Raw genomic sequence first — 57,671 nt, forward strand, 5'->3', positions numbered from 1 at the left:
AAAATTTCATCAACAATAATATCAAAGTATTCTGAATTCTCAGTTATTCTTAGAAGATATAACTATTTACCGTATCATTATAATCTCTGTTCAAAGGAAAATTATCAAATTTATAATCCAATCGTTTCTCTGAACGAAAGCACCATTGTTCATTTGATTTATCAACATTAATTCCATATACTCCCTTTAAAACTGACAGGTAACCTTTTAAGCATAAATCTTCACCATTACCACTAAAAATCAATTTTCCAAAATCATCCTTAACATCCCAAGTTGTTTTGTCCAGTTGATTTTTATTATTTTCAATATAACTTTGAATTTTTTTATGCAAGCTCGTTTCATACTGAGACATTAGTAACACTTCTCTCCACTGTTTTAACCTGGTAAGTTACGGTTTGAATGGCCCTTAGCTACGCCCAAATAATACAGATTAGGTCATACAGTAGCATATGTCTCTCTTCAAGTTCATTAGGTCCATATTGATCCATAGGTGTGAATTTAAGATTGAATGATTTCATCATATTTGAAAAATCAATTTTTGTTTTATAGCTGTCCTGACGAAGTGTTTCGTTCCAGTATAGGGTGTTGGCGTACGTTTTCAGCTTATTTAAATAAAGCTCATTGCTGCTGGAGATATTATCTTTTCCTTTTAGCAGCAGAAGTCCACCCAGTCTATTTCTCTCTCGCTCAAAACGCTCTACCTCATCTCCGAATGCAGTTAAATTCTCTGTATTATTAGCGAGTATATGCTCAATATGAAATCCGTTTACAGATCCTGTATTTGCTACAAGATCATAAAAAGAATGTTTCATATTCATTTTGGTTTGATCAGCAATAAACTGTTCGATCCGGGCAAAGAAGTATCTTTTGAAACGTTTATTAAGTTCAATACCGGTGTCTTTAAAATAGCTGTATGAAATCGGCTTTATTGTTTGAACACCTCTCGCATCAGATAACATTTTTAGAAGATATTTATCAAATACCGATTTAATAATTGCAATGTCCTGTCCTCTAATCTCAGCGGATATCAAGTATGTCGCCTCATTAAAATCGTTGCTGTCATAACTCTTCTGCAATTGTAATAGCGAAAATAAACGATCTACTTCACGCGATATCAATTTGATTTTTTCCTGTTCCTGAGAGTCGTTTATTACACAAGCGGACATTATTAACTGAAACTGGCTATCCATCTCAGTTAATCCATTATAATAAACACTCAAATAATCATTTTGAGGTTTATCATAATAACTAAGAATTTTATAGTATAACTCTGAATAATATCTAAATTCATTTAGCAAAAAACGTTTTACATCTTTCGGGCTATGCTGCAATTTCAATTCTTTATCCACTTCCGGGAGAAATATTGCCCGATGATAATTACGATCAAATTTCCGAGTATCCCCAACCGTTTTGGCGAACTTTGATCGTAAGAAAGATATAAAAAACACGTCAATTTCATCGTCATTATATTGATTTATAACATTTACTTGCGTATCCCAGATTTCATTTAATCCCAACTGATCCAGTTCGTCCTTATCAATCTGACCCAGCAGTTTTCCTTTTAAGATTTCGTAAGGTTTGAGTTTCACTCCACGATCATTGATAACCTCAAATACCATGGGAACATCGGTTTGCTCAACGTTTAAATTGATTAGGACCAACCTTTTCAAGAAGTAGAAGATAAAAGTTTCCAATTTATGCTTATCTAACAACTCTTTGTCCAGTACTGTGGATATAACTTTATAGTTATTGACCATATTAAAAGCAGTAATTCCGGAGGAAGTATCGATCTCCTCCAGTTTTTTCCCGGTAAAGAGTCCGGACATCGATACTTTATGTTGTTCATGATTCATCCAAAACTCTTTCTTAAAACCGGATTGGCCTGCAATCTTACCCGCCAGCCAGTCCGCTAATTCTGAATTAGCTTCATTTGCGCTATGCATCAGCTTGATCAGAACTAGGGTTAACGTTGTAAGCCGTTGCTGGCCGTCAACCACATAAATTTTCCCATCAATATTATTGGTTACATAAGTATTTAAATAGTACCAGGAATACCGTTCCACTAATTTATCTAATTCGATATCACTGTCTTTATAGCGTTGATATTCAACGTTAAATTTGTAGAAAATATCATCCAACAATCGACGAACGGGTTCGTCTGTCCACTTATACTGGCGTTGGTAAAAATCAATAAAGTAAGTTGTACTGGAAAAAACCTTATCTATATTTTGCTTGTCAGGTGTAACATCCATGGTAGTATCCTCCTACAATCAATCTCTTATTAGCTAAGTATTTTCAAATCCCGAGGATTTTCATCCTACTAAATTCCTTTTACCCCTACTTTAGTCATAGTTTCGACAGAGTAATTCATAAACCCTTTTTATGGTACATTTCCTCCCGGGTACGCAGCTGAATGGCAAATTCAAATGGAGTGCCGTTCTATCCTCTCTGAAAGGTTTAATATAATTGAAAAGGGATTATGAGGTCATATGACAGCTTAGAATAATCTTATTATCTGCATGATGAAGGAGGAGGCATTCGTGGCATTTATCCCGTTAAACTGTCCTAACTGCAGCGGCAGAATTGAATACAAGGAAGGCGCAGTCCTCAAGTGTCCCTATTGCCGGACAGAGCTTTTATTGAAGCAAAATCATGTCTATTATGTGGATCAGACCATTAACCATTATCACGGGATCCCTCCTAAGGCTAAGCCGAGGTCCCACGTCTCCGTAAGGCTGGCGCTGGTACTGCTGCTCATCCTGGCAGGCACTATCGGGACTTATTTCTATTACAGCGCGGGTTCTGCTCAGCTGAAAACAGCGGCCAGTCTGCCTGTGCGGCCGATGCCCGAAAGCGAGGTCCTGCTCTCCTTTCTGCAGGAAATCCTGGATAAAGGAACTGCCCTGCCGACAGAGGAGGAATTGGCACGTCTGCGCTATTTAACCGTGGAGCGTTCGGAGAACGACCAGTGGCAATTTACTTACAGCTTCTCCGATCCCTTCAGCGATGAGCAGGCCGAGAAGATCACTTATATTACCCAGGACAAGAGCTTGAATACCCAGCGGATTGATCAGCGGGATTTCGAAGCCTTTAAGGGGCTGACGGCACTTCACCTGACGAATACTTACGAAATCTCCCAGACTGACAATACCACTTTTGCTCATATGACAGGATTACGAAGCTATGGCGGGGCCTTTAACGAATCCTTCAGCAGATTTTCCGGCTACTTTGGTGACAAGTCTACAATCACGGAGCTTACCACCCAGTTGCGCAGCAATCAGGAAGTAGCCATGCTGCTTGAATTCCCCAATCTGAGCTCGCTGTCCATTACCTATGTGGATGAGTCCATAACAGATCTTCATTTGCTCAATAAGCTGCCGCTGAAATCCCTGTCACTAACCTTTGTCGATGAGCTGGGTTGGCTGTCGTCTATGAACGGGCTCTCATCGCTCGCCATCCATCACAGTGAAGCCACAGACCTGCAGCCGCTGTATGCCTTAACCGGGCTTCAGGAGCTTAAGCTTTCTTTTTTAACCAATGTAAAGTCCATAGACTTTGTACAAAACATGCCTGCGCTGCAGACACTGGATATCGAGAATTTGAGCTTTTCCAGTCTGGAGCGTCTGGCCGGCAAGACCTCCATTACCACACTCCGCCTGGCTTCCTTGGGCCAGCTTGGCTCGGTTGAGGCGGTGAACAGCTTGCCTTCTCTCCGGGAATTAACGTTGTCCGGTTACTACGAGAACGCAGAGGCACTGGCATTGCCGGGCGTACGGCGGGCAGATATTCCCGGCTCCTTTCTCCCAGGACTGCAGGCGCCTGCCATAACCAGTCTGACGCTCCGCGGCGGAAGCTCGGAGTTAGATGTAGCCGCATTGGGGAAATTCCCGGAGCTTGAGCAGCTGTCCCTCCGGGAGATTGACGAGATAGCCCAGCTTGACGCTCTGGATGATTTGCCCCGCCTGCAGACCTTAAACATATATGACTCGTCACTGTATAAGGAGAGCGACGCCCTGTTTCGTTTGAAGCAGGTGAACACTCTGGTGTGCTCGGAATGCCGTTTGAATTTCAGGCAGCAGGCAGCTGCTGTGAACAGCGTGCTTGAGCATTTGACCTTAGACCGGCCCTATTTCAGCGTGAACAACACCTCTGTCAGTGACGTTGATCAGGTACTGCCTTATTTCGCAAAGTTGTCCGCTCTGCGTTCCTTCACCCTGCAGGATAGCAATGTAGCTTCTCTTACGTTCATGAGCAATTGGCAGGCCATAGAAGAGCTTCATCTGGAGAACAATGCCATCTCCAATATAGAGACCCTGAGCCGGCTGCCTAATCTGCACAAGGTATTTCTGGCCGGCAATTCCGTGCTGAACAAGTCTGCGCTTGGTGCGGATGTGCTGGTGTATTAATTTTCAAAAATAAAGACGCTGCGGGAAGCAATCCCGGGGCGTCTTCTTGCTTTTTGGTGTGCCGAATTCATTCCGTCACGAAAAGGTCAGGGAGCGTGTTCTCAAGCTGCTTAATTCTTTCCGAATAATCTTGTTCTGCCTGAGCTTCCGAAAGTATATTGCTTGCCACTAACAAGTCATAAAATGATTTCAGCATCTGTGCAGATATTTTATACGGGAGTCTCTCGGCAGTAATCATCATTCTTTGACCGTCGATCAGAACAGAAGCTAGTTTCTCCGGCTGTACAAGTTCAATCTGTACACCGTTCCCGTCGATGATGAAATACATCTCCTTCATATTTTCAAACACCAGATGTTGTACTACGGCCCCGTTTGCCAAGCGGCTCTGAACTTCTTTGATGGAATAGCCCGGATTCGGATCATGGATTAGCAGCCATTTTGCAAAATCTTTTGCCGCGACTTCATCTGTATCATATTTCTCCCAAACCGTGCCCTTATCTTTACTTATCTGTATTGTATTATCCGTCATGACACGCAGATATATTTCGTTGTCCATATAAACTGCACGATACTTTGAAGCCATAAGCCTGTCTATCAGCTTCGGTACATCATATTTCTTATTGAAGGTTATATCAATCGGCATTAAAGCTGTATTGGTGTCAGCACCTTGATATAGTGAGGGCACACTGTAGGCTATAGGATTATCGGAACCCGTAGCAGCTTCCGTTTGGTCTAGTGCAGAAGTCGCAAAGATGATAACGGCACTGGCAGCAAGCAAAGTAGAAATCAGCATCTTGGTGATCGAGATCTTCTTGGCTTTCATAATCGATATAATCCTTTCTTCGGTTGAGTTTTTGGAAAAGCTGCTGATGACCGGCGCCAAGCCGATTTTCTTTTCTTCCAGACGTACAAGCGCCCTGGCATAAGCAGACTTCATATGATCCCCGGATTTCCGTATGACCGTTTCATCACAGAATAACTCAATATCACGGTTCGCAAGGATATACATCATCCATACAAAGGGGTTGAACCAATGAACGCATACGCTGGCCGCAAGAATCCATTTCTGCAGTATGTCGAACCGCCTGACGTGCGTAAATTCATGGGTCAGGATAAACGCAAGCTGTGACTCATCGTCATAGTCTAAATTTGTGGGCAAGAGTACAACCGGCCGGATAATACCGTAGGTTAGCGGAGTTGAAATATGATCCAGCTGCCTGATTTGAACATCCCGCCATAACAAATTTGACTGCTGCCATTTTTGTATAAAATCGCTTTTAACAGGCACAGCCATTTTGTAAATTTTACGGTACCTAACATGCGGAATGATAAAAGTTAAGGCACAAAACATAAAACCGGCTAACCAAACCCAAACCAAAGGTGATAGCTGTAAAGCCGTCATTAGCGGCATAACCGGCGCGGTCCAATGCTCTGTAATTGGCGGCATAATTACCGTAGTTCCCTCAATAAATGTTGAACCCTCCGGCGCGGAAATCCATTGTGGCAATGTAAACTTTCTGCTCAGATATTCCGCTAGCGTAAAAAAGCTAAATTGCGATTGAACTGAAACAGGGACAAGCAATTGAATGAATGCAACACCCCAAAGAAACATAAAGGTCAGTTTGGGCAGCTTGTGAATAAGCAGGGAACGCAAGAAAACAACTGCAAGAATAAAGACAGAAGCTGAGATGCTTATTTGAAGTAACGACATCCCCTCACCTCATTCCATGCTGTCGATAAGACGCTTCAAGCGGTTAATTTCTTCTGCCGACAGCCGTTTCTGTCTAAGCAATGAAGCGATCAGCCTGTCGGGGGCGCCATCATACATTTTATTAATCAGCTCCGTTGTTTCGTGTTCCTGGGCCTGCTCCCGCGTAATAACCGCATGGCAAACGAAATTAGGCTCATGCCGCTCAATCGCCCCTTTATCAAGGCATCTCTTGATGATGGTATACGTTGTAGTTTTGCTCCAGCCTACTTTTTCTTTTGTAATTTCGGCAATTCTCTTGGCGGGGGTATCGCCTTCATTCCACAAAATATCCATAATATTAAGCTCGCTATCGAATAGCTTCATAACCAAAATGTAAACACCTCATCCCTATATATTCTACTGCTGTAGAATCACATATTAACATTCTACTTCAGTAGAATAGCTTTGTCGATAAGGTTTTGGGAATATCTGTTTCTCAAAAGGAAGCATTTGGGTAATACATAGGAGCAGCATCTGCCTACATAACGGTCTGTTGTTTGCATGAAGCACAAAAAAATGAATATTAGAAGATAGGAGAACAAGATGGAGAATCAGAACCAGGATACTTATCGTTTTCAGGTCAACTTAAGCGGTATGATCAACATTTTGTCTAACCATTTGTACAGCAGCCCGAAGGTATTCCTCAGGGAACTGCTGCAGAATGGTATAGATGCGATTACTGCCCGGCAGGATTATTCCCAGGGTGGATACGAAGGCAAGATTCATGTCGAGGTAAGCGGGGCCAATACCGGGGCGACCCTACTAGTAGAAGATAACGGAATCGGCTTAAACGAGGATGAAATCCATGAGTTTCTGGCGATGATCGGACAATCCTCCAAGCGGGGCGAAGACTTTCTCCAGACCAATACCTCTTTTATAGGACGGTTTGGCATTGGGCTGTTGTCTTGCTTCATGGTAAGTGACGATATCGTCATGGTCACACAATCGGCCAAGGGCGGACCTGCACTGGAATGGCGCGGAAAGCCGGACGGAACCTATACGATCCGCAAGCTCGAAGGGGAATATGCTCCGGGCACCAAAGTTTTTTTGCGTTGTAAAGAAGGCTCCGAATCTTACTTCGAGGAAGACAATCTGCAGGAATGGCTGTTTCATTATGGAGCCCTGTTGCCTTATCCCATCCAGTTAGTGTCCGATCAGCATATCCGCTTAATTAATCCGCTGTCCCCGCCTTGGATCAAAGATCCGCAACTGGCCCGGAAGCACCGTGACGAGGTGCTGGCCTTCGGCAAGCAGGTGCTCGGCGAGACGTTCCGCGATTTCATCCCCCTGCACACCTCCTCGGGCCGGACGGGCGGCATCGCCTTCATCCTGCCGCAGGCGGTGAACCTGAGCGCCAAACGCAATCACCGGGTGTACCTGAAGCACATGCTGGTCTCCGAAGCCGCCAGTAACATCCTTCCGGACTGGGCGTTCTTCGTCAAATGCATGATCTGGACCGATGAGCTGCAGCCGACCGCTTCCCGGGAGCATTTCTATGAGAACGTCCAGCTGGAGCAGGTGCGGGAAGAGCTCGGGAACACCATTCGTCAGGAATTGATGCGGATGGCAGAGTACGATCCGGACCGCCTGCAGTCCATCATTTCGCTGCATGCCCTATCCATGAAGGCCCTCGCGGTGGAAGATTCGTTGTTCTACTCCATTATTCACGAGTGGCTCCCTTTTGAGAGCACGTTCGGCAGGAAGCCGCTAGGTGAGCTCAAGCAGCAGTCTCCCCTTTACTTTACAGCTACTCTGGACGAGTACCGCCAGATTACCCATGTGGCTTCGGCCCAATCCATGCTGGTGGTGAACGGCGGTTATATTTATGATTTCGAGCTGCTGTCCCTGCTGCCGGTAATTGACCCGGACGTGCAGACAGAACGGCTGCTGCCTGAGGAGGTGTCGTTATCCTTTACCGACATTACACCTGAGGAGCGGCTGGAGTACTATGAATCCGTAAGATTGGCGGACAGTGTGCTGCAGAAATTCCGCTGCCAGGTGCAGCTGCGCCGCTTCAAGCCAGAGGAGATTCCTGTGCTCTACACGCTGTCCCAGGAGTCCGCCCAGTGGCGTGTTATGGAGGCGACCAAAGAAGTGAGCACCGACGCCCTGTCCTCCGTGCTGGGCAGCCTGGGTACTTCGCTGCAGGATACGGCATATTCAACACTCTACTTCAACCTGAACAATCCTGTCATCGAGCGGGCATTCCGTTCGGCACACCGGGCGATGCTGCCGTCCATTGTCGAGATGCTGTACTGCAATGCGCTGATGATGGGGCATTATCCGATGAACCAGCAGGAGATGGGGCTATTGAACAAAGGCATCATTCAATTTATTGATTGGGGTATGACAGCCATTCACTCCACAGGAGGAGACAAATAGATGAATCAGATGAATCTAACTGAGATGAGTTTCGATGATTTGATGGAAGAAGCCTATGGCCTGCCAGGAGGAAAGGCTAAGCTCGAACTGCTGGAGCAGGCGGTACGGGCAGCAGATGCTGCAGGAGATCTCGATCAGGGCTATGAGGCCCGCAGCGAAATTGTAGAGACAGGCAGCTTCTACGGCTATCCGATGAAGGCGCTAGTCGCCTTTTCGTGGCAGCTGGGACAGTATGACAAAAACCCGGACCGGTTCGATGATTACAGCCTGCTGTGGTCCTATAAATGGGTTCTGGACCGCATCAGCTCTTTCGCAGAGATTAGCCGCACCCAGATTGAGAATCTGCTGGAGGATATGAAGACACGCTTTGCGGCAGAAGGCTACAACAGCCGTACCTATCACTATTACCGGGCACATATCTTTGCGGAATTTGGGGAGCTGGACGCTTCTCAGGCCGAATGGGATATCGTGCAGGCCATGGACCGGGATGAGATGAGCGATTGCCCGGCCTGTGAGCAGCACCATCTTGTCGAGTTTCTGGCGAAGCGGGGCGACGATGAAGGGGCCGTGAAGGCCGCCGAGCCGATTCTCAAAGGTAAAATGACCTGCGGCGAGGTGCCTCATGTGACCATCACCAAGGTGCTGTTCCCCCTCCTGCGGCTCGGCCGTCAGAAGGAAGCGGATAAGCTTCAAAAGAAGGGCTACAAATTGGTAAAGGGCAACCGCGACTTTCTGTACCACCAGGGAGAGCACATTGGTTACCTGACTTTAACCGATCCAATCAAGGCGCTGGAGGTCTTTGAAGAGTATATCGCCTCCTCTCTCGATCATGAGAACCCCGTCGACCAGATGATATTCAATGCCTATTCAGCCAGGCTGTTCCGCCGGCTGACGGAGGAATCCATCCAGTTCCAGGTCAAGCTGCCGGCAGGGCACCCGTGTGAGCACAAGTCCGGGGACGTAGCATCGCTTGCGAAGTATTTCCAGCAATTAGCTCTCGGCACAGCAGAAAAGCTGGATAAGCGAAACGGTAACGATTACTATACTGTACTTGTGCAACAGCTGTAGGCTTGTTTCTAACCAATCTACACAAATAGACCGCTTTCCCGGCAAAGGGATGCGGTCTATTTGTGCTCTGAGTATGATTTTCTATCCCTCATGCTTTCAATTCGTCTTAGGTTCTCAGTGTCCCGTGCCGGAGGTGAACCGAAGAATCGAGAGTACTCCCGATTGAACTGTGAGGGACTTTGATAGCCCACATGATATGCGGCACTTGCTACTGGATAGCCCTCAAAGGCAATGAGGTTCCTGGCCTCCAGAAGCCTTAATTGCTTTTGAAATTGAATAGGACTTAAACCTGTTGCCCTTTTAAACTGACGGTGAAAGGTATTTATAGCCATGCCGGATTCTGATGCGATCTCGCTAATATCTATTGGCCTCATAAAATTACCGCGAAACCATACTACAACTTGATAGATTTTAGATAAATTACTTTCCCGCAGACCAAATTGCCTCAGATTCCATCCTTGTGGTCCCATCAGAACACGGTAAAGGATTTCGCGCTCATAAGCTGGTGCAAGCGCTGGAATATCTCTTGATATCTTCGATAACCGCAATAAGCGCAGCCATGCCTCCATAAGTTCAATATCCATGGCACAAGCTGCGAAATGCCCGGAAGCAGCCGGTAACAGATTCTCAGGGAGATCTCTTAATAAACTCTGAAGAACATTCTGATTCAACTTGAGACCAAGTGACATGTAAGGACGGCCATAACGGTCTGGATGCACACTCGCCGTCGCAGGGACATGCATCGGTAACACGTAATAGGATGGCCCTTCCAGGTCAGCGCTACGCTCCCCGATTGAGAGAATCTTTGTTCCTTGAACCGTAAAACCAATCATCGGCTCGTAGAGCGCTGCGAGTTGATGAGCGGGGATATCTCCCTTAATCATACTTAGCCCCGGTACTCCGGTCTCAATCTGCCTGGTGCCTGCGTCTTTCATCAGATCAATGATTTCATCAAGGACGTTATTCATGCATTTAGTCTATCATACGACTTCTTATCCCTCAACAGAGTGTTATATCAATCGGTATTTTTGGGTTACTATCCTGCCGATTATAAAGAATAATTTGTGTTGCTCAAAGATTATCGTGGTGTTTTTAGGCAATTCAAAGGCATTTTCAGGCCTATTTTATTGCCGCAGATGCGGCTAAAATTAAAGCCAGATCGAACACACAATAAGGAGGATCTTATGAAAATTGCGATTGTAACAGGCGGAAGTAATGGCATTGGAAAAGCGACGGCACTTGAGCTTGGCAAGCGCGGAATCAGCGTCATTCTCACATACCATTCCTATAAAGACCGGGCAGAAGATGTCGTAAAGGAAATTGAAAAGAATACAGGCGTCCGGGCACTCGCCCTAAAGCTGGATCTGACTCAAAAATCAGCATTCGAAGGCTTTATTCTAGAAGTGAAAGAGAGCCTCCAGAACATTTGGAACAGAAACACTTTTGATTACTTAGTTAATAATGGCGGTGTCGGCTGGCCCATGATGTTCACTGAGATGAGCGAAGAATACTTCGACAAGATTCTTAATACGAACTTTAAGGGACCGGTTTTTCTTACACAGCAGCTTACCGGGTTCATGGAGGATGCCGGAGCTATTGTAAATACCTCGAGTTCATCTAAAAACCAGTCATTTCCGGGCTACTCCGTCTACGGCTCGTTAAAAGCAGCCTTCTCAACCTGGACCCGCTACATTGCCAAAGAACTTGCCCCCCGCCAAATTCGGGTAAACGCTGTTTCACCCGGTCCTACGCACAGCAATTTTGGCGACGGAGTATTTGATAAACACCCTGAATTCATTAAGCCGCTGGCTGAGCAATCTGTATTCGGCAGAATCGGCCAGCCCGAAGATCTGGCCAAGGTCATTGTGAGCTTATTGTCCGATGACTTCGGCTGGGTTACAGCCCAGGACATTGAAGTATCTGGCGGACATTTGCTGTAAGCACGCTGTATTCCCATGTAATATACGGCTGTTAAGGACGATCAATGTGCAGTCCGGACAAAAGGGGTGCCCCATCGTCATGAATCATGACTTATGGGGCACCCCCTTTATTTTCGTATCATTCACGGAACCGCCTATCCATTGCGAACCATTACAGCGACTGACTCCACGTGTATGGTATGGGGGAGGCGACCTAGTTACCGTATTACCTGTTATAGTCAATTTATGTCGCGTAGAATCAAGGTTCGTGCAGGCGGCTTGCCTTCTGTTCGCCTGATTTAATGTGACTTATCACGAATTATTGCGGCAGTTTTACAGCAGTAGGTTACGACCTAAGAAATAATTATTCATCCTTTAAATCCTCAAATTGCACATGATGAGCTAAATAGGATATGTCATTGGTGATGGTTCTACATACATCACCTGCAATTGTTGATTTTAATTTCTTTTCTCCATTCTTTGTTAAGTAAATTACGGATAGTATTTCTTTAGAAGAAATACACCATACATTGTATAAAAATTGCGAAGAATGAATTTCTCTTTGCTGTTGATCTTTTGGATCAAGAGCCCCGTCGTTCATTAAATCATTAACAACAACTGTAACTGAATCATCTTCTTCTTGAAACTGAAGAAGATTAAACCCCTGACTCATTAAGGATATTCTAAACTGATTAATCAACATTGGTTTTCTAAACTCTATAGGTTGCAAAGTGGGTTGTTTAAGTAAACTTATACTATCTAAGTTATCAAAAACAAAAATACATCGAGCTATATTGAAAACATTGGATGTTCTTACAACTTGATGGACGTAACTTTTCAGTTCGTCTAGAGTTAATTCAAACTTCACGTTGTTCTTACCATAACCGCAAATAACCTTGTCACCCTCTATTTCGTATGAATGATGATAGGCAATATTTCTCCAATCCGATAGTTTTAAGGACAAGGGGTTAGTCTTTAATAAATTAGTGAATTGAATTTTATCCAGTACATTGCTTATTGCCACACCAAAATCATACTTCTGGATTTTTTCATAATCATAAGTTTTTCCGTCTATGAGTTTCAATAGCACACAAATTTCATAAACAATATGTTTCGTTCCGATTTCGAGATTATCACCAATGTGTTTCATATAAGTAATAACTGAGTCGTAAAAGTCCGAAATCTGCCCATTAGGGGCATTCTGCTTAACTGTCCACATTAGGTTTTCTTTTTGCGAAAATTCTTTGTGAGTAGACAAGATGATATTCAATGTTTCTACTGAATTAGTACTATAAGCTTCTCGATAGCATGCTAAAACTTCCTTTAATCCATTTAAAAACACTTCATCGTAATGATATCTCACTACGAATTCAAATGTAGATAAGATTTCACTCGAAGTGGCATACTCAATTAATTTTTCATGGTTATCAAAATACTGAGACAAATGACTTACAATAGCTTCTTTTACAACTGATGGTTGATTACCTAAAGTAATTAAGTCTTGCAACATCTCAAGAATTTTATCACTCATACTACTACTCCTTATCACTTATTCTTCTTGTAGCTCATTTCTATTAATATATAATGATTAGTATGGTTCTCAAATAAAGAATGTAACTAAACAATGAAATGCACATGTTTGTTCATGAGGAGGGTTGATATGTATAGTTTTCTTTCAAGAGAATTAGATACATCCGATAACCAGTTTACAAAGAAACGATGGCAATTCAATACAGACACAAGTTTTTCCAGAACAATCCAATTTAATATATTTAGAACAATTGAAACCGACATTACACAAATATATGCACAAAAAGATATCATGAAGTACACTAAAGTTTTGTTTATGCTTTATGAATACGCTAATTATCAACGCACCGAGGGAGAGCAAAATCAGGCTATTAGAGCATATGAATACTTCATGCACGAATCAAATCAAAAGGGCATGTATTTCAACGGGTTCAGAGAGTTTCATGAATCATTAGATTATACAGAAATCTACTACAACATTGCTTTTTTATATCATGAGTTGGGCAACTTTGAAAAAGGAATGCATAATTTCGCTAAAGCAGATGAGGAGCACAGTAAAAGAAATAAGGTGGAGATTGGTCAACTCTTGGTCGGAATGATCGATAAAAAGGGAACTCCGTTTTGGAATTTTAGCAACCACCTTTGCCTAAATTGTGGAGGTTATGATAGCTTCGGTAAACCTTTTAGCTATCAAGCATTGTTTGGTAAAAAATTTGAAGTGAAAGAAGTCAGATTACTACTGGACGATATGCCACTCATACTTAAGTTGCAGTTTGTTTTATCCGTGGAAGAGTTCTGGAACGTGTATTCTTATAGCTATAATATTATGAAAGGCTTAAGAGTTAATCGATTTCTTGGTAATCTCGTATGGATTTTGGAAGCCTACTCTAAATATAAATTAGGGAAAGAGCTCATCAATTTTAAGATTGTCCTTGATGAACTGATTCAAAAACATCCGAGACTCTATCAAAGGTTCAATACCCTTTTGCATCGCACTAAAAATCTGAATACTAATGATAGACTAATAACTTTGAACGAGACAATAGATAACGATCAGGATTTGTTAAATAAAAAGGCTGCATGCTTTGTAGTTGCATACCAATTTAGAAATCATACAGCACATAATCTTACCGAGGAATTTCTTTTATTTAAGGATAGCGCCTATAATAAAAGAATTTTTTGTTGTATTCTCTGGGCATTTTTCATTACCTGCAATGATTTCAAAAATGTTTAAGGTTACATCAGCTTAATTCCTGTTTATATTTTTGAAGTATTTACCTCTCAATGTTTACCAGAAATCATTCAATTACTATCTTCATTCAATTCTATAATGGTCTCCAAATAATTTCCAAGGCACGTGCCATAATCAATTTCCGTTGTCTTTATAGTATCATGAATGTTTCCACCCAAATTACCACATAAAGGGCAAACAACTGCGTCAGCAAATTCATCTGTATCACCTAACAATAAAGTTGGAACAATAAACTTTTCATAACACGTATTGCACTGAACTTTCTTCAAAAAATACTCATTCCCGGCATGCTTAATCCGATTTGGGTATTCATTTAAATGAACAATTTCATGTAGTAATTGTATGGCCTCACCTATAATATGCATGCATTTTTGAATTTCAACAACAAACTCTTCAAACTCAATCCACCCGTTATTATTAATTGAAACGTTATACTCTAAAAAAGTTTCGTCGAAATTAATAGTAAAACTCGCCCCCACCGGACGTTGGTGGATTATTTGATTTCGAATATTTTTAACAATTTCTACATTAATAATAATAATACGAAGCAATGCTTCAAGATTATCTTTTACTTCATATGATCCTGCTATATATCGCACAATATTATCTTTACTTATTCTTTGGAGTCTTTTACGCAGTTTGGTTCTAATTTCTTTTTGTTCATTTTCTGGTAACGGAACATACTCTACACGAGTTCCCTTCCCTACAGGGATAAATTCAGGCTTATATCCCGAGGCTTCTATAATATTTCTCTTCGCTTTATCATCATAAAGTCCTAATTAAAAATGCATGTTTAAAAATTGATAAAGATATTCCCAGAATGAAATGATTCGAAAGATAAGATTTTCGAAATAATAAGCAGTAATTCTATAGTGTTTTTCAGAGTCATGCAACGCTTTATACACAGCATAAGTACTCAAAAGTTCACTATTATAATACTTCTCCGTCTCAATCATCAAAGGATATCCAGTAACCATCATTATTCCTTGGCCATACACGGTTTTTTTATCGGTAAAAAATTTTTATACTTACTCTTATGGATACTTTCAGCATTCTTTAAAATCTTTTTATCAATATTCATAATTTCACTAAAACTTTAAGGATTATTCTTGTCCAACATTTTCCTTGTCTCCTCATCATTCAGCTTCATTTACTCAAAACAAGAATATATTTTTCATTATCTCTTATAAGGATACTGCTGAGTAGGGTGAAAGTATTACAAGGCCAATACAACTTAGGTATGCATAATGCAAATATAAAAAAAGTCCAAGTGAAATACACCTTGGACTAATTTAAAAGCTTAATTTATTTAAGCGAACCTGCCACATATCATTTTTGAACCATTAATATTACCGACTCAACATGTGTGGAGTAAGTAGAGTCAACACATACAATAACAATTAACGGGGTGCCTAAACCCGTTTAATGCCAAATAAGCAATAAATTATTCCGTTACTACAGAAGAGGGTTTGTCAATAAAAATTGATATGAATGCATAAACCTCTGAGGGTTTTTCAAGCTCTCGAAGATTCATGCATCTATTTAATTTTCGCCTTCATCTTTAACGTGGGCTCAAGCTCCTTAAGTTTATGTGAACCTTTCCCCCTAGTACAAAGCATTGTAATAAGCTTTCCCGGTAGACTACTCTCATTAGTAACTTGCAACTCATAGCTGTGTATTTTCGTGACAAATGTAGAATTTAATATAAGATCCCCATAATTCACTTAAACTTGAAGCTCAGAAGTCATAAGTCTCCTTATCTTCGAGGTTTATGCTTAGTTTTTTTAAGCCCGTTCACATCACTAATCATACTCTGCCATACTGGTATAACTCTTTTTAATCGTATAGTTTACCATGTGTATAATGCAAATTGTGAATTACAAGCAACTTCCATTTTTGGATTTTTTACACCTTTATTGTGATTATTTATAGCAAAATCATCTTCTACACATACTCAAAGGTGTCTTAACTAAGTCAATGAGGCGTGATGTTTAGGAAAGCTACGTTTGAATCCAAGGCTTCCCCTCAACAGCGAACACTCTAAGGGTATTTGCAACTATTAGTTTAATCCACAATCTTCTAGTATTTGATCTACGGACTCCCATATCGTTAGGGATGGATTTTCACGATAAAAAGTATATTTTTTGTATTGGAGCTCTTGATAGCCATTACCCACATTGTTTTCCATGATTTTCTTCGCTCTTGTAACAGCCATTTTCACATCCTGCAAAGATATTTTTCCCAAAACACGATTGAAATTGTCTTTTTGTTTATACGTATCAAGATTAGCAAACTGTTCAGCGTATGCACTATTTATTGGTTGTAGATACTGACTTCTATCCTGATAGGGTCTATTAGAATCATTTTTATGAAGAATTATCCATAATTCAAAGGTGAAATTGCTGTAACCTAAAGAATAATTGATTTGTTTTCCTAATTTTTCAGTCTGTCTTAATCTATCAATCATAGTTTGGAATTGTGTTGTGTGTACGGGCTGATTGCTTTCATAATCATACCAATGTGTGATTTTAGTTTTCCCTGTTATATTAATAGATTTAGCACGTTTAACCGGATCCTTTTCAACCTTACTATCCAAAGATACTTTATAATTTGCACTAGGCTCACTATTTATTAGGGTTTGCAACCTCTTTAAATACAAATCTTCAGTTTCTCCTTCAACAGAGAAAAAGTAACGGAGTGTTTGCTTTCTGAATGTCATAATGGAGCTTTCTCCTCCCCAGTCTCCCACATTCCTTCAAACATAGAGCTAAAATCTATATCTTTTATTGCTCCGTACTGACTCACAAAGTAATTTTTCATGTAATCATGACTGTTTCTCACGGCTCTTTTACCTGATGTTCCAAAATCCGATAATGAATAAAGAATACTTGAATATTCTCCATCTTCCCGTTCAACAAATTTTATCTCATCACGTCTAAACAAATTTCGATTCAAAAATATTGGATTATGCGTGTTAAAGATAAGCTGAGCGTTCTTCTTATTAATTTCATCATTATGAAAGATGTTAATAATACTCATTAAAACCATTGGGTGTAATGATGCATCAAACTCATCTATTACCAAAGTGCTACCGTTCAAGAGCGCTCTTATGATGATTGGAAATAGGTTTACAAATCGAATAGTTCCATAAGATTCAAATACCACTGAAGGAATGGCACTCTTCTCACCATGTCTGGGATTTAAAAGAGAGTAAAGTTTTGCTTCCGAATCATCTTCAGATGAAGCAAAGGCTAGTTCATTTGAGCTTACTCCAAATAATTTAGTAGCTTCATTAATTGTCTTATCAATATAAATCGACTGTTTGTCAGAAATTATAGGTATTGCTTGTAAAGCATCTGCTCTACAAAATACTAACAATTTGTTTTCAAACCAGTTAGTGATTAGTGAAGTAAGTTTTGAACTAAACATAGCCTTGAAACCATTTATCAAAAACAATTCTTCATCATTCATATTGTTTTGGGCAAGTTTCATAATACTGTTCTCATTACCTCTGAGTCCAGTAACTAAATATTCCTCAATAGTTTCAATGGACTCGATAATCAGTTCGTTTTTTCTCTGAAAAATCATCTTCTCATTAATACACAGTCTTTCAAGAACAATTTTTCGTTTTGCACTACTCTCCATAAACGAACCTAAATTAATGGACAAAAAGTATTCAATTGCAACACTTTCCTCAATAAACTTAATTGAGAAACTCACAGGAGCATTCCTCTCCGCACTTAAGTTTGGAATAAGTTCGAGAAGTTGAGTAGCAGGATTAGTATTAGATCTACCTTCTCCATTTCTAATATGACCGCGTAGAATGATGGATTTGAAGACCTCCATTGCACTAATAACATTGGTCTTTCCAGCAGCATTAGAACCATAAATAACTGCTGAGCTTAAACCTTTGTATGTCTTAGAACCAAGCTTATCATGTAGTATGCTGAAGTTTAAATCCCTTTGTTTTGGAGCAGGTATCATAGAAAAAACCAACTCATTCCGAAATAGCTTATAATTGTCAACTCTAAATTCAAGAAGCATCAGTGTGCACCTCCATTTTGCAATAATTAATCAAAATACATTTCTAATATATGCTTCATATTGCCCATTAGTCAAAATAATTATTCCATTTTGCAAATAAATTGCAATATGATGAAGTATATAGCATTATAGTCATACACTCACTCAATGCATTATTCACTAGAAAATCAATAAAATACATTCATACTTAACAACCTGTATCCCCCTTTCTTCTCCGAAGATTCCTCTTAATCGTACTTCTCTAATTATAATTAGCCATTTATACTATGTTATCAAAGATTCGCGTATTGTCTACGATTAGGGAAAAGGGTAAGGAGCGCTTACAAATCTTGATTTATCCGATGACTGCCTTTCTTTATCCTCTGGAGTGAAGCCGGGACAAACCGTATATACACAGTGTCGATCACTTGCAGAAGCAGCGATTGTTTGTCGACAACAAGGGATATGTAACAAGTGTCATCGAAAAAAACAACTAACCGATTATCTGCCCCTGCTTCTATTAAAGTTTTTTTTTGACACTGAAGAATCAGCACCTACGTTGAATCAATCTTGGTATTGGGAAGGCAATGTACAAAGCAAAGTGGTAACCCACCTAGCTTTAAACGGTTTTTCAATCCGCAGTGTTGCAGATACTTCAACTAAAGTAGCCGGTAAAGATTATTGCCGTTTCTCATGAAGGAAAGGAACTATAGGTCAGCGTGAAGGGTTATCCTGATAAGAGTTCCAACGTTTAAGCAAGACATTGGTTTTCAGGTGCGGTATTCGATCTTGTTCTCTACCATGGAGAGAATCCTGATGTTAATCTAGCTGTAGCTATGCCTGACGGTTTCAACACTTACTTGAACCTTTCACCACGTATTAAATGGCTTAAAGAATCCATGCCTTTTTATATCTACTGGGTAAATTAATCCGGGGATGTCCGGTTTGAGTGACACAATACTGCTCCTTCCTCAAGAACCCGGAAGCCCCGTTCCTCGTCCTGTAAACGTTTAATGACGATTTTTCCGCTTCATTTATGATACGGTTCTCCGTTACTTCTACAGAGCTAAACCGAAAGGCACCCAGTCAGGTGCCTTTAGTAGTTCTCCGAACATATTCATTTTTGCTACTGTAGAAATAAGGATTCTCATCTTTCCAAAGCTTTCAATCTTTCGATAATATTTATATTGCCCTCTATTCTCGAATGACCCAATTCATCAATTAAAATTTCCGAAACCATCTTACTAAGTATTACATCTTTATAGAAGTCTTTTTCAGTCACCATACTGGTTATTATTTTCAACTCATCAAATAATTTAGGAAACCCCTTCTCTAATTGATACTGATAGAGTTCATTATAAACTTGGGATTGTAATAAGATTTTTTGTAAATATGATCTATGGAAATTATATATATCTTCTAACCTTAAATACTTTATGTTATTTTCTACTTTCTTCTTGAGTTTTTGGTTTTCCTTTTCTGTTACGCCTGGTATTTCTTGGTGTTTAATGGAAATAGTAAAGTCATTCGAAATACCCAATATTGAATTCACATAGTTAGGAATATTTTGAACTGTAATGGCTTCAACAATCTTAGAATTTTGTTGATTAGCTTCTTGACCAATCATTCTACGATAAAAGCGAAAAGAATCATCAATTCCTTTTTCAAAAGGTGAATAAAATTCCTCATAGTTGAATTCTATCTCACCCTTTAGTGATTGGTTACAAATTTTACATGATGGCACAAGATTGTATGCTGACATTGAAAAAAGAGGATACTTGTGTTTTGGTAAGAAGTGGTCCAACTCTGGACTGGTGCCTCTTCTTTTCTCTCCTACTAATTTTCTATTATTTGCGTTTATTCTCTCCTCCTGGTTATCACTTTTTATAGTTAAAATAAACTGTGCGTTACAGTATGGACAAACATTTATATCAAAGCTTTCTACATATTCAATTCTGCTCCATAATTTATTTTCTGCAATAAAACCACCCTTTGAAAAATTTGTGTATGCATTAATAAACACATTAGAGAAAAAGTCCTCAACAATTTTTCTGCAAATATGGTTGTCTTTAAAGTGTTGCATAATAGTGGTTTCATATTTACTTTGAATCCTTCTTAATTCATCAATATCTCCAACTGCAAGATTCTCCATTTCATCAACTACAAGATTAATAACTTTTCCTATCACGATAATTTCCTTGTCTATCAATTTCAAGAAGATATAGTTTTCCACCTCTTCAGAGGCCCTATTCTTATTCTTATTTTTATTTCTTTTTATTTTTTGATATTTTTCTCTTATTTCTTTTCTATATCGCTCAGGGTTTTCACATTTTTTCATAATAACGGATAATTTATGCTTTAAGCATTGTCTATTTCCTGTGTTTTCACATAAATATATCTTATGATTTTCTATAATAGTAAGTGGTAGCGTTATGTAGATCACTTGTTATTCACCTTGCTTTAGTTGTTGTTCTAGTTTTTCCACCCTACTTAAGAGCTTTTCAATTTCATCTTTAATTGCAGTTTGATTAGGCTTCAAAAGTTTTAATTGTTCTTCAAATATTTGTATTAATTTTCTTTTTATAATTGGCTCACCTATTATATGAATGTTATTTCGGATTCTTTGTGAATTAATAGAAATATATTCAGGAGTATTAATTAGTAATTCGTGAATTAATGCATTTATTTTCTCTTTTGCAAACTCTCCCATTAAACCATCTTGTAAAAAGAATGCATGTGAGTATAAATGATGAATATTTGCACCAAATGTTAAATGTGTATCTTCTAAATTATCTAAGCACACTACTTCATTAGATTCATCACGCTTTAAAAATAAATTTCGATCACTCGGTAAATCAGATAATATGAATGGCGAATGTGTTGTCAAAATTATTTGAAGAGGTTTATTAGTTTTTTCAAAAATCATTCCAACGCCTTCGAGTAATATTTTTATCATTTGCTTTTGCCATTGTGGATGAAAATACAACTCCCCCTCATCAATTAGTATAATTGTCATTTCTTTTATAGGATCAAACGTTAACTTTTTATATGCTGCATATATCCTTGAAAACATATTTAAAAAACCATATTCGCCACTGCTTAACTCTGTCCAAATTAATCCGCCTAAACCATACTGATTCCATTTCATAAACAAAAAATTAGCATCTTGACTAATAGTTTTTATATTTATTCTTGCTCTAATGCCGTTAGCTCCGACCCCTTGAAATTCATCTACTTTTTCGTCGATGATAAAGCTATAAATAATTTCAATTTCTTTTTCCAAACAGTCAAATCTATTTTTGAATTTTTGTTTTAGATGATTTTCAATATCTAACTTTTCATTTATCACATTTTTAATTGCCGCGAACTGATCACGTAATGACTTATTTTCTTTTTCAACAAACTCATTAGTTAATGATAAAACAGGCTTTTCTAGTAAATATTTCAACGAACCCAATTCATTTTTCAGTAAACTATGTATCTCCGAATAAACATAATATGAACAATTCTTCAACATTTTTCTGTAGAAAGATTTTTTTCTCGGTTCCTTATTCATTAACTCTTTATCTTCCATATTATTTTTAATTATATTTTCTATTTGTTTCTGAGGGAGTGTTAAAAATACAGGAGAGTCCAACTCAATAGTAGTTAAATATAAATAAATACTTTGAGGAATATTACATATCAAGGAAAAATCTGTTTTCCCAAACTCTCCAACAAACAGTATTTGGTTGTATAAATCCTCTAAATAAAATGATCTTATGTCCTTTTGAATTAGATAATTTGTTGTTACATCTATGTGTTTATCTCTTGCAATATTTTTATTATTAAAATAACCAGCATCAATGACATTTGAAAAATATATCGTATTATATTTCTGCCTATTCCATTTATATTGGACTTCAATGTCATTATGTTTTTTAAACTTAACTCTTTGATTGGTATGTATAATAAATTTTTTATCTTTCTCAATAATGACAATATAATTTTCTGTTTTTTGTCCGGTTACAATATTTCTAATATTATTTAGAATAGAGGTTTTCCCCACACCATTAGCACCAATAATTCCATTTATCTCTATTAAATTTTTTTGATTATTTTGTGTGAAAAAATTTTCTATATAATATACGTTCTCTTGATAATTCAATTCACTAGTCTCATGATTAAACGAAAAAGTATATCTGCTTCCTAAATTATACGAAACCGCATTAACTATATTTTTCATTTCAAACCATATGTAGACTAACTTCATAATCTGCCTCCTATTTTGTATTAGCTCTCAATATTTTTGAGTAGTGTAAAACTGTAGCGAATAGAAAATAAACCTTACGATATAGAAAAGAGGATTGGTCCATTACCAGTCCTCTCTACAAGTTAAAGACAATTTGCTTTATATATTCTATTCTACATTACAAAATTCCTCTAAATCTTTCATAATTCATATATTGGTATTTACCTGCATATCAAATATTTCGCCCTATTTATGATAAGGTTCACCTTAATTAATCTTCACTATCCTCCCTCTTAGTAAGACCGCCTCCTCCTTGGACAGGTGTAACTAAGGAATGAGAAGTCAATGACACGGTCACTAAATTCCTAACACTAATAGCCCGCTGGACGGCAAAAACACTGCCATCCAGCAGGCTTATTCTTTATGCTTAGGGACGGGGGCAAAGAATAAAATAGGACAAGCTATTCGTACTTTTCTACTTTGGATCTCAATTCAATACTTTTATTATCTATACATCCGTTACAACCATACACGTTTCCAAACGGAACTAAGCAACCTGAGTCACTATGAATACCGAACTCAGACTGCTTAAACCTTACTTTGTATATGTCTACCTGACAGGGATCACTTCAATTCCTAGGTGTCTTCTGTTCATTTAGGCTGAAATCCGGTGAAGTTTTACATTAATATTACATCAAGCCTGTTCTCAGCCATCTGTGCCACCATTTTTTTTAATCTGTATCATATTGAAAATTCAAGTAAATAAGAGGATTTCAACTCACTGTCCCACTCTTCACCAACACCGCCACCGACTCCACATGCACCGTATGCGGGAACATATCCACCGGAGTAACTTCCACGGTCCGGTACCCGCCATCCTCCAGCACCCGCAGGTCGCGGGCCAGTGTCGACGGGTTGCACGATACGTACACGACACGCTCCGGTTGCATTAGCAGGATTGTCTCCAGCAGGCGCGGGTCGCAGCCTTTGCGCGGCGGATCGACGACGATCACGTCCGGGGTGATGCCTTGCTCTTTCCAGGCCGGGATGACATCTTCGGAAGCGCCGACTTCGAACTTCACGTTGTTCATGCCGTTAAGCTTCGCATTGGCGCGGGCGTCCTCGATGGCTTCCGGCACAATCTCCACGCCGTACACCTGATCCGCATGCTTGGCCAGGAAAAGCGAGATGGTGCCGATGCCGCAGTAAGCATCGATTACGGTCTCGTTGCCGGTTAATGCAGCGTACTCCAGAGTCTTGCCGTACAGCACCTCCGTCTGGACCGGGTTGACCTGGTAGAAGGAGCGCGCCGAAATAGCGAACTGCACATCACCGATGTAATCGTAAATGACATCGCTGCCCCATAATACGCGGGTATCGTTACCAAAGATAACGTTGGTCCGCTGGGTGTTGACGTTCTGACAGATGCTTGCTACCTCAGGCAGCTGCTCACGGATACTGCCGATCCACGCATCCAGGTGCGGGATATCCCGGCCGTTCGTGACCAGCACCAGCATCATCTGACCGGTGCGGAAGGCCTTCTTCACCACAACGTGACGCAGCAGTCCGCGGCCGGTCTCTTCGTCATAAGCGGTGATGCCCAGCTCGCGGCCCAGGTTCTTCACGACAGCTACAACCTTGTCGTTATCTTCATGCTGGATCAGACAGGTCTCCATGTCGATGATCCGGTGACTGCCGCGTGCGTAGAAGCCGCCGACCAGTCCGCCGTCAGCTGCACCGATCGGCACCTGCGCCTTGTTGCGGTAGCGCCAAGGCTCGTCCATACCTAGCGTCGGCAGGACGCGGATGCCTGCGGCCTCAGCTATACCAACCTTGGCAGGATCACCCGCTGTCAATGCTGCACCTGCAGCGTCAGCACCTTCGTCCTCGGCACGCACACCCCGGCCCGCTGTACCCGCCACATCCAGCTTTCCGATCCGCTGCAGGTTGTCCACCACCAGCTGGCGTTTCCACACCAGTTGGGCGGTGTAGTCCATATGCTGCAGCTGACAGCCGCCGCACTGATCATAGATCGGGCAAGGCGGCCCTATCCGGTCAGGGCTGGCCTGCACCAGCTCCAGCAGCTTGGCGTAGCCGTACTGTTTCTTCGTCTTCAGCACCTTCGCCCGGACACTCTCACCGGGGAGTGCGCCCTGCACAAATAGGGTAAAGCCCTCTACGCGGCCTACCCCTTCACCTTCATGGGTCATGCCGATGATATCGAGCAGGACCTCATCATTCTTATTCACTGGCAGTCCGGCGACAGCGGCCGGTCTTTGTTCCCGGCGGCCTGCGCTGCGTCCACTGCGGTGTTTGTTCATGTGTATAGGTTCACTTCTTTCATTATCTTCACGATTCATCTTGCCGGTTCTCATTCATATGCTGCTGATCCAGGCTCGCAGGCATAGTCTCCCCGATCCTTACGGACCGTACAGCCTTTATTTAGCCGAAAAAGGTTACTTCAGACATGTTAACGGACCGTAGCGCGCTTATTTCGTCTCCGGCAGGCATTTTCGAGTGGAAAATGCCTGAATAAGGTCCGTGGAGTCCGTTAGCCCTGAAAACAATGGCTTCGGCGAAAAATAAGGGCCGCTCAGTCCGTAAGGGGCTGACAGTACCGTCGCCCACCCGGCAATCCGTCCTCCCGGAAGCAGCCGCGCCCATTCGGCGGGTCTGCCTACTTTGTCAGCAGCATCCCCACCAGCAGTTCCGCTCCACTCCAGCTCCAGCCGCGCCCACCCGGCGGGTCTGCCTACTTCGTCAGCAGCATCCCCACCAGCAAGTCCACTCCAGCACCAGCCGCGCCTACCCGGCGGGTCTGCCTACTCCGTCAGCAGGATCCCCACCAACAGGCCCGCTTCACCCGGCAGCCAGCCCGCCACCAACAAGGCCGCTCCACCCGCCCCTAATCAATTCTGCGCGAAGATCCGCAGATGCTGCGGCAGAATCCGGAAGTTACCCGGCAGCGTGCCGCCAAGCTCACCGTCCAGATTGAGCTGGACGTAGCCTGGGGAGGTGATCTCCATCGCATCCGTGCGGAAGTGGATCACCTTCTTATCATTCAGATGCTCTCCGCGGATGGTAAGCCGGACCAGCCGGATGAACTCGGCCAGGTTACATTTTTTTACAGCTATTACATCCAGCAGCCCATCGTCAATGCTGGCCCCCGGGGCCAGCTTCTCGAAGCCGCCGACAGAATTGGTGTTGGCGATCAGGAAGAGCATGAATTCATCATGAATCATCTCCTGCCCGTTCGCACGGATATAGAGCTCCTGCGGAGTCAGGCTGGCCATCTTCTCGATACCCTTCAGGTAATAGGCAAGCTGGCCCATCATCGTCTTCAGCTTACTGGGTACCTCATAGGTAAGCTCCGTCAGCTGTCCGCCTCCGGCTATATTAATGAAATAACGGTCATTGGCTTTGCCGAGATCGATCAGGCGCGATTCCTGGCGCAGAATCAGGTCACAGGCATCATCCCAATTCTTCGGAATACCCATCGCCCGGGCGAAATCATTGGTCGTCCCGAGCGGCAATAAGCCGAGCGGGGGAAGGTTTGGCTTCTCAGCCATCCCGTTGATCACTTCATTGAGCGTACCGTCGCCGCCGGCAGCTATGATAAGATCATAAGTGCCGCGTTCTACAGCTTCAGCTGCAGCCGCCGTAGCATCGCCCTCTCCGGTTGTCGCATGGCAGGAGGCTTCAATACCGCCAACATCCAGCCGGTCCAAAATATCGGCGAGTCGTCTTTTCATTTCTTCCCGACCAGAAGTGGGATTATAAATCAATCTCGCAGTTTTCATTACCGGAACGCCACCTGTTTATATATTGGATAACCTAACTGATTATACCCAATTGTAGCCCCTACAAGCAATGTCAGGAGACCCAAGCAGATTATATTTATCTCTTCCGTGGCAGCTTCAGTACCCTGGGGAAGGCGCAGAAGGTATAAATATATAGTATGCAGCAGTTGCCCCAATAAACACTATATAGGCTGAATTTAGGATACCAGCTCTAATCCTGCACGAAATACAACATTGTGCTCATCATATCAAGCCAAAATAGAAATTGTTGTATAAAAGGCAGCAATCCCCTCTTCATTGAGCCACCATGCACGGGAATTCATGTATTTCATACAATAATTCTTACAAACAGCCCCATATTCATGACCCCAAGTTGTAATACATACAACATTTGGTCTATCCGCACTTAACCTATTCCTGCGTATGGTCTATCCTGCACCAGATCTATCCTGCATTGCCCTATCCCGCAGTAACCGAAGCTCAGCACTCCTGCTTATCCGGTTGCTTGTTTAGTTATAGGGGAGTGGGGTGGAAATAAGTGAATAATAGTAACAGGAATTAATGTATCTATATAAAACGCAAGCTACTGCCCGCGCCGCAGCCGCTCCAGCGCCGCCTCCGTCTGCCGCTCAATCCAGCGCGGCAGCAGCGGATGCGGCAGCAGGGTCCGGCCGGAATATGCATATTCCAGCCCTTCCAGCCGCCGGGGAATCACGGCCTTGGTGAAGTAGCCCTCACTCAAAAAAAGCGGAGCCACCAGCACGTCATGCCCCTGCGCCTGCCAGTACTCTACTCTGCTTCGCACACTGTCCGGGTTCAGCAGGCCGTAGTCTGCTGCAGCCACTCCGCTTAATTCCCGGACCCGCGCAGCAAGGGAGGTTATCCCCCGCTCCCAGCGCTGCCGGAAACCTTCGTGCCTGCTGCCGTGCCCGACGAGCAGCAGCGTCTCCCGCTCCGGGTTCTTCGAGAGTTCCTTGATTTTATCCCAGATCATCACTGCAATGTCGGGGTCATCATCCACCGGATAGCCGAAGTGAATCCGTGCAGTAACCCTGAAGGGCGTAAGCTCCGTCTCCCGTTCAGGGACCGCTTTGGCGCCCAGTGCATACTCTATTTCATCGATATGCGTACTGCCGGAAGAAACAAACAAGGGGATCACAATGATATCTGTGACCCCTTCATTTTCCAGCTCATTTATACCATCTTGTATTAATCGTCCTTCTACCAGCTCAAGGAAAGATACCGCTACCGGGATCTCCTCCGCCAGCTGCAGATGACTTACGGCTTCCTCCACGAGTGACACCCAGACCCCGTCGCGGGAGCCGTGGCTGATCAGCAGTACGCCCGGAAGCATCGCTTAGCGGCCCAGACGTTCCAGCGTAAGCTTATAGCCGTCATTACCATAGTTCAGGCAGCGTTTCACACGGGAGATCGTTGCCGTACTGGCACCAGTCTCTGCTTCAATCTGATTGTATGTAGAACCTTTGCCCAGCATGCGCGCGACTTCAAGACGCTGCGAGAGCGACTGAATTTCGTTCACCGTGCACAGATCATCAAAGAAAACATAGCATTCTTCCATATTTTTTAATGTTAAAATAGCCTCAAATAATTGATCGATACTTTTATCGTTTAGCTTCTTCAGCTGCATCGTTTATCATCCCCTAAAAGTTTGGTCAGCTATCTTGCCTCTACTATATTGTACTGGAGCACATTTTTCAAGCATTAACGGTTTCACGCTGTAAAGAGCGAAAACGGCGGACAAACGTCCACCCCAGGCGCACACCATCAATGATATTATCAATCTTCCTGCTCAGAGACATAGGATTGACCGCCTTAACTATAGTACTACAAAACGGCCTAAAATCAAGCATGGACACGGTTTCTTCACTTCCAGAGGTTCCCTCTGGGCATTCGCCCTTTTCCGCAGGTATCCCGGTTACCCGGGCATTCGTCTATACCTTATGTTCGCCTATGACATACAGTATAGCAAACCACTAACGAAGGAATGTGATATTATGCCTGAGCATTACTATAATCATTCCCGCAGGGAAGGGCGTTCACTCGCTGGACCTTACAATCCGTCAGCCTATCCGGGACTCTCTTCTTATGCGCCTGCCCCTCTTCCCGGCGATACGGGAATCCTGCCCGCACTCGGAGCAGAAGCGGTAGACAGCGTAGTCGCGTTACCTGCCGCCGAGGCTGCTGCAGCCGCCACGGCAAAGCCCGGCGGACTGCTGGGCGGTCTTGGCAATCTCGGTAATCTGGCGAATATGGAGCAGATCAAGGGACTGGTTGACCGGATGGGCGGCATTGACGGCATCGTCAGCTCCATGGGTAAAGTACAGAAGGTCATGCAGGGCTTTTCCCAGATGGCTCCGATGGTGAAGCTTGTCATGGGCAGCTTCGGCAAGAACAAAGGATCAGCAGCAGGTGAGCTTGCCGCAGAGGAGGACGCAGCGCTTTACTCCCCCAAACGGCGCAAAAAAAGACGCCCAAATACCCAGCGCCGCAAAAACACTTCCAAGAGCCGCAAATCCGGAACTCCTTCCTCTGTTAAACGCCGCCGTTCCTAAGCGGCGGCGTTTAGCCTGCTCACCATCATGTCATCCCTTCACTTAAACCATCCGCTGCGCCGGAACCAGAGGAACATGCCGGCACCCAGCAACAGCATAAGCAGCAGTACTGCGAAATACCCGTAATTCCAGTCCAGCTCCGGCATAACCTTGAAGTTCATCCCGTACACTCCGGCAATCAGGGTGAGCGGCATGAATACTGTAGTAATGACCGTCAGCGTCTTCATAATGGAGTTCATCCGGTTGGAGTTGAGCGAGATATAGCTGTCACGCAGATCGGCAGTCATTTCCCGGTCAACTTCAATCATGTCGGTCAGCTTCAGCAGGTGATCATAGATATCCCCGAAATAGATCCGCTCTTCCCCGTTACTCTGCACATGCTGCGAGTTGACGATCCTGTACATCAGATCACGCATCGGCACAATCGTCCGGCGCAGCTTCAGCAGCCTTCCGCGCACATTGAATACCTGGCTCATCAGCTCCTCAACCGATTCACTTCCGCCCTGGCTCTCCAGATCAGCAAGCTCATCCTCTAGCGTGTACAGGCTCGGGAAGTACTTGTCCACCAGCTTGTCCATCACTGTATAAGCAGCAGCCACCGGTCCGCCCGACCAGCCCTTGCGGCTGTGAATTTCCGCCTGCACCATCCGCCAGGCCTCCTCCATTTCCGATTTATCCTGATGATGATAGGAGACAAGGAATTTCTTGCTGAGGAACAGGTCCACCTCCTCCGCTTCAAGCGTAAGCTCATTAAGTGCATGCAGGACGAAGAATTGTACATCCTCGTAATAATCAAGCTTTGGGCGCTGCAGCACATGCATGCAGTCTTCAATCGCCAGCGGATGAAAGTGGAAATAGGTGTCCAGCAGCAGTGTTTCTTCTTCCGTAGGCATAGCGAAATCCGCCCAGATCCAGGCATAATCCTCAAGCGTGATGCTCTCCAGCGGCAGCTCTGTCAGCACCTCGCCCTCATGCGTTACCGCAAGCGTCCGTATCATTGATAAGTCCTCCGTATATTATCCGTTCTCTATATTCTAACAGAATTTCAGCGGCCCATACCCTCCAGCACTTCCAGATGCAGCACCTGCAGAAATTTCTTAATATTCACCTTCACTTTGCCGGTATCCCGGCCCTGCTCCATCTCTTTCATCTTCAGGCGCACCTCTTCAAAGTCGAAGTACAGCGGGGCATAATGCTCGAACTTCGGATTCCCGTAATCGGTCAGGCCGATGGATGCCAGATTGCTGAGGCCCGCCGCCAGAGCGCGGCGCAGGCGCTGTTCAATCGCTTTGACTTCTTTGGCAGCGTCAGCAGGCACCGGCCTGTACACTGCGGCCGTCATTTCATAGAGCTCCTTAAGCGGCGGAAGGCTCCCGCTCTTATCCTTAGCTACGGCCAGCTCCAGCATGGTAATAATATCGCGGCTGCCGTTCTCTGAGATCATCCCCATATTCATAAGGATCGGCTGAATGATCTCCTTCACCGAACGCTTGCTGCCGGGCAGCTGCGGCAAGCCGAGATGCAGCCCTTCCAGCTTGCCGAGCGTCAGCTTGATCTCATCAAGGTAGCGGCCCATGGCATAACGCTCATTTACTTTGTACAGCACGGATTCAACTTCAATTTTGTTAATCGGCTTACGGATGAAGAACTCAATTCCGCTCTGATATGCCCGGCTGACCATATCCCCGTTCTCAATCTGCGAGATCATGACGAACTTAGAGCGGCAGCCCTGGGCCTGAAGCGAGATAATTGTCTCAATCCCGTCCTGGTCGGGCATCAGCAGATCCATCAGCACAATATCCGGGGTTTCGCTCAGGATCAGCGCAACTCCCTCCTGCCCGCAATCGGCTGTACCGGCCACCTCCCCAAGCCCGCTGTCCTCAATAATATGCTGCAGCATTCTTCTTGCCGATGCATCATCATCTACAATACAGAAAGAAAGTGGCATTATTGTTCCTCCTTCCGCAGCTTAGCGCTCGGCAATAGTATCTGAAACATAGCGCCTCCGGCATGCGAGGCCGGCTGAACGCTAATCGTCCCCTCGAACATATTCACGATATCCCGTACATGCGAGAGTCCGATACCGGTTGCGGCGACTCCCTCTTCATTGAATTTCGTGGTGAACCCCGGCTCGAACAGCAGCTCCAGATCGAGCTTCCCGATACCGGCCCCGCTGTCAGTTACGGTAAAAATAGTGTTGTCGTCCTTCTCATAGGCGTCGAGGGTAATGCTGCCTTTATGTTTGATGACTTCCACGGCGTTTGCGGTGAGGTTGTTCAGCAGAGTCAGTAGAGGAATATAGCTGTCAGTGGTGTAGTCAGAGGTAATATGAATATGGAAGCTGATTTGCTTGCCTAACATTTCGGCGTATTTCGCATTGCTTTTCACAGTAAAGCGCATGATTCCGGATAACGGCATATCGCCGGTAACCTCCCGCTCCACCAGCTTCACCAGCCCGGCCAGAATCCGCTGTGAATCCTTCTTCACCTCGTGGATTTGCTGGGTAATATCCAGCACCTGCCGGCTGTAGGGCTCCTGCTCCCCGCCTGCCTTAAGACTGCGGTACAGCTCGAAGCTGCCTAAGGTCACATTCTCGAGCGTGCCAATCGATTTCTTCAGGTAGAACACTTCACCGTAGAGCCCGGAGCCGAATCCGAGCATCTGCTCGATCCGCTCATTCTGCTCCCGCGCCCTGATCCGCATCTGGCTGACGGAGATACTGCTGTACACCCCGGTTGTGAAATACGTCCGCAGGACGGCAATCGCCATCAGGTAGGTCCACTCGTTCAGCCGGAAGGAGGCAGAATCCAGCACAATCAGCCGGGTCAGCAGCTCCATTTCATTGGAGAGAAGATCAATCAGTGCGGCCACGCCGCCAAGCACGAGCGGATGAAAGGCATCGAGCCTGCTTTTAATCACATGCATCAGCACAGCGAACACAATATAGTAGACCATCGCCGAGAAATGGCTTGTCAGGCTCTGCTGCGCGGTCAGTCCGCTGCCTTCAGCCATATCCATAGCGGTACGGAACAGTAATACTACGAGACCCGTAACAATACCTGTGCTGATAAAGGGCAGCTGTCTCATTAAAAGCAAAAACAGCAGAAATGCGCTGCTGCCCATAGCAATCCGGAAAATGTCGCCATCAAACGGATTAATTTTGAACTCCCCGGCGACAGCCGTAACTACCGCCACCAGCAGAATTTGTGCAACTTTTGACTTCAGAAGAGATTGTCCCATCGCCACTGCTCCTGCCTAGAGATGTTGACAATTATAGTATCATACCGGGAGTTTAATTTATACGGTTTTGACCTTTTTCCACCAAATCAGGCTGTTTTGTTCTCAAGTCTTCTGGAGAGCAGGGACAGCAGGAAGTTTACGATGAAATAGATTACGGCTACGAGTGCCAGTGTAGGAATAGCGTAGCTATAGCTGTGGCCGATAACAATATTGGCATTATGCATCAGCTCCGGCAGTGAGATTACTACCGCAAGTGAGGTATCCTTCAGCAGGGAGATGAACTGGCTGACCAGCGGCGGAACCATCCGCCGGAGTCCCTGGGGAAGCACGATATGCCACAAGGTCTGGAAATTGCTTAGACCGGAGGAGCGTGCCGCTTCAATCTGCCCCTTATCGATGGAGGTCAGTCCGCCGCGGACAATTTCTGCAATCATTGCAGCCTCGAAGATCGTTAACGCAGCAATCGCCGCTGTCACCAGTCCGAGCTTAATTCCGACCTCCGGCAAGGCGAAGCGGATAAAGAAGATGATTAGCAGAAGCGGCAGATTCCGGATCAGCTCGACCAGGTAGAACATGACCGGCGACAATACCGGAACCTCCGCATAGCGGATTACTCCTATAATACAGCCAATGACAAAGCTCAGAATGATCGATACAACAGCAACGATCAGCGTAATATACAATCCGTCCAGCAAAAACTTCAAATTATCGGCGGAGTATGCACCGGCAAAATCCATAGTATCCCTCCTTTAGCTTGGGCTTGCTTCTTAATATTTGCGCTGCAGTCTGCGCTCCCATACTCTTACTCCATAGCTGAGCGGCAGGGTAAGCACCAGATAGAATACGGCGACGAAGATATAAGTATCGAACGTACGGTAGGTTTCCGTTGAGATCCCATCGGCGAAGTACATCAGATCAAGGCCTGCGACCAGGGTCAGTACCGAGGAGTTCTTGATCAGGTTAATAAACTGGTTGCCGAGCGGCGGAATGACCAGCTTGATGGCCTGCGGCAGAATAACATGCAGCATGGTTTGTATGTAGCTTAAGCCGGAGGAACGTGCAGCCTCTGTCTGTCCCTTCGGCACGGCCATAATGCCGGCGCGGATCGCTTCAGCAATGAAGGCTGAGGTATATACCGCAAGCCCGATCGTTCCTGCCGTGAAGCCGTCCAGGGTGAAGCCAAGCGCCGAAGGCCCGTAATAGAAAATATACACGACCAGCAGCAGCGGAATATTGCGGACAAATTCTACATAAGCGGTCCCGAACCAGCGCAGTCCCCGGACCGCAGTAATGCGGAAGACAGCAATAACGGCGCCGATCAGGAAGCTGCCGATCAGGGCCAGAACACTAGACAGTACCGTGCCCCAGAAGCCCTCCATATAGAGGCCGAAATAATTCGTTAATATTGAGAATTCCATTCTCTTTCACCTGCCTTTACTCCAAGATGTTAACTCCCTTGCTTCATTTCCTGCACTGCATGAGTACAAAATAACCCCACAAAGTGGGGCTCTGGCTTCGAGGTTGACTCAGGTACTTTGCGGGGACCCTGAAACATATAAATTCTTTCAAGAAGAAACGGCAGAGCCGGGCCTGCAGAGGCCGGATACCGTTTCAGTGTGTACTGCCAGTCATCAACCCTTAAGCATGCTTATTTCGCAGGAGCTTTGCCAATCCATTTGGTGTAGATGGCATCATATTCACCATTTGCTTTAAGTTCAGCCAGTGTATCGTTAATGGCCGCAACTACATCGGTGTTGCCTTTTTGTACCGCTATGCCGTATGGCTCATCTGTGAACGGCTCTCCTACAACTTCATAGCCCGGGTCCTGCGAAGCCATACCGTAGAGGATCGCATCATCCGTAGTCAGCGCATCACCCTGGCCGGCCTTCAGCGCACTGAAGGCATCCTGGTAGTTATCGAATTCCAGCACTTTAACACCCGGTACCTTTTCTTTGATATTTTTAATGGAGGTTGCACCCTTGGAGCCCAGAATCTTGGTATCCTTGGTTACATCGTCAATCCCGGTAATCGGACTGCCCTTCTTCACCAGCAGGGATTGGCCGGCCTGGAAGTAGACATCAGAGAAATCAACTTCCTTCTTGCGCTCCTCCGTAATGGTCATGGTAGCAACAACCATATCGATTTCGCCGTTATTCAGCATCGGAATACGCGTCTTGGACGTCACTTCCTTCAGCTCAATGGCATTCTCGTCACCGAGGATTTTTTTGGCGATGGCCTTGGAGATGTCAATGTCGAAGCCTTCCACGTTGCCGGAAGCAGGATCCTTCAGACCGAACAGCCGGGTATCATACTTCACGCCGACAAGCAGCTTGCCCCGTTCCTTGATCTTGGCAATGGCCGCTGAATCCGCAGCTGCTCCTGCAGCATCGTTGCCCTTCGCATTGTTGTTGCCGCAGCCGGCAATTACAAGCATTGCAGCAATCATCAGGACACTTAACATTTTGAAGCTTTTGGACATTTTCATTTCAATTCCTCCCCTGATTCCTATCTATATTGGTTTAATGGCTTAACACACGGCTAAGGAAAGTCCGGGTCCGCTCTTCCTTGGGACTGGCGAAGAATTGCTCCGGCTCCGCTTCCTCCACAATCTGCCCCTGATCCATGAAGATAACGCGGTCCGCTACCTCACGGGCGAAGCCCATCTCATGGGTTACTACAACCATCGTCATGCCCTCGCGGGCCAGGTTCCGCATGACATCCAGCACTTCTCCTACCATTTCCGGATCAAGCGCCGAGGTCGGCTCATCAAACAGCATAATCTTCGGCTTCATCGCCAGCCCCCGGGCAATCGCCACGCGCTGCTGCTGTCCGCCGGACAGCTGGGAAGGATAGGCCTGCGCCTTATCGGCAATCCCGACCTTTTCCAGATAATACATCGCCGTCTTCTCGGCCTCCGCTTTGGACAGCCCAAGCACCTTCACCGGTGCCAGTGTGATGTTATCAATCACCCGTTTATGCGGGTACAGATTGAAATGCTGGAAGACCATTCCGATTTCCTTGCGCAGGGTATTGATATCTGTCTTGCGTTCATTTACAGTTATACCGTCCACCGTTAATCCGCCGCTTGTAATGGTCTCCAGCCGGTTAATACAGCGGAGCATTGTACTCTTGCCGGAGCCGGAAGGACCGACCACGACAACCACTTCCCCTTCCTGAACATGCAGGTCAATTGCTTTCAGCACATGAAATTGTCCGTAATGTTTGTCTACCTGATGAAAGTCGATCAACGGGCAGGACCTCCTTTGTATATCATTATGTATTTGTCAGCTATGGTAACACTCAAAACACACCTTACTTTAGAGACTACCAAAAACTACATGATACTACTGAAAACTTTATTTCCTCATGTCATTTTCTTTTCAAAATATGACGTATTTCATTTTCTTTTTACGCCTATTAATGTTTTTTATCAGTTTGTTGTAACTTTTTGTGACATTCCTCTCTTGAAAACACAAAAAAAGATGCCCTCAGCCATCCGTGGCTGCCGCGACATCTTGTTCAGGCGCTTTATTTTTAGAAGAAGAGTTTGAAGATCAGTCCCGCCAGCACTGCGCTGATTGGAATCGTAATGAACCAGGTAATCACGATGCGTCCGGCTACTCCCCATTTCACGGCAGAGAAGCGTTTGGCTGAGCCTACACCCAGAATGGATGAGGTAATGGCATGCGTCGTACTTACCGGCAAATGCAGCAGTGTAGCTGTGAAAATAACAGATGCAGCGGAAATATCCGCAGCGAAGCCGTTAATCGGCTCGATTTTGAAAATCTTAGTACCCATCGTCTTAATAATCTTCCAGCCGCCGATCGACGTTCCGAGAGCCATGGATGTGGCCGCAGCGATCTTAACCCAGAGCGGAACCTCCATCGTATCCAGCTTTCCCGAAGTCACGAGCGCAAAGGTGATGATCCCCATCGCCTTCTGGGCGTCATTTGTACCATGCGTGAAGGATTGCAGTGCCGCTGTAATGATCTGCATCGAACGGAAGCCCTTGTTGACCGTATGCGGACTCCGCTTCGCGAAGATCCACTTCAGGATGGTCATCACGATATACCCGATCACAAAAGCAATCAGCGGGGAGAAGATCAGTCCTTCTACAATTTCAATGAAACCATTCCATTTGATATGCTCTGTCCCTGCTCCGACATATACCGCTCCGGCCAAAGCCCCGATAAGCGCATGGGAGGAAGACGAAGGAATCCCTAGCCACCAGGTAACCAGATTCCAGATAATTGCTGCAATGAGCGTTGCTGACACGATTTCGATCCCGTTGTCGAGCAGCGTCGGATCGGTAATACTGCCGCCGATCTTCTTAGCTACTCCGGTAAACATCAATGCCCCGACAAAGTTCATGGATGCAGCCAGAAGAATAGCTGTGCGCGGCTTCAGCGCGCGTGTGGAGACTGAGGTAGCGATGGCGTTCGCAGTATCATGGAACCCGTTGATGAAGTCGAACGCGAGCGCAAGAAATATAACAAAACCTAGTACATATATAGATGTATCCATATTTCAGAGCCCCTTATGAGTTGCGCATGATGATCGATTCCAGCATGTTGGCTACGTCTTCACATTTATCCGTGGTCGTCTCCAACCGCTCGTACAATTCTTTGCGCTTGATCAGCTCAATCGGGTCTTTCACTGTTTCGAACAGGGCTTTAGTACAGATACGCAGCACTTCATCCCCCTGGTTCTCCAGATCGTTCAGACGGATCGTGTATTCACGGATCGCCAGCAGCTTCTTCTGGGAGAGCAAATGAACCGCCTTTTGAATTTCATAGGCGCTCTGGCGGAGAATTTCGGCGAACTGGACGATATATTCATCGGCATCCAGCAGGTTATACATATAGAAACGCGAGGCAGAGGCTTCCAGACCGTCAATGACATCGTCCATGCTTGTAATCAAGTCCATGATGTCATCACGCTCGAGCGGCGTAATAAACGTTTTGTTCAATTCCTTAATTACAGTGTGCGTGTAAGTATCGCACTGGGATTCGTATTTCTTCATCGCCGCAGCGAAAGTCTCCACATTGCCCTGGAGAGTCGAGATATTCTGAGCGAAGTAGTCTGCCGCCTGGACAATGGTATCAGCCATATTTTCCAGCGTCTCAAAGAATATGTCCTTTTTTCTCAACTTCATTAGCCTTAAACCCCTTTACATAATATTGCCGTGAAAACATGTCCCCACTCAAAATGTAAACAGCATGAAAATGAATGACAACCCTTGTTATCTTATCATATCAACAGATTGGATAGAAGTAAAAAAAACCGAATTTTTGACACTGTATTAACATTTCCCTGTAATTACGAAAATAATCACCAGAATAGCCCATGATCCGACATCCATCAGGCCGGGTTTGATGCCGGCGAATAATTGATGTGGCTGTTGAACGAAGGGCTGTTCGGTACAATCAGAATATGGGTAATGCCGGGATACATCAGCGCTTCCTTGCCGTCCTCTTTCACAAACCGGATAATATCGCCGGGCCGCCGCGACCATTTACCCTGAATAGCCACTCCGCGCTGGAAGAGCACCGCCGATCCCCCCAGCTCCACATCTACCTGCAGCCTGCCGACATCATCCAGCACCTTATGGTCAGAGCCCATCACAATGATGTTCGCCGCCGCGACCGCCGCCCCGTTGTTCAGGTCCAGATGCGGCTTGCCGTTGACAGAGCGGAGGTAAGTCCGCTGCTCCTCATTGTATTTATAACCTACTGTATAGCTCTTCAGCAGGAAGCTCACATCGAATTCAAGCGCAGGGTTCCCTGTGGTCGGTACATAATCCGGATCGGTGAACAGAAGCCCGGGAACCTCCGCCTCTGCAGCAAAACCCAGCTTCCCGGCTCCCTCCCGCAGCTTGGCAGCGTTGCTGTACAGATTATGGGGAGCCTTGCGCTCCTTATCCCGCCAGAAATAGGCTCCGGCACGGCCGATCTCGTCCATATCCTCCTTCTTCTGCTTCTGCAGTATGGCATAAGCCGCCGGACTGCCGCCGGCATGAACAGTCACGGCGCCATAGCTCTCGCCGATATCGAGAAGATAAGGGCGGATGCTGCGGATCGGACCGATCTTCACCACTCCCGTGTGGCTCTGGAAGATACCGATTAACCGGGTAATTCCGCCTTCAGCCAGTACCTCATACAGAATATCCGCTTCGCTGATGCCTGACTGCGGCCGGGCCGCCGGGGCATTATTGATCATGACCGCAAGCGGCCGGGGCAGGCTGCCTTCCGCAGGGGGAAGGCCTGTCAGCCCGGACACAGCCTCAGCTGCCGGAGTAACAGTCGGTGAAGGCACTGCCTCCGCCGTCGGCTGCGGATCTGCTGCCGGAGTTGCAGTAGGCACAGGCATGTCCGCCACATTCTCTGCCCCGCAGGCAGACAGCAGCGCAGCGGCAAGGACAATCGCATATATCGGTCGGAATGAGGAGCGGTTCATGGTCATAGGTTCCCCCTAAAAGTATGGTTGGTCCTTCCATTTAATCACAGGCGGCACAGTTTGTCTTGATCTTCCCCGGAAATTGCGCAGGTTCGGGAGTAATTCTCAGCATGCATGAAAAAAAAGGATACAGCCGCACTAACCGGCTGTATCCTGCATTATTAGTCTATTAGTCGGCCATCCAGCAGTTCAGGCTAAGCGTACCGTATTGATAGGCCTGAATCATCCGCTGTGCCTTTCTTCCTTCATGGGCAGTCCCCATGATATAGAAGAGCGGTACGAAATGTTCCCTGCCGTACGTAGGAACGGCCTCCCTTGCATGCGGTGCCAGCTTCTCGAAGGCGAACAGCGAGGCAATATCCCAGGCTGTAAGCTTCTCCTCAATCCAGGCATCGAAATCAAGCGCCCACCGCTCGGGCTGGTCATCCTGCTTCAGCAGCCTGAGATTATGGACAAGTCCGCCGCTGCCAAGCAGCAGGATGCCTTCCTCTCGCAGCGGAGCCAGCATCCGCCCGATATTATACTGCTCTTCCGGAGAACGGAGGGAATCGACGGATAACGCGACGACCGGAATGTCGGCCTGCGGGAACATTTTCTGCAGAATGACCCAGACTCCGTGGTCAAGGCCGCGGCCGAGCACGGGCTGAGAGGGAAGATTATGATCCTTGAAAAGGGCGGAAATCCGGCTGCTGAGAGCGGGATCACCCGGAGCCGGGTAGCTCTGCTTATACATCTCTTCAGGGAAACCGTAGAAATCATGCTGTGCTTCATGTTGAGCGTCTACAGTGAGTAATTGCTGCGGGCTGTCCCAATGGGCCGAGAACACTACAATGCCGCGGGGCTTCCCCAGGTCAGAACCCAGCCGCGCAAGGAAACGCGTATATTCGTTATCCTCAAGCGCGAGCAGCGGGGAACCATGTGCAATAAAAAAAGCCGGTAATTTCATAGGGTGAGAGCCTCCCTAACCCAGTATATGGTCTGCCCCTTTATTTTACCGCTTATTCCCGGGTATTGCACGCACTGGGATTCACCTATATCATCCAGTTCTGCCATTCCTCCTGCAGATGCTCCTGCTGGTTCATCCACTCCCGGGTGCGCTTCAGCACCTGCTCCTGTGCCGCCCCGGAGGAGAAGGTATGATCCCCCTGGAAAATAATCTCCTTGTCGCAGCGCCCCTCAGGCCGCGTCCAGAACAGCTTCTGGTAGAGGAAGGCGTAGTCCACAGGAATCACATCATCGGAGGTACCGTGGATGACCAGCACATCACCGCCGAACTTCCCTGCCTCCTGGAACGGCTGGAATGCCGCAAGGGAATTGAAATAGACCGGAGTAAATGAATAGCCCGCATAATCCGCTGCGCCGCTCTTCACTGAACGGTCGTAGGCTTCCCTTCCGACAATCTTTACGATATCATTAAACGGATAACCGACCGCAGACCACAGGACAAGATTCTTCACCCGCCGGTCACGGATGCCGGCCAGCAGTGCCACCGCACCACCAAGGCTGTGTCCGATCAGCGTTACACGCTGCGGATCCACATCGGCTGAGCTGATTCCGTAATCAAGCACCGCCCGGGTCTGCTCAATCATCGACTCCATATCCTGGCTTCCATAATTGCCGCTGCTCTCCCCGCAGCCGATATAGTCAAAGCGGATGACCATATAGCCGTCCTGCGCAAGCTCCCGGGCTGCCTTCACAAAGATCCGGTCTACACCAATCCGGCTGCCGACGAAGCCGTGGCAGATTACAGCCAGCGGCACGCGGTTCTTGCAACGCCCGGACCCTGCCTTGTCTGCGGATGGATAATGTATGCTCGCTGTAAGTTCCTCTCCATTGTGCCGGATGATAATATTCCGTTCCATTGCTGCATCCTCCCCTGAAAGCTGATTTATCTCAAATTATAATTATTCCGATTAAATTAGTATGATTTATACTTTATTATACGACTGACCTTAATTTATTGTCAACAACCTGCCTGAAGTACATTCTTCAATCTGCCAATATACAGCCCTATGCTGCAAACTTATGCTTCAAAAAAAGCCCCTTCTGCTCCCGCAGGAGCAAAAGAGGCGATTCTGAAGGCCTATGTCCGGCTCAATCGTAGCTGTCGTGAAACATATCATGGGTTTCCTGGCGGCCTTCCCAGCCCTCGAGACCGTTCTCCGGTGCCTCTCCCGCCGCTTCCCACAGACTGAAGCCGTCGGAATTGCCCCAGTCTCCTACTTCATTCGTTCCTGCAGGCGTGAAGCCGTCACCCGCAGACTTGCCCGGTTGCTGTTGATTCTCCAGATTCATAACGCTCCCTGCCTTTCTCAAGCTAATTTGGTGAAGCAGCCACATCATTAAGTGTTTACTCTTCCAAAAGGATTATTCAGGGATGGCTGAAAGTTAATGAAGCATGTTCTTCCGGCCAGAGCGAGGCTTGTCCTTGCACACTGCTGCTGCACAAACGTATACTCTAGTGGAAGGCTACCTGATCAATTCTACCTTGGAGGTATACGTCTATACCATGAAAGTCAAAGATATGATGAAGCAGAATAACATGCTGCGCGAGCAGATGACGCCGTTTAACCGTTCTTTCTATGAAGATATGCTTCTGTCCATGCGTGCCAGCTCCGTAGAGAGGGTCCGGGCGGAGGAGCTGCTGCTTGAAGCCGCTGAACTGCTGCTCAAAGGACAGGCCAAGGGCCGGAATGCCAAGCAAATTTTCGGGGAGCACCCTGATGATTATTTCAGAGAGATGATGTCCGGCAGGCCAGTGCGGCCTCCGCGCAGCAGACTGAATAACGCACTCATGATCTCTTTAACCGCCTTAAGTATTCTCTTCGGAGTGATGGGGGCGGCAGGCCTGATTATGCAGTGGAGCGGCGGGCCTGAAGAAATCTTCGGCCAAATCAGCATCTTCACCCTGTTTGTGGTAGGCGCCGGCTCTATTGCTCTGGTTGAGATTATCCTGAAATGGATGGCCTCCCTGCCGGGCGATGACCGTCCGCAGCCCAAAGCCTTCGACATCAAAGGTCTGGGTATCTACATCGGTATTGCCGTCGTAGCCGTATTCGCAGGGATGTTCCTCGATAATCTGTTTCCCGTCATCCGGATTGCCCCCTGGTTCAGCCTGGTGCTTGCAGCAGCAGGGGCCGTCTTGCTGAAGTTCACCTTCTTCAAATCATAACAGCTGTATTCTTGTTCAGATTCAGACAGGAGGAGACTCGTATGAAGAAGCTTATCATTCTAACCGCTGCTGCCTCTCTTCTGGCCGGGCTGCTGGCAGGAGGGGCCGCCCCCGCCCGTGCAGAGGGCAGCGTGAATAGCGGTACAGCCGCTGCCGCCGGCTCCGCCGTTACGAAGACGGCTGTTACCGGGACGCCCGTCCTAAGCCACGCCGAGGCCGTCTACCAGGCTGTGCTGCCGCTGCTCTCCTCGGGCAGGCTTTCCCAGGCTATTGCCTATATCAATGCCAATATGTACGCTGTCAGCCCTTATCAGGCCTCTGTCCTGACCTTGAGGCTCGAGAATCTGCATAAAGCGCTGCTGCCTGCCTGGGAATCCAAATTCAGCAGCAGTGAAGTCCAGCGGAAGCTGAACTCGGTCTATAAGGCAGGCGTCAGCATGGCGAAGCTTGCCGACAGTACGGATAACGCTGCCCTGCGCACGCTGCTGAGAAGTGCGGGAGAGAGCGGGTATAAGCTGGAGACGGCCGAAGGGGCCTTTTTCCCTGTGATTGATTATGCCGCCTACCGTAAGTACAAGCTGTACGTCACCGGGGATATCCGCGATTATATTACAATTATGGCTACCGAATCCGATCTGCCCCCGTCCAAGGACAACGGGCTTATCATTGCCTGGGGGGATGTTGCCGCCCGTACGCTCACGCAGGAGCAGTTCATTCAGGACTATCCGAAGTCGAACCGGCTCGCAGCAGTTAAGACGCTTTATACCCTGTATACCGCGAATACCTTCTACGGCCAGAACAATACGCCTCTGTTCCATTACGACAATCTGGAGATGGACCTGGAAGCGCAGAAGGCTTACAGCAGTATTCTGGCCAAGAACACGGACAGCAGCCCGTTCCTGGAGAAGCTCGACGGTTTCATGAAGCTGATGAAGAGCAACGGCTATCTGCTTGACGATACGGTGAAGCAGTATCTGAAGACTGAGGTGCCGCTCTCCTGAGCCCATCCTGTAAATCCTCTGCAATAATGGTTGATCATTATTCTATTTCTTCATGACAAAGACCCGCCCGGAGCGATTCCGGGCGGGTCTTTAATAGGCTGTTCCGCTTACAGCCTGCAGATTAGATCAGCATGTTAAACAGATTGACATCCTTGTTAATCTCAACATAATCTACGCCCTTCTGCTGCATCCGTTCGATTAGCGAAGCGTAGTCATCCTTATTCAGCAGCTCGATGCCGACAAGCGCCGGACCGTTCTCCTTATCGTTCTTCTTCGTATATTCAAACCGCGTAATATCATCCCCGGGCCCCAGCACCTCGGCCAGGAATTCCCGCAATGCGCCTGCACGCTGCGGGAAATTCACCATGAAGTAATGCTTAAGCCCTTCGTAGATAAGCGAACGCTCTTTGATTTCCTGCATCCGGTCAATATCATTATTGCCGCCGCTGACAATGCAGACTACGCTTTTGCCGCGGATCTGATCCCGGTACTGGTCAAGGGCAGCAATCGGCAGCGAGCCTGCCGGCTCCACAACGATCGCATTCTCGTTGTACAGCTCCAGAATGGTGGTACAAGCCTTGCCTTCCGGTACTTTGACCACATCATCCAGAAGCTGCGAGCAGATATCGAAGGTCAGGCCGCCAACCCGCTTGACCGCAGCACCGTCAACAAACTTGTTGATCTCCTTCAGGGTAACAACCTCACCGCACTCCATCGCCTCACTCATGGAGGCTGCTCCGGTCGGCTCTACACCGATAACCTTGGTCGCCGGACTTACAGTCTTCACATAGGTGGCTACACCTGCTGCCAGCCCGCCTCCGCCGATGGTAACGAAGACGAAATCAGCCGGCTTGTCCAGGTTCTCCATGATTTCCATGGCAATCGTACCGTTGCCGGCAATAATGCGCGGCTCGTCAAACGGATGAATCAGGGTCATGCTATGGTCAATGCAAGCCTGAAGCGCTTCATCGTAAGCATCGTCGAAGGTATCTCCCTTGAGAATGACCTCAACGAATTCGCCGCCGAAACGCCGGACCTGCTTAATCTTCTGATTCGGGGTAGTGCTCGGCATGAATACCTTGCCCTTGATACCGAGCGCCTTGCAGGAATAGGCCACACCCTGGGCATGGTTCCCTGCGCTTGCGCAGACAATGCCTTTGGCTCTGTCTTCAGCTGACAGGCTGCGGATCATATTATATGCGCCGCGGATCTTGAAGGAGCGGACAATCTGCAGATCCTCGCGTTTCAAATACACATTGCAGCCGTATTTCGCGGACAGTACCGCATCCAGCTGCAGCGGTGTGCGGACGATAACCTCCCGCAGCACATGATGTGCACGTACAATATCTTCCATTCCTACGATCCGGTTTTCGCCTTCTCTCATCTTTTCCTCGCCTCACTGTCTCTTTCTTATCGTTTCGCTTCTTGTAACATACTCTTCCAGGGACAATTTTTCAAGCCTTGTCCTCTGCAGGCAATACAACAATCCGCCTCCTGTGGATTTGTACAGAATATCCACCCATAAGCGGGGGCCTTAACAAAAAGCGGCCCCGGCTTATACCAGCCAGGACCGCCACAGCTTTACTTCTGCTATACCTTAAATCTGCTTACCGCTTTCAGCAGCTGTGCCGAGCTGAGCTTAATCTCCTCCATCTCGGCAACAATGCTGCCGGACTTGCCTATAATTTGCTCCGCTTCCGCAGCGATGACACCAGCCCCCTCTGCTCCCTCATTCGTAGCACTGCCGGTCTCACTGATTGCAGTGAGCATGCTCTGAATGGAAGCCAGCAGCTGCTCGGAGGTGGCACTGAAGTCGGTCACCAGCTCATCAAGATATTTCGCATCCTCACTGTAACGCTCTCCGGTCTCCTGCATGGAGTCATAATCCTTCAGCACCTGGTTGTCCATGAAGCGCAGCATGCTCTCCGCACCGTTTACCAGATTGGATACCGCATCAACCACCGCCCCCGTAACCCCCTGGATTTCGGTAACCGTCTCGCGCGAGTTATCCGCCAGCTTACGGATCTCCTCAGCCACAACAGCGAAGCCGCGGCCGGCTTCCCCCGCCCGGGCTGCTTCAATCGAGGCGTTCAGTGACAACAGGTTGGTCTGGGCGGCAATCTCCAGAATGGCTCCTGTCAGTGCATTGATCTGCGTGATCGACTTCGACTGTTCAATGGCCAGGCGCAGCTGCTCTTCGCTCTGGCCGTATATCCGGTCAGCCTGCGTACGCGATACTGCGGCCCCTTCTTTCAGCTGGTCAGCCCTCAGATTAATCTCGCGCGCCGCATCCGCCCCCTCCTGGGCTTTGCGGGCAATACCGCCAATCGCATTCCCGAACTCGATAGTGCTGGCGTTCATTTCCTCCATAGAGGCTGCCGTCTGCTGCATGCCCGCCGACAGTTCCTCCGTAATACCGGAAATATCAGTAATACTGCCGTCAAGCAGGGAGACATTCTTCTCCGTGTTCTCCACAGCAGCCGAGATGTTATGCGAGCTGCGCATAATCTCTTTAATCAGCGACTGCTGGGAGGAGATCATATCATTGAAGCCTTCAGCCAGTAAGCCGATCTCGCCCTTGGCGGTAACCTTCGCCCGCACCGACAAATCCCCGCTCATCGCCTTCCGGAATGCCGCAGTCAGGAGCGGAATTTGCTTCAGGATACTATTCGAGACGAAATAGAGCAGCAGGGACATCAAGGCAATGAAAGCAGCAATCGAGAGCACAAAGATCAGCTGGAACTGCCCCAGCTCCCGCTCCGCACTGTTCTGCGGTACAATCAGCGCTACAGCCCACTGGTTCTCCACCGCCGGAGAATATGAGACATAGCTGGCCTCCCCGTCAATATCCGTCTTAACGACATTTGAGCCCCACTGTACCATCTTATCGCCGACAGCCTTCCAGTCCGGACCGAGGTCAGCCATTGTTTTGAGCAGAATATAGTCCGTATTGGGATGGTAGATAAATCCGCCCTTCTTATCAATCAAGATGGCATATCCGCTGCCGTTATAATTGAAGGCGCTCAGGGTCTGCGTAATCTGCTCAGTCGAAATATCCGCTCCGGCTACCCCGATCAGCTTGCCTGAATCATCCAGAACCGGTGCACTGACCGTGACAACCATTTTACCGGAGGCCGCATCAATATAAGGATCTGTAACCGTTACACGCTTGTTCTTCGCCGTAACCGCATACCAGCCGCGCTCCTTCAGCACATAGTCTGCCGGCGGCTCGAACTCATCCTGTGTAATCAGTTTGTTCACCGAATCCAGCCCGATGTACATGTTAAGCAGGTTCTTATTGTTGCTCTTGATCAGATTCAGCGTACGGATCAGCCCGCTATAGCCGCTGGTCGTCTTAATGCTGTCCGCATCCTTCACCTGAGCGATGAAATCACGGACATAGGCATTGGCATTCACCAGCTCCACACTATCCGCCGCAGGCTGCAGCAGCTCATTGACCTTAACGCTGATTTCTCCTTTCTCATACGCCAGCGAGCTGTTCAGCCCGTCGACGATAATCTGCTTCGCATTGCTGTAAATGACTGCTGCTACAATAACAAAGATAGCAACTACGGAAATAATCACCGACAAGAACAGCTTGCCGCGTATACCCATATTGCTAAAAAATGATGTCAGCGCCTTCCATGCGGAGAAAAGCTTATTCCCCTGCTTCCCCGGGCCTTCCGGCTGTAGGCTTGGCTTCTCCCCCACTGCTCTAAGCTCAGGCATCGCCATGCCCGCAGCGTTGTCTTTCCTGCTCCTCCTCAGTGCCATAGGACTCCCCACCCTCACAATAAAATAAGCTCAGGCAATAAGCTCACCCGAATACTCCCTGTCTTTTCGACTTATTTCTGCAAAAAAACTCTTTATCCCTTTAACGTTTTACTCTGAGCTGTGAAAGAACTGTGTCCATGTCAGGTATTTTCAGAAAAACAGCAGATTAAACATACATTTCTCTATGAAAACAGGCTTCATTTACTAGATTTATCGGTTTTTTCAGGATAACGGGATATCCTATGTCAGGTTATCTACAAAAAAAATCACAACCCCGGAGGATTGTGATTGGTTCGCAGCAGCTATATTCTATTGTTTCATCATCCATTTCAGCAGATCCGGCATGCTTGCCCACAACCGCGAATGCATAATGACATATTCGATGGCTTCATTGGAGTCGCCCATTCCGACAAAATCCGGGAGATTATGCGGCAGCCGCTTCACTCCGAGCAGATAATCCGGCACATGCTTATTCACTCCGCGCGCTACACGGTAGAGCATCTTAAGCTGCGAGGTGATCCCGCTTTTCTTATATTCCAGGACGATCTTGTCATAGGCAAAAGCCGCTGCGGCTTCCTCCGCCTCATAATGCTTGATCATACGCTCCGCTTCATTCAACTGGTTGTTGTATAAATAGACGGCGGCCAGGAGATAGCGGGCACCGGTGTTATCCTCCGGATTAAGCTCCAGGATATGCTCAAGCGTCTGGACCGCTTCCTGCGCATTTCCGCCGAACCAGCAGGATTCGGCATAGCTTTTGCAGACAAGGATATAAGGCCGGGTCTCATGGAGGCCCCAGAAATAACCTTTGTTCTCGGTGAAAAAGGCTTCGCCCAGCTCACGTCCGCCTGCAGCCATCCCCGCTCTGAGGAATTTACGCGCCTCATGCTCGTTCTCCGATTCTTCAGCCAGTACCAGATACGCATCCGAGCTGTCCGGATACAGCTCCAGGGCCATCTCCGCCAGCTGCACCCGGCGCTTCGGGGAAGCAGCCTCTGCAGCCTTATGCAGAAGCAGCGCTGCCTGCTCGCGGGGAGTCCCTTGTCCCTGCACAGAGACCAGTTCATCCCCCTCACCGGCCATTCCGTATTCCTCGACATAGTTATATAGCTCTTTGACTTTACGGGAGAGTGTCGCGGTCGTAATCTCATATTTCTCCGCTAGCTCAGCCTGTGTCAGCATGAAGCCGTACTCCTCGGAGAGCAGATATTCGATAGCCGCGCAGAAAGAGCCGGCCTTCTTGACTGCCGGCTTAGTCCGGCGGGAATAGCCGTTCCACAGCACCAGCGCTTCGAGAATCAGCTCGCGGTCATATTGGCTGCGCATGCTCTCTATCAGCTGCAGCGCCAGCTGCTGATGGGCTGCATGCTCCCATTGCAGCTCGCTTGACACCATCTTCTTCAGCTTGGGCAAGGTCAGCTTGCTCACGGCCGGGACATCAGCCTCAGGAGCCGGCTGGGCTGGAATAACCTCCTGTGCCGCTGCATCCTCTGCATGAACCAGCCGCAATATGGACTGGGTTGCTGATTTTTCTTTATCCAGGCAGCATTTTTTATATTTTTTCCCGCTTCCGCATGGGCATGCTTCATTTCTTCCAACCTTAATCAAACCTTATTCCCCCTTAAATCTGTAACTACACCTTACCGCAGAATCGTCGCTGCAATTGTATGGTAGTATCATTTCCCGATTACGGGCACAAAATCAATTGAGTCCTGAATTGTAAAATAACCCCACAAAGTGGGGTTTTAACTTCGTTAATTACGCTGATACTTCACCGGGACCCCAAATCTTCTCTTTAAAAAAGGCCTTTCCATGAAAGGAAAGACCCTTTATCTGTATATATCCGCACATTTTCCCCCGTACGAGTAGTATTATAGCACTTCTCCTACTACTTGTCAGTCCTTTTTTTGGGACTTTTAGCGTATAATATCCCGGCAAACAGGCTTAAACCAGCGCCTTCATGGCAATGTCACTGCGGTTTTGCTTGCCCGTGAAAGTAATCTTCTCCGCACCGGCATAGGCAGCAGAACGTGCTTCGGCAATGTCCGCTCCCATGCCGACCACTCCCAGCACCCGGCCGCCGCTTGTCACCCAGCCCCCATCCTCACTGCGCGCGGTTCCGGCATGGAAGACCAGCCCTTGCGCAGCTTCCTCAAGCCCGCTGATTGGCACACCCTTCGGATACGGTCCGGGATACCCCTCTGAAGCCAGCACGACACAAACCGCTGCATCGCTGCTCCATTCAATCTCAATATCCGCCAGTCTGCCCTCTGTCACCGCCAGGAAAATCTCCAGCAGGTCACTCTTCAGCCGCGGAAGCACAACCTGAGTCTCGGGATCACCGAACCGGGCATTGAATTCAATCGTCTTCGGCTTGCCGTCCGGTGAGATCATCAGCCCGGCGAACAGCACGCCGCTGAACGGCCGCCCCTCAGCCACCATGGCCTTCGCGGTGGGCTCAATGATGGTGGTTACGGCCTCACGGATAATTGCCTCGTCAATATGCGGCAGCGGGGAATACGTGCCCATCCCGCCGGTGTTCGGCCCCTTATCGCCGTCGAATACCGGCTTATGGTCCTGCGCAGCTGCCATCGGACGTACGGTCTCCCCGTCGACAAAGGCGAGAATCGACATTTCCTGACCAGCCAGGAACTCCTCAATCACAACCTGTGCTCCGGCTTCCCCGAACACTTTGGCGACCATAATATCCTGCAGCGCCAGCTCCGCCTCCCCGCGGGAGTAGGCTACTGTCACCCCTTTGCCGGCAGCCAGACCGTCTGCCTTGATTACAATCGGCAGCTCCCGGGTACCCAAATAGGCAAGTGCACTCTCGTAATCGCTGAATTTCTCGTAGGCCGCTGTCGGGATGCTGTATTTATGCAGCAGATCCTTCATGAAGGTTTTGCTGCCTTCAATCTCTGCTGCATTCTTCCGCGGACCGAATACAGGAATCTGCTGGGCTTCAAAGGCATCCACGATGCCTGCTGCCAGCGGATCATCCGGCCCGATAACGGCAAGGCTTACCTGCTTCTCTTTGGCAAATGAGGTCAGCTTGTCGAACTCAAACACACCGATCGGCACACATTCGGCAAGCTGTGCAATCCCGGCGTTGCCGGGTGCGCAGTAGATTTTACCGGCTGCAGGGCTTTGGGACAGCTTCCAGATGATTGCATGCTCCCGCCCGCCGCCGCCGACTACTAAAATATCCATAACTCAGGCCCCTCCCGGTGTTCTAGTGTTTGAAATGGCGAACGCCGGTGAAGACCATGGCAATGCCGTATTCATTGGCTACCTTAATGGATTCCTCGTCCTTAATCGAGCCGCCCGGCTGAATTACTGCAGTAATACCGGCCTTGGCGGCCATCTCCAGTGTATCGCCCATAGGGAAGAAGGCATCGGAGGCCAGAACCGCACCCTTCGCTTTGTCTCCGGCCTGCTCAACCGCAATCTTGGCTGCGCCGACACGGTTCATCTGCCCCGCCCCTACGCCCACGGTCATATCATCTGCCGCCAGCACAATGGCATTGGACTTCACATGCTTCACGACCTTCCAGCCGAACAGCAGCTGCTTCAGCTCTTCCTCTGTCGGCTTGCGGTCTGTTACGACCTGCAGCTCGCTCTCATTTACGGAATGCACGTCACTCTCCTGCACCACCATGCCGCCCTCAATAGAGGTAACAACAAAGCTGGACTTCCGCGAAGCTGCCGTGCTGAGATTGCCGAGCTTAAGCAGGCGGATATTCTTTTTCTTGGTCAGAATCTCCAGCGCTTCTTCCGTGAAGCCCGGAGCCAGAACGATCTCAAGGAAAATATCCTTCAGCATATCCGCCGTATCCGCATTAATGATCCGGTTAGCGGCAACAATCCCTCCGAAGATAGAGGTAGGATCGGCATTATAAGCTTTCTGGTAAGCTTCATATACGCTTGCACCTACACCTACGCCGCAAGGATTCATATGCTTAACAGCCACAACCGCCGGCTCTTCGAATTCTTTTACAATCTGCAGTGCCGCATTGGCATCGTTAATATTGTTGTAGGACAGCTCTTTGCCGTGTAGCTGCTCTGCAGCGGTGAGTGTATCCTGCGCAGCCAGCGGCTTGCGGTAGAATGCCGCCTTCTGGTGCGGGTTCTCCCCGTAACGCAGATCCTGGATCTTCTCGTAAGTAACGGTATAGCGCTCCGGCAGCGGTTCACCGGTGACATTCGCCAGATAATCGGCGATCAGGGCATCGTAAGCCGCCGTGTGGCGGAAGACTTTGGCCGCAAGACGTTTGCGGGTGGCAAGCGTGGTATCTCCGCTGGCACGAATTTCCTCAAGCACTGTAGCGTAATCAGCCGCATCTACAACCACACTGACAAAGGCATGGTTCTTCGATGCAGAGCGCAGCATGGTCGGCCCGCCGATATCGATGTTCTCGATCGCTTCCTCGTACGACACATCCGGCTTCGCAATCGTCTCCGCGAACGGATACAGATTCACCACCACCAGGTCGATATAGTCAAGACCCAGCTCGTTCATCTGCCGTGTATGCTCCTCGTTATCACGAACAGCCAGAAGACCGCTGTGTACGGCCGGATGCAGCGTCTTCACGCGCCCGTCCATAATTTCGGGGAAGCCGGTCACATCGGAAATGCCGATGACCGGTACGCCTTCTTTAGCCAAAAGTGTGCTGGTGCCGCCTGTGGAAATAATCTCTACGCCTAATGCAGACAACTCGCGGCAAAATTCCACGATACCCTGTTTATCCGATACGCTGACCAGCGCTCTTTTGATACTCACTTTGAAAAGTCCTCCTCTGAAATGATCGAATTAGTGTTGCCCGGTGGTGCCGGGAATGCTAGCGGTTCATAATTCATGCAAGCTATAAGTATTCATGCGCTTAAGAAAAGACAAGTGCTGCTTGTTCGGCTGAGGCGCTATGCGGGCCGGGTGCCGTCACTGGGCGTTGGCAGCCTGCGCGGCATAAGTGGCAGCGGGGGGCGGCAGCGGTTAATGCGATGTTGGCAGAATGGGGCGGATATATGAGTTGGGGGTAACAATAACGTAGACGGAAGGCACCTTCGCCAACGTTAAGTGGATTTTCTACACTTAATTGCTTGAGTAACTCCACCAGCTGGCATTTAGTTGGATTTTGTCCACTTAATTCTCGCCGTTTGCCTCCATTACTCAGAAAACGCTCAATTTAGTTGTAGTTTTTCCACTTAATTTCTGTCCACGTATTAAATCCGCCAAATTAGTTGTACTTTTTCCACTTAATTTATACGCACCGCCATGTCTGCTGCCTATTCTTCGTTATTGATGCACGTCCACACTTCTAATGCCCCTTCATCTGCCAATGCGATGACTGCTGCTTCAAACCTACTGCAGCTTAGTCTACCGATGCGACATCTCATGCTGCACTTCCACTCCTGCTTGTCCGTTAATACGACATCTGTCTTTATGACAGTAAATCTTATATTCTGGCATCTTCAAGCAGTGCGCCCGCATTCCGACATACTCCGTCCGCCCCCTGCAATATTTCCCGAGAAATATCAGAATCGGCCTCAGTTGCCTGAAATGTCGAAAAACACCCCTATCAGTCCTCACAAGCTGCTAACAGTTGTTATTCTACCGTTCAGCTCTACCCGGCCAGCGGCCATAGCAGCAACTACTTCCGGATACAGCCCGTACTCTACCTTGTGGATACGTTCTGCAAGAGATTCGGCGGTGTCTCCAGAGATCACCTCAACGCTGCGCTGGGCAATCACCGGTCCGGTATCCATGCCTCCATCGACAAAATGCACCGTAACTCCCGTCAGCTTCACTCCGTAGTCTAGGGCCTGCCCGATGGCATCCTTACCTGCAAAAGCCGGCAAAAGCGACGGGTGAATGTTAATAATCCGCCCGGCATACGGCTCTAGCAGCACCGGCGTAATCAGCCGCATGTATCCGGCCAGAACAACCAGGCCAATGTCCCGGCGCTGAAGCTCAGCTACAATTGCCGCTTCGTACAGCTCCCGGCTCCCGAAGTCCTTCGGCCTCAGCAGGAGGGCAGGAATTCCTGCATCCTCCGCACGCTGTGCCACGGGCGCTTCCGGCTTGTCCGAGACCAGCAGCTCAATGCTGCCTCCGCCAAGCTTCCCGGCCTGCTGCGCCTGAATCAATGCGGCGAAATTACTGCCCTGCCCGGAGGCAAACACAGCGATCCTGCCCCACTGCATCAGACTTCAGCTCCCGTAAAAGTAACGCTCCGTTCCCCTTGCGTTACTTTACCGATCAGATAGGCTTCTTCTCCGCTTGCTTTCAGCAGCTCCAGTGCCCGTTCCCCGTCCGCTTCAGCCACTACCAGCACCAGGCCAATGCCCATATTGAAGGTGGTGAACATATCACGGTTACTTACACTGCCCTTGCTCTGCATCAGATTAAAGACCGGCTGAATCGGCCAGGAGCCGTAGTTGATCTCGACATTTACATTCTCCGGCAGCACGCGCGGAATATTCTCAATGAACCCGCCTCCGGTGATGTGGGCCATGCCCTTAACCGGAAGCTGCTCCAGCAAGGCCAGCAGGGGCTTCACATAGATTTTGGTGGGTGCGAGGAGTACATCCACAAGCGGAGCGTTCAGTTCGGGCAGTACATCATTAAGCCCGTATCCGCCATCCTCCAGCAAAAGCTTACGCACCAGCGAGAACCCGTTGCTGTGAATTCCGCTGGAAGCGAGGCCAATTACCGTATCCCCCGGAGCAATATCTGCTCCGGTTACAAGCTTAGCCTTGTCGGCTACACCTACAGTGAACCCCGCGATGTCGTATTCTCCCGCCGAGTACATACCCGGCATCTCTGCCGTTTCACCGCCGATTAAGGCGCAGCCCGCCTGATGGCAGCCTTCGGCGATTCCGGCAACGATCGCCTCAATCTTCTCCGGAACTACCTTATCGCAGGCCAGATAGTCGAGGAAGAACAGCGGCTCAGCACCCTGCACCACGATATCATTCACGCACATGGCTACTGCATCGATGCCAATCGTGTCGTGGCGGTCCGCAGCGAACGCGATTTTGAGCTTAGTGCCGACGCCGTCCGTTCCCGATACGAGAACCGGCTCTTCGTATTTGTCTTTATTCAGACCGAACAGCGCGCCGAATCCGCCCAGCTCCGTCATCACTTCCGGACGGTATGTGCGTTTCACATGCTTCTTCATGCGTTCTACCGCTTCATTGCCAGCCGCAATATCCACACCGGCGTTTTTATAAGCTTCCGACACTTTGGACACCTCATTTAATTTAGTTTAGAGCGCGGGTTCGGGGCGGCAGGGATTAAACCCTTTCCGGTGGTTATACTCGTCATTGCGATGAACATTTGGACTTCCGGCCGCTGTTATATTTGGATTTCCTTGATTTGAACCGCAATTTGCGGTAGAAATCCAAATAGCATATGCTCCCGGAGCTAGCTTTCCTGCGGAAAGCTTTCAGGCGGACGCTACCGCTCCTCCAGTTCCAAATTTCCTCTCCATGACTCAAACCACCAGGGTTCAAACCCGTGCCGCAAGCCGAAGTTCGCGCCTTGCACAGCAGCAGTTGGTCGGCGCTGTGCGAAGCCCAGCGCCTCTAAGGGTACGGGGCAAAGCCCATGCAGTTTCTTAGGCGACAGCTCCCCCGATTTGGCAACAGCAAACAGGACGGAAGCGGAGCTTAAGCCCGGCGGCGGCTGTTTGTTACAGGAAGTCGTCGATTTCTCCGCTTTGCAGGGCATTGATCGGTTATCTTTTCATAAAATCCTGCACAGAATACAACATTTCGCTCATTAGATCGGCCCAAATCTGAAATTGTTGTACAAAATGCAGGATTTCACCCTTTTTAAGTCGCTTTTTCTGATTAATGTTGTATTTGATACAACAATCCTCCCAAACACCCGCCTATCCAAGGACTCAAGTTGCAAAACATACAACATTTATGTCTACAGCGCTTATTAAAATGTCTTTGTACTTCCAGTACGAATCTAGTGTAAAGAATGGCATATTCCGACAGGGATGCCCCCCATTAGCACGAGCATCCGTCCTTCTCTTCTCCGCCGAAATCCACCTGCGTCGGATAATCATTGTCGAAGCAGGACAGGCATAGCCCGCCTTTATAATCGTCACTATTATAGCCGCCAATGGACTGGATCAGTCCCTCCGGGGAGAGGAAGGCCAGAGAGTCGGCATTAATCTCCTCGCACATTTCGGCGATGGTCTTGTAGGAGGCAATCAGATCGCGGCGGTCAGGGGTATCGATGCCATAGAAGCAAGGATTCTTGAACGGCGGCGAGGTAATCCGTACATGCACCTCAAGTGCTCCGGCTTCGCGGAGCAGGTTGACGATCCGGCGCGAGGTCGTGCCGCGCACGATGGAATCGTCTATCATGACGACGCGCTGGCCTTCAACAACACGGCGCACGGCGCTGAGCTTCATCTTCACACCCTGCTCACGCAGCTCCTGGCTCGGCTGGATGAAGGTCCGGCCGGTATATTTGTTCTTGATCAATCCAAGCTCATACGGGATGCCGGTCTGTTCGGCGAAGCCGATAGCGGCAGAGATACTGGAATCCGGCACGCCGGTGACGATGTCTGCATCCACGAACGCTTCAAGCGCCATCCGGCTGCCCATCCGCTTGCGGGCGGAATGGAGGTTGGAGCCGTTCAGATCACTGTCCGGGCGGGCGAAATAGATATATTCCATCGCACACAGCGCTTTGCGTTTCGGCTCCGCGAAGCGGTCTTCGCGGAAGCCGTCCTTGTCCAGTACGAGCAGCTCGCCCGGCTCAATATCACGTACGAGCTGGGCGCCGATGACTTCCAGCGCACAGGACTCGGAGGCGAAGACATACGCGGAGCCAAGCCGACCCATAACGAGCGGCCGGAGGCCGTGCGGGTCAGAGGCAACAATCAGCTTGTCATTAGTCATCAGCAGGAAGGCGAAACCGCCGACCAGCTGCGACAGCGCATCCTTGGTCGCTTCGACAAAATCCTTCTGCGAACGCGCAATCAGATGCGCCAGCACCTCGGTGTCGCTGGTCGTCTGGAAGATCGAGCCGCCCTGCTCAAGCTGCTTGCGGATCAGCGGTTCGTTGACGATGTTGCCGTTCGTGGCAATCGCGAGATCGCCGTCACGGTATTTGAAGACCAGGGGCTGCGCATTCGTCAGCCGGCTGTCTCCGCTGGTGGAGTAACGCACATGGCCGATGGACATGTCCCCAACCAGCGAGGCGATTTTGTCTTTGTCAAAGACTTCCTTCACCAGGCCCATGCCGCGGTGATAGTTAAAGTCGCGTCCATCCGCTACGCAGATGCCCGCACTTTCCTCTCCACGGTGCTGCAGGGCATGCAGACCGTAGTAGGACATGGATGCGGCTTCCGGGTGTCCGAAGACCCCGAAGACGCCGCATTCCTCTTTTAAGGTGTCAAATATGTCTCCCGAGCCCGTTCCTTCGTTGTAAAAGTCGCCGGTCCACAGGATAGGGGCTTCCTGCTCGTTCCCGGTCTTTATTTCATAAGACATGGAATAGCATCCTCCCAAATGGTCTTAAGTTCTGTAACAGCTTCATCCAGTGCAACAGCGCCGTCAAGCGCCACACGCAGGCGGTCACCGCCTACGGTTCCAATAATCTCTACAGGCACGCCGTAGGCAGCAATTGCCGCTTTCAGTTCTTCTGCACGGTCAGGCGCCGAGGTCAGGAGAATCCGGGACTGGCTCTCGCTGAACAGGGCCACATCCGGACGCAGCCCATTAGCTGAAAGTTCAATATTCGCTCCAATAACGCCGCTGATGCAGCTTTCTGCGAGGGCTCCGGCCAGACCGCCTTCCGAGAGGTCATGCGCCGAGCGGACAAGACCGCCGCGGATCGCAGCGAGTACAGCATCCAGCAGCTTGCGTTCGGTTGCCAGGTCGAGTGCCGGCGGACGTCCTTCGGTCAGACCGTGAACGGCATACTGGAATTCACTGCCGCCCAGCTCTGCCTTCGTAACGCCCAGCAGCAGCACAGCGTCGCCTTCCTGCTTGAAGGCCTGAGTTGTAATATGATCGGTATCCTCTACGAGACCCACCATACCGACAACCGGTGTCGGATAGATGGCTCCCGATGCATTTTCATTGTACAGACTGACATTACCGCCGATGACCGGGGTATCCAGCACACGGCAGGCCTCGGCCATACCGTCTACAGCACGTTCCATCTGCCAGAAGATCTCCGGCTTCTCGGGACTGCCGAAATTCAGGTTGTCCGTAATCGCCAGCGGCTGGGCACCAGAGCAGACAATATTGCGCGCGGCTTCACTGACGGCAATCCGTCCGCCGACTTCAGGGTCAAGATAGACATAACGTCCGTTACAGTCCGTAGTCATTGCCAGCCCTTTGCGTGTACCGTGGATGGTTACCACTGCTGCATCCGAACCCGGGCGGATGGCCGTACTGGTACGAACCATATAATCGTATTGGTTATAAACCCATGCTTTGCTTGCTACTGTAGGTGATCCCAACACAGTACGCAGAGCACCGCCAAGGTCGGTTACTTCTTCGTAGCGTAGTGTATCTACCGAAGCGTTCTCCTCATAGTAAGCCGGAACCGCAGACGGTTTGTTATAGATCGGACATTCATCCACCAGCGCCGTTACCGGCATATCGCCGACAACCTCACCATGATGGAACAGCTTCAGGCGGCCATCATCGGTAACCTTACCGACTTTGCGGCAGATGACGCCCCAGCGGTCGAAGATTTCCTGGGCCTGGGCCTCATCCTTAGGCTCTACTACGAACAGCATCCGCTCTTGGGATTCAGAGAGCATCATCTCATAAGGCGTCATGCCTTCTTCCCGCTGCGGCACCTGATCCAGGTACAGCTCCAGGCCGTTGCCTGCTTTACTTGCCATTTCCGCGCTGGAGCATGTAAGGCCCGCTGCGCCCATATCCTGAATACCAAGTACGATACCGCTGTCGATCAGCTCCAGACACGATTCCATAACCAGCTTTTCCATGAACGGATCGCCGACCTGCACCGCAGTCTTCTTGGCTTCGGACTCTTCGCTCAGCTCAACGGAGGCAAAGGTTGCCCCGTGAATTCCATCGCGGCCGGTAGGAGGTCCC

General features: G+C 47.8%; 46 protein-coding genes (1 of these 46 running past the window's edge). 8 read left to right on the top strand and 38 right to left on the bottom strand.

What is annotated here, in order from left to right; translation table 11 throughout:
- Positions 1-49: 49 nt before the first annotated feature.
- Entirely contained in the window at positions 50-352 is a 303-nt protein-coding gene (locus LOS79_RS21400; protein ID WP_315412173.1) for a hypothetical protein, read from the bottom strand.
- A gap of 58 nt (positions 353-410) precedes the next feature.
- Positions 411-2,252: a DUF262 domain-containing protein gene (locus tag LOS79_RS21405; protein WP_315412175.1), complete on the bottom strand. Its 1,842-nt coding sequence runs from the start codon at positions 2,250-2,252 to the stop codon at positions 411-413.
- Between the two features lie 288 nt (positions 2,253-2,540).
- On the opposite strand from LOS79_RS21405, the gene LOS79_RS21410 reads away from it, so the two are divergent.
- Complete coding sequence (locus tag LOS79_RS21410; RefSeq protein WP_315412176.1) at positions 2,541-4,406, top strand: leucine-rich repeat domain-containing protein; 1,866 nt, start codon at positions 2,541-2,543, stop codon at positions 4,404-4,406.
- 67 nt (positions 4,407-4,473) lie between these two features.
- Here the strand turns inward: LOS79_RS21410 and LOS79_RS21415 are convergent, their stop codons facing one another.
- Both LOS79_RS21415 and LOS79_RS21420 read right to left on the bottom strand, forming a co-directional pair.
- Positions 4,474-6,117, bottom strand: coding sequence for a M56 family metallopeptidase (locus LOS79_RS21415; protein WP_315412177.1), 1,644 nt, complete (start codon positions 6,115-6,117; stop codon positions 4,474-4,476).
- Between the two features lie 9 nt (positions 6,118-6,126).
- Positions 6,127-6,480 (bottom strand): BlaI/MecI/CopY family transcriptional regulator, encoded by a 354-nt coding sequence (locus tag LOS79_RS21420; RefSeq protein WP_315412179.1) that lies wholly within the window; start codon positions 6,478-6,480, stop codon positions 6,127-6,129.
- A gap of 219 nt (positions 6,481-6,699) precedes the next feature.
- On the opposite strand from LOS79_RS21420, the gene LOS79_RS21425 reads away from it, so the two are divergent.
- Positions 6,700-8,538, top strand: coding sequence for an HSP90 family protein (locus LOS79_RS21425; protein ID WP_315412181.1), 1,839 nt, complete (start codon positions 6,700-6,702; stop codon positions 8,536-8,538).
- Positions 8,539-9,606: a hypothetical protein gene (locus tag LOS79_RS21430; RefSeq protein WP_315412183.1), complete on the top strand. Its 1,068-nt coding sequence runs from the start codon at positions 8,539-8,541 to the stop codon at positions 9,604-9,606. It begins immediately after the preceding gene.
- Positions 9,607-9,662: 56 nt separating this feature from the next.
- Here LOS79_RS21430 and LOS79_RS21435 read toward each other — a convergent pair whose 3' ends face one another.
- Positions 9,663-10,574: an AraC family transcriptional regulator gene (locus tag LOS79_RS21435; RefSeq protein ID WP_315412185.1), complete on the bottom strand. Its 912-nt coding sequence runs from the start codon at positions 10,572-10,574 to the stop codon at positions 9,663-9,665.
- 99 nt (positions 10,575-10,673) lie between these two features.
- Between LOS79_RS21435 and LOS79_RS21440 the strand changes: the two genes are divergently transcribed.
- Positions 10,674-11,546 carry an SDR family NAD(P)-dependent oxidoreductase gene (locus tag LOS79_RS21440; RefSeq protein WP_315412186.1) on the top strand — a complete coding sequence of 291 codons (873 nt, stop codon included), beginning with the start codon at positions 10,674-10,676 and terminating at the stop codon, positions 11,544-11,546.
- 343 nt (positions 11,547-11,889) lie between these two features.
- Here LOS79_RS21440 and LOS79_RS21445 read toward each other — a convergent pair whose 3' ends face one another.
- Positions 11,890-13,056 carry a hypothetical protein gene (locus LOS79_RS21445; RefSeq protein ID WP_315412188.1) on the bottom strand — a complete coding sequence of 389 codons (1,167 nt, stop codon included), beginning with the start codon at positions 13,054-13,056 and terminating at the stop codon, positions 11,890-11,892.
- 129 nt (positions 13,057-13,185) lie between these two features.
- Between LOS79_RS21445 and LOS79_RS21450 the strand changes: the two genes are divergently transcribed.
- The gene (locus LOS79_RS21450) at positions 13,186-14,289 is read left to right on the top strand and encodes a hypothetical protein (protein ID WP_315412189.1); all 1,104 of its coding nucleotides are present in this window, start codon (positions 13,186-13,188) and stop codon (positions 14,287-14,289) included.
- A 68-nt stretch (positions 14,290-14,357) separates the two neighbouring features.
- On the opposite strand, the gene LOS79_RS21455 is transcribed toward LOS79_RS21450, so the two are convergent.
- The 9 genes from LOS79_RS21455 to LOS79_RS21495 form a co-directional block, all read right to left on the bottom strand.
- Positions 14,358-14,906 carry a hypothetical protein gene (locus LOS79_RS21455; protein WP_315412191.1) on the bottom strand — a complete coding sequence of 183 codons (549 nt, stop codon included), beginning with the start codon at positions 14,904-14,906 and terminating at the stop codon, positions 14,358-14,360.
- A 1,460-nt stretch (positions 14,907-16,366) separates the two neighbouring features.
- A complete protein-coding gene (locus LOS79_RS21460) occupies positions 16,367-17,026 on the bottom strand; it encodes an RloB domain-containing protein (protein ID WP_315412192.1) in 660 nt (219 codons plus the stop codon).
- Positions 17,023-18,351 (bottom strand): AAA family ATPase, encoded by a 1,329-nt coding sequence (locus LOS79_RS21465; RefSeq protein WP_315412194.1) that lies wholly within the window; start codon positions 18,349-18,351, stop codon positions 17,023-17,025. The genes LOS79_RS21460 and LOS79_RS21465 overlap by 4 nt, the downstream gene beginning before the upstream one ends.
- A gap of 1,126 nt (positions 18,352-19,477) precedes the next feature.
- Complete coding sequence (locus LOS79_RS21470) at positions 19,478-20,668, bottom strand: HNH endonuclease (protein ID WP_315412196.1); 1,191 nt, start codon at positions 20,666-20,668, stop codon at positions 19,478-19,480.
- A 108-nt stretch (positions 20,669-20,776) separates the two neighbouring features.
- Positions 20,777-22,582, bottom strand: coding sequence for an AAA family ATPase (locus LOS79_RS21475; protein WP_315412197.1), 1,806 nt, complete (start codon positions 22,580-22,582; stop codon positions 20,777-20,779).
- A 752-nt stretch (positions 22,583-23,334) separates the two neighbouring features.
- Positions 23,335-24,882 (bottom strand): 23S rRNA (uracil(1939)-C(5))-methyltransferase RlmD, encoded by a 1,548-nt coding sequence (gene rlmD, locus LOS79_RS21480; protein WP_315412199.1) that lies wholly within the window; start codon positions 24,880-24,882, stop codon positions 23,335-23,337.
- A 588-nt stretch (positions 24,883-25,470) separates the two neighbouring features.
- Positions 25,471-26,361 carry a diacylglycerol kinase gene (locus LOS79_RS21485; protein ID WP_315412200.1) on the bottom strand — a complete coding sequence of 297 codons (891 nt, stop codon included), beginning with the start codon at positions 26,359-26,361 and terminating at the stop codon, positions 25,471-25,473.
- 583 nt (positions 26,362-26,944) lie between these two features.
- Positions 26,945-27,715, bottom strand: coding sequence for a sirohydrochlorin chelatase (locus LOS79_RS21490; protein WP_315412201.1), 771 nt, complete (start codon positions 27,713-27,715; stop codon positions 26,945-26,947).
- Positions 27,716-27,718: 3 nt separating this feature from the next.
- Positions 27,719-28,009 (bottom strand): YerC/YecD family TrpR-related protein, encoded by a 291-nt coding sequence (locus LOS79_RS21495; RefSeq protein ID WP_019913624.1) that lies wholly within the window; start codon positions 28,007-28,009, stop codon positions 27,719-27,721.
- 367 nt (positions 28,010-28,376) lie between these two features.
- Between LOS79_RS21495 and LOS79_RS21500 the strand changes: the two genes are divergently transcribed.
- Positions 28,377-28,934 (top strand): tyrosine protein kinase, encoded by a 558-nt coding sequence (locus LOS79_RS21500; protein ID WP_315412217.1) that lies wholly within the window; start codon positions 28,377-28,379, stop codon positions 28,932-28,934.
- 38 nt (positions 28,935-28,972) lie between these two features.
- Here the strand turns inward: LOS79_RS21500 and corA are convergent, their stop codons facing one another.
- The 13 genes from corA to LOS79_RS21565 all read right to left on the bottom strand — a co-directional run bounded on the left by corA (position 28,973) and on the right by LOS79_RS21565 (position 40,946).
- Positions 28,973-29,932, bottom strand: a complete 960-nt coding sequence (gene corA, locus LOS79_RS21505) for a magnesium/cobalt transporter CorA (RefSeq protein ID WP_315412218.1) — start codon at positions 29,930-29,932, stop codon at positions 28,973-28,975.
- Positions 29,933-29,979: 47 nt separating this feature from the next.
- Complete coding sequence (locus tag LOS79_RS21510; protein WP_315412219.1) at positions 29,980-30,882, bottom strand: response regulator; 903 nt, start codon at positions 30,880-30,882, stop codon at positions 29,980-29,982.
- The gene (locus LOS79_RS21515) at positions 30,882-32,174 is read right to left on the bottom strand and encodes an ATP-binding protein (protein ID WP_315412221.1); all 1,293 of its coding nucleotides are present in this window, start codon (positions 32,172-32,174) and stop codon (positions 30,882-30,884) included. Before LOS79_RS21515 ends, LOS79_RS21510 begins: the two co-directional genes overlap by 1 nt.
- Before the next feature lie 86 nt (positions 32,175-32,260).
- Positions 32,261-32,911, bottom strand: coding sequence for an amino acid ABC transporter permease (locus LOS79_RS21520; protein ID WP_315412223.1), 651 nt, complete (start codon positions 32,909-32,911; stop codon positions 32,261-32,263).
- Positions 32,912-32,941: 30 nt separating this feature from the next.
- Positions 32,942-33,592, bottom strand: a complete 651-nt coding sequence (locus LOS79_RS21525; RefSeq protein WP_315412224.1) for an amino acid ABC transporter permease — start codon at positions 33,590-33,592, stop codon at positions 32,942-32,944.
- A gap of 230 nt (positions 33,593-33,822) precedes the next feature.
- Positions 33,823-34,659 carry a glutamate ABC transporter substrate-binding protein gene (locus tag LOS79_RS21530; protein WP_315412225.1) on the bottom strand — a complete coding sequence of 279 codons (837 nt, stop codon included), beginning with the start codon at positions 34,657-34,659 and terminating at the stop codon, positions 33,823-33,825.
- A gap of 34 nt (positions 34,660-34,693) precedes the next feature.
- Complete coding sequence (locus tag LOS79_RS21535) at positions 34,694-35,422, bottom strand: amino acid ABC transporter ATP-binding protein (protein WP_315412226.1); 729 nt, start codon at positions 35,420-35,422, stop codon at positions 34,694-34,696.
- A 286-nt stretch (positions 35,423-35,708) separates the two neighbouring features.
- Positions 35,709-36,698, bottom strand: coding sequence for an inorganic phosphate transporter (locus LOS79_RS21540; RefSeq protein ID WP_315412228.1), 990 nt, complete (start codon positions 36,696-36,698; stop codon positions 35,709-35,711).
- Positions 36,699-36,711: 13 nt separating this feature from the next.
- Complete coding sequence (locus LOS79_RS21545; RefSeq protein WP_315412229.1) at positions 36,712-37,329, bottom strand: DUF47 domain-containing protein; 618 nt, start codon at positions 37,327-37,329, stop codon at positions 36,712-36,714.
- Positions 37,330-37,535: 206 nt separating this feature from the next.
- Complete coding sequence (locus tag LOS79_RS21550; RefSeq protein ID WP_315412231.1) at positions 37,536-38,636, bottom strand: DUF3048 domain-containing protein; 1,101 nt, start codon at positions 38,634-38,636, stop codon at positions 37,536-37,538.
- A 163-nt stretch (positions 38,637-38,799) separates the two neighbouring features.
- The gene (locus tag LOS79_RS21555; protein ID WP_315412232.1) at positions 38,800-39,576 is read right to left on the bottom strand and encodes a DODA-type extradiol aromatic ring-opening family dioxygenase; all 777 of its coding nucleotides are present in this window, start codon (positions 39,574-39,576) and stop codon (positions 38,800-38,802) included.
- 85 nt (positions 39,577-39,661) lie between these two features.
- A complete protein-coding gene (locus LOS79_RS21560; RefSeq protein WP_315412234.1) occupies positions 39,662-40,492 on the bottom strand; it encodes an alpha/beta hydrolase family protein in 831 nt (276 codons plus the stop codon).
- A 232-nt stretch (positions 40,493-40,724) separates the two neighbouring features.
- Positions 40,725-40,946, bottom strand: a complete 222-nt coding sequence (locus LOS79_RS21565; RefSeq protein WP_315412236.1) for a hypothetical protein — start codon at positions 40,944-40,946, stop codon at positions 40,725-40,727.
- 193 nt (positions 40,947-41,139) lie between these two features.
- Here LOS79_RS21565 and LOS79_RS21570 point away from each other — a divergent pair, with 193 nt between their 5' ends.
- Together LOS79_RS21570 and LOS79_RS21575 are read left to right on the top strand one after the other, a co-directional pair.
- Positions 41,140-41,802, top strand: coding sequence for a DUF1129 family protein (locus LOS79_RS21570; RefSeq protein ID WP_315412237.1), 663 nt, complete (start codon positions 41,140-41,142; stop codon positions 41,800-41,802).
- 41 nt (positions 41,803-41,843) lie between these two features.
- Complete coding sequence (locus LOS79_RS21575) at positions 41,844-42,803, top strand: hypothetical protein (protein ID WP_315412238.1); 960 nt, start codon at positions 41,844-41,846, stop codon at positions 42,801-42,803.
- Between the two features lie 121 nt (positions 42,804-42,924).
- Here the strand turns inward: LOS79_RS21575 and ilvA are convergent, their stop codons facing one another.
- The 10 genes from ilvA to purL form a co-directional block, all read right to left on the bottom strand.
- Positions 42,925-44,187 (bottom strand): threonine ammonia-lyase IlvA, encoded by a 1,263-nt coding sequence (ilvA, locus tag LOS79_RS21580; RefSeq protein ID WP_315412239.1) that lies wholly within the window; start codon positions 44,185-44,187, stop codon positions 42,925-42,927.
- Between the two features lie 206 nt (positions 44,188-44,393).
- On the bottom strand, positions 44,394-46,577 hold the full coding sequence (locus tag LOS79_RS21585; RefSeq protein WP_315412240.1) for a methyl-accepting chemotaxis protein: 2,184 nt from the start codon (positions 46,575-46,577) through the stop codon (positions 44,394-44,396).
- A 309-nt stretch (positions 46,578-46,886) separates the two neighbouring features.
- On the bottom strand, positions 46,887-48,185 hold the full coding sequence (locus LOS79_RS21590; protein ID WP_315412241.1) for an SEC-C metal-binding domain-containing protein: 1,299 nt from the start codon (positions 48,183-48,185) through the stop codon (positions 46,887-46,889).
- A gap of 336 nt (positions 48,186-48,521) precedes the next feature.
- A complete protein-coding gene (gene purD, locus LOS79_RS21595) occupies positions 48,522-49,787 on the bottom strand; it encodes a phosphoribosylamine--glycine ligase (protein WP_315412242.1) in 1,266 nt (421 codons plus the stop codon).
- Positions 49,788-49,809: 22 nt separating this feature from the next.
- Positions 49,810-51,357 (bottom strand): bifunctional phosphoribosylaminoimidazolecarboxamide formyltransferase/IMP cyclohydrolase, encoded by a 1,548-nt coding sequence (purH, locus tag LOS79_RS21600; protein WP_315412243.1) that lies wholly within the window; start codon positions 51,355-51,357, stop codon positions 49,810-49,812.
- A gap of 803 nt (positions 51,358-52,160) precedes the next feature.
- A complete protein-coding gene (gene purN / locus LOS79_RS21605) occupies positions 52,161-52,778 on the bottom strand; it encodes a phosphoribosylglycinamide formyltransferase (protein ID WP_315412244.1) in 618 nt (205 codons plus the stop codon).
- Complete coding sequence (gene purM, locus LOS79_RS21610) at positions 52,778-53,818, bottom strand: phosphoribosylformylglycinamidine cyclo-ligase (protein WP_315422367.1); 1,041 nt, start codon at positions 53,816-53,818, stop codon at positions 52,778-52,780. Before purM ends, purN begins: the two co-directional genes overlap by 1 nt.
- A gap of 215 nt (positions 53,819-54,033) precedes the next feature.
- On the bottom strand, positions 54,034-54,306 hold the full coding sequence (locus LOS79_RS21615; RefSeq protein WP_315412245.1) for a hypothetical protein: 273 nt from the start codon (positions 54,304-54,306) through the stop codon (positions 54,034-54,036).
- A 287-nt stretch (positions 54,307-54,593) separates the two neighbouring features.
- On the bottom strand, positions 54,594-56,090 hold the full coding sequence (purF, locus tag LOS79_RS21620) for an amidophosphoribosyltransferase (RefSeq protein ID WP_315412246.1): 1,497 nt from the start codon (positions 56,088-56,090) through the stop codon (positions 54,594-54,596).
- Positions 56,075-57,671, bottom strand: partial view of a phosphoribosylformylglycinamidine synthase subunit PurL gene (gene purL / locus LOS79_RS21625; protein WP_315412247.1) — the 3' portion only. 650 nt of this gene lie beyond the right edge of the window; only the last 1,597 of its 2,247 coding nucleotides appear in the window; its start codon lies beyond the right edge, outside the window; its stop codon occupies positions 56,075-56,077. The genes purF and purL overlap by 16 nt, the downstream gene beginning before the upstream one ends.

Origin of the sequence: Paenibacillus sp. MMS20-IR301 (assembly GCF_032302195.1) — a bacterium.
GTDB lineage: Bacteria > Bacillota > Bacilli > Paenibacillales > Paenibacillaceae > Paenibacillus_AQ.

Excerpts from the sequence above, each read along its gene's own strand:
- LOS79_RS21450 (WP_315412189.1), top strand. The coding sequence starts at position 13,186 with ATGTATAGTTTTCTTTCAAGAGAATTAGATACATCCGATAACCAGTTT.
- LOS79_RS21415 (WP_315412177.1), bottom strand. The coding sequence starts at position 6,117 with ATGTCGTTACTTCAAATAAGCATCTCAGCTTCTGTCTTTATTCTTGCA.
- corA (WP_315412218.1), bottom strand. The coding sequence starts at position 29,932 with ATGATACGGACGCTTGCGGTAACGCATGAGGGCGAGGTGCTGACAGAG.
- purN (WP_315412244.1), bottom strand. The coding sequence starts at position 52,778 with ATGCAGTGGGGCAGGATCGCTGTGTTTGCCTCCGGGCAGGGCAGTAAT.
- LOS79_RS21475 (WP_315412197.1), bottom strand. The coding sequence starts at position 22,582 with ATGAAGTTAGTCTACATATGGTTTGAAATGAAAAATATAGTTAATGCG.
- LOS79_RS21530 (WP_315412225.1), bottom strand. The coding sequence starts at position 34,659 with ATGAAAATGTCCAAAAGCTTCAAAATGTTAAGTGTCCTGATGATTGCT.
- LOS79_RS21465 (WP_315412194.1), bottom strand. The coding sequence starts at position 18,351 with ATGCTTCTTGAATTTAGAGTTGACAATTATAAGCTATTTCGGAATGAG.
- LOS79_RS21495 (WP_019913624.1), bottom strand. The coding sequence starts at position 28,009 with ATGCAGCTGAAGAAGCTAAACGATAAAAGTATCGATCAATTATTTGAG.
- LOS79_RS21545 (WP_315412229.1), bottom strand. The coding sequence starts at position 37,329 with ATGAAGTTGAGAAAAAAGGACATATTCTTTGAGACGCTGGAAAATATG.
- LOS79_RS21425 (WP_315412181.1), top strand. The coding sequence starts at position 6,700 with ATGGAGAATCAGAACCAGGATACTTATCGTTTTCAGGTCAACTTAAGC.
- rlmD (WP_315412199.1), bottom strand. The coding sequence starts at position 24,882 with ATGAACAAACACCGCAGTGGACGCAGCGCAGGCCGCCGGGAACAAAGA.
- LOS79_RS21585 (WP_315412240.1), bottom strand. The coding sequence starts at position 46,577 with ATGGCACTGAGGAGGAGCAGGAAAGACAACGCTGCGGGCATGGCGATG.
- LOS79_RS21550 (WP_315412231.1), bottom strand. The coding sequence starts at position 38,636 with ATGACCATGAACCGCTCCTCATTCCGACCGATATATGCGATTGTCCTT.
- LOS79_RS21615 (WP_315412245.1), bottom strand. The coding sequence starts at position 54,306 with ATGCCCTGCAAAGCGGAGAAATCGACGACTTCCTGTAACAAACAGCCG.
- LOS79_RS21500 (WP_315412217.1), top strand. The coding sequence starts at position 28,377 with ATGCCTGAGCATTACTATAATCATTCCCGCAGGGAAGGGCGTTCACTC.
- LOS79_RS21400 (WP_315412173.1), bottom strand. The coding sequence starts at position 352 with ATGTCTCAGTATGAAACGAGCTTGCATAAAAAAATTCAAAGTTATATT.
- LOS79_RS21525 (WP_315412224.1), bottom strand. The coding sequence starts at position 33,592 with ATGGAATTCTCAATATTAACGAATTATTTCGGCCTCTATATGGAGGGC.
- LOS79_RS21405 (WP_315412175.1), bottom strand. The coding sequence starts at position 2,252 with ATGGATGTTACACCTGACAAGCAAAATATAGATAAGGTTTTTTCCAGT.
- LOS79_RS21470 (WP_315412196.1), bottom strand. The coding sequence starts at position 20,668 with ATGAAAAAATGTGAAAACCCTGAGCGATATAGAAAAGAAATAAGAGAA.
- LOS79_RS21520 (WP_315412223.1), bottom strand. The coding sequence starts at position 32,911 with ATGGATTTTGCCGGTGCATACTCCGCCGATAATTTGAAGTTTTTGCTG.
- purF (WP_315412246.1), bottom strand. The coding sequence starts at position 56,090 with ATGTCTTATGAAATAAAGACCGGGAACGAGCAGGAAGCCCCTATCCTG.
- LOS79_RS21420 (WP_315412179.1), bottom strand. The coding sequence starts at position 6,480 with ATGAAGCTATTCGATAGCGAGCTTAATATTATGGATATTTTGTGGAAT.
- LOS79_RS21490 (WP_315412201.1), bottom strand. The coding sequence starts at position 27,715 with ATGCTTCCGGGCGTACTGCTGATCAGCCACGGCTCCCGCGACGGGGTC.
- LOS79_RS21540 (WP_315412228.1), bottom strand. The coding sequence starts at position 36,698 with ATGGATACATCTATATATGTACTAGGTTTTGTTATATTTCTTGCGCTC.
- LOS79_RS21485 (WP_315412200.1), bottom strand. The coding sequence starts at position 26,361 with ATGAAAACTGCGAGATTGATTTATAATCCCACTTCTGGTCGGGAAGAA.
- LOS79_RS21445 (WP_315412188.1), bottom strand. The coding sequence starts at position 13,056 with ATGAGTGATAAAATTCTTGAGATGTTGCAAGACTTAATTACTTTAGGT.
- LOS79_RS21575 (WP_315412238.1), top strand. The coding sequence starts at position 41,844 with ATGAAGAAGCTTATCATTCTAACCGCTGCTGCCTCTCTTCTGGCCGGG.
- LOS79_RS21510 (WP_315412219.1), bottom strand. The coding sequence starts at position 30,882 with ATGCCACTTTCTTTCTGTATTGTAGATGATGATGCATCGGCAAGAAGA.
- LOS79_RS21555 (WP_315412232.1), bottom strand. The coding sequence starts at position 39,576 with ATGAAATTACCGGCTTTTTTTATTGCACATGGTTCCCCGCTGCTCGCG.
- LOS79_RS21515 (WP_315412221.1), bottom strand. The coding sequence starts at position 32,174 with ATGGGACAATCTCTTCTGAAGTCAAAAGTTGCACAAATTCTGCTGGTG.
- LOS79_RS21430 (WP_315412183.1), top strand. The coding sequence starts at position 8,539 with ATGAATCAGATGAATCTAACTGAGATGAGTTTCGATGATTTGATGGAA.
- LOS79_RS21560 (WP_315412234.1), bottom strand. The coding sequence starts at position 40,492 with ATGGAACGGAATATTATCATCCGGCACAATGGAGAGGAACTTACAGCG.
- ilvA (WP_315412239.1), bottom strand. The coding sequence starts at position 44,187 with ATGAGAGAAGGCGAAAACCGGATCGTAGGAATGGAAGATATTGTACGT.
- LOS79_RS21570 (WP_315412237.1), top strand. The coding sequence starts at position 41,140 with ATGAAAGTCAAAGATATGATGAAGCAGAATAACATGCTGCGCGAGCAG.
- LOS79_RS21435 (WP_315412185.1), bottom strand. The coding sequence starts at position 10,574 with ATGAATAACGTCCTTGATGAAATCATTGATCTGATGAAAGACGCAGGC.
- LOS79_RS21460 (WP_315412192.1), bottom strand. The coding sequence starts at position 17,026 with ATGACATTCAGAAAGCAAACACTCCGTTACTTTTTCTCTGTTGAAGGA.
- purD (WP_315412242.1), bottom strand. The coding sequence starts at position 49,787 with ATGGATATTTTAGTAGTCGGCGGCGGCGGGCGGGAGCATGCAATCATC.